General features: G+C 53.0%; 52 protein-coding genes, 2 tRNA genes and 2 rRNA genes (1 of these 56 running past the window's edge). 46 read left to right on the top strand and 10 right to left on the bottom strand.

Annotated elements, in window-relative coordinates:
* From BN6471_RS00270 to BN6471_RS13105, 5 genes are all read left to right on the top strand, one after another.
* On the top strand, positions 1-304 hold the 3' portion of the coding sequence (locus BN6471_RS00270) for a hypothetical protein (protein ID WP_066644419.1). It extends 155 nt beyond the left edge of the window; 304 of the gene's 459 nt are visible here — the last part of the coding sequence; the start codon falls outside the window, past its left edge; it ends in the stop codon at positions 302-304.
* 14 nt (positions 305-318) lie between these two features.
* Positions 319-1,377 (top strand): type IV pilus twitching motility protein PilT, encoded by a 1,059-nt coding sequence (locus BN6471_RS00265; RefSeq protein WP_066644416.1) that lies wholly within the window; start codon positions 319-321, stop codon positions 1,375-1,377.
* Positions 1,378-1,471: 94 nt separating this feature from the next.
* The gene (locus tag BN6471_RS00260; protein ID WP_066644414.1) at positions 1,472-2,707 is read left to right on the top strand and encodes an AfsR/SARP family transcriptional regulator; all 1,236 of its coding nucleotides are present in this window, start codon (positions 1,472-1,474) and stop codon (positions 2,705-2,707) included.
* Between the two features lie 88 nt (positions 2,708-2,795).
* Positions 2,796-2,972, top strand: coding sequence for a hypothetical protein (locus BN6471_RS13055; RefSeq protein WP_187118766.1), 177 nt, complete (start codon positions 2,796-2,798; stop codon positions 2,970-2,972).
* A gap of 17 nt (positions 2,973-2,989) precedes the next feature.
* The gene (locus BN6471_RS13105; RefSeq protein WP_242861809.1) at positions 2,990-3,400 is read left to right on the top strand and encodes a hypothetical protein; all 411 of its coding nucleotides are present in this window, start codon (positions 2,990-2,992) and stop codon (positions 3,398-3,400) included.
* Positions 3,401-3,463: 63 nt separating this feature from the next.
* Here BN6471_RS13105 and BN6471_RS00250 read toward each other — a convergent pair whose 3' ends face one another.
* Entirely contained in the window at positions 3,464-4,429 is a 966-nt protein-coding gene (locus tag BN6471_RS00250; RefSeq protein ID WP_066644412.1) for a sugar-binding transcriptional regulator, read from the bottom strand.
* A gap of 502 nt (positions 4,430-4,931) precedes the next feature.
* Here BN6471_RS00250 and BN6471_RS00245 point away from each other — a divergent pair.
* The 10 genes from BN6471_RS00245 to BN6471_RS00200 all read left to right on the top strand — a co-directional run bounded on the left by BN6471_RS00245 (position 4,932) and on the right by BN6471_RS00200 (position 16,959).
* The gene (locus BN6471_RS00245; RefSeq protein WP_066644410.1) at positions 4,932-5,915 is read left to right on the top strand and encodes an ABC transporter permease; all 984 of its coding nucleotides are present in this window, start codon (positions 4,932-4,934) and stop codon (positions 5,913-5,915) included.
* Between the two features lie 2 nt (positions 5,916-5,917).
* Entirely contained in the window at positions 5,918-6,913 is a 996-nt protein-coding gene (locus BN6471_RS00240) for an ABC transporter permease (protein WP_066644408.1), read from the top strand.
* An 18-nt stretch (positions 6,914-6,931) separates the two neighbouring features.
* A complete protein-coding gene (locus BN6471_RS00235) occupies positions 6,932-8,443 on the top strand; it encodes a sugar ABC transporter ATP-binding protein (RefSeq protein ID WP_066644401.1) in 1,512 nt (503 codons plus the stop codon).
* 59 nt (positions 8,444-8,502) lie between these two features.
* The gene (locus BN6471_RS00230) at positions 8,503-9,666 is read left to right on the top strand and encodes a sugar ABC transporter substrate-binding protein (RefSeq protein ID WP_066644398.1); all 1,164 of its coding nucleotides are present in this window, start codon (positions 8,503-8,505) and stop codon (positions 9,664-9,666) included.
* Positions 9,667-9,795: 129 nt separating this feature from the next.
* Entirely contained in the window at positions 9,796-10,467 is a 672-nt protein-coding gene (locus tag BN6471_RS00225; protein ID WP_066644395.1) for a ribulose-phosphate 3-epimerase, read from the top strand.
* A 19-nt stretch (positions 10,468-10,486) separates the two neighbouring features.
* Positions 10,487-11,389, top strand: a complete 903-nt coding sequence (locus BN6471_RS00220; protein WP_162270154.1) for a glycyl-radical enzyme activating protein — start codon at positions 10,487-10,489, stop codon at positions 11,387-11,389.
* Between the two features lie 30 nt (positions 11,390-11,419).
* Positions 11,420-13,843 carry a glycyl radical protein gene (locus BN6471_RS00215; protein ID WP_066644390.1) on the top strand — a complete coding sequence of 808 codons (2,424 nt, stop codon included), beginning with the start codon at positions 11,420-11,422 and terminating at the stop codon, positions 13,841-13,843.
* A 62-nt stretch (positions 13,844-13,905) separates the two neighbouring features.
* A complete protein-coding gene (locus tag BN6471_RS00210) occupies positions 13,906-14,442 on the top strand; it encodes a cupin domain-containing protein (protein WP_066644388.1) in 537 nt (178 codons plus the stop codon).
* Between the two features lie 19 nt (positions 14,443-14,461).
* Complete coding sequence (locus tag BN6471_RS00205) at positions 14,462-15,409, top strand: tetratricopeptide repeat protein (protein ID WP_066644386.1); 948 nt, start codon at positions 14,462-14,464, stop codon at positions 15,407-15,409.
* 5 nt (positions 15,410-15,414) lie between these two features.
* The gene (locus BN6471_RS00200) at positions 15,415-16,959 is read left to right on the top strand and encodes an FGGY-family carbohydrate kinase (protein WP_066644383.1); all 1,545 of its coding nucleotides are present in this window, start codon (positions 15,415-15,417) and stop codon (positions 16,957-16,959) included.
* A gap of 57 nt (positions 16,960-17,016) precedes the next feature.
* Here the strand turns inward: BN6471_RS00200 and BN6471_RS00195 are convergent, their stop codons facing one another.
* From BN6471_RS00195 to BN6471_RS00180, 4 genes are all read right to left on the bottom strand, one after another.
* A complete protein-coding gene (locus BN6471_RS00195) occupies positions 17,017-17,967 on the bottom strand; it encodes a polysaccharide deacetylase family protein (RefSeq protein WP_082903222.1) in 951 nt (316 codons plus the stop codon).
* Positions 17,968-18,091: 124 nt separating this feature from the next.
* Positions 18,092-18,856, bottom strand: a complete 765-nt coding sequence (locus tag BN6471_RS00190) for a hypothetical protein (protein WP_066644380.1) — start codon at positions 18,854-18,856, stop codon at positions 18,092-18,094.
* Positions 18,857-19,004: 148 nt separating this feature from the next.
* The gene (locus BN6471_RS00185; protein WP_066644377.1) at positions 19,005-20,444 is read right to left on the bottom strand and encodes a 4Fe-4S dicluster domain-containing protein; all 1,440 of its coding nucleotides are present in this window, start codon (positions 20,442-20,444) and stop codon (positions 19,005-19,007) included.
* A 187-nt stretch (positions 20,445-20,631) separates the two neighbouring features.
* A complete protein-coding gene (locus BN6471_RS00180) occupies positions 20,632-21,111 on the bottom strand; it encodes a DUF6530 family protein (RefSeq protein WP_066644854.1) in 480 nt (159 codons plus the stop codon).
* A 231-nt stretch (positions 21,112-21,342) separates the two neighbouring features.
* On the opposite strand from BN6471_RS00180, the gene BN6471_RS13050 reads away from it, so the two are divergent.
* The 7 genes from BN6471_RS13050 to BN6471_RS00145 all read left to right on the top strand — a co-directional run bounded on the left by BN6471_RS13050 (position 21,343) and on the right by BN6471_RS00145 (position 25,816).
* Positions 21,343-21,993 carry an ABC transporter permease gene (locus tag BN6471_RS13050; RefSeq protein WP_066644374.1) on the top strand — a complete coding sequence of 217 codons (651 nt, stop codon included), beginning with the start codon at positions 21,343-21,345 and terminating at the stop codon, positions 21,991-21,993.
* Positions 21,990-22,883, top strand: a complete 894-nt coding sequence (locus tag BN6471_RS13045; protein ID WP_066644372.1) for a glycine betaine ABC transporter substrate-binding protein — start codon at positions 21,990-21,992, stop codon at positions 22,881-22,883. The genes BN6471_RS13050 and BN6471_RS13045 overlap by 4 nt, the downstream gene beginning before the upstream one ends.
* Positions 22,880-23,614 (top strand): ATP-binding cassette domain-containing protein, encoded by a 735-nt coding sequence (locus BN6471_RS00165; protein ID WP_066644370.1) that lies wholly within the window; start codon positions 22,880-22,882, stop codon positions 23,612-23,614. Before BN6471_RS13045 ends, BN6471_RS00165 begins: the two co-directional genes overlap by 4 nt.
* 168 nt (positions 23,615-23,782) lie before the next feature.
* Positions 23,783-24,079, top strand: coding sequence for a winged helix-turn-helix domain-containing protein (locus BN6471_RS00160; RefSeq protein ID WP_066644361.1), 297 nt, complete (start codon positions 23,783-23,785; stop codon positions 24,077-24,079).
* Between the two features lie 139 nt (positions 24,080-24,218).
* Positions 24,219-24,791, top strand: coding sequence for a TlpA family protein disulfide reductase (locus tag BN6471_RS00155; RefSeq protein WP_066644358.1), 573 nt, complete (start codon positions 24,219-24,221; stop codon positions 24,789-24,791).
* 1 nt (position 24,792) lies between these two features.
* Positions 24,793-24,927 carry a CD1871A family CXXC motif-containing protein gene (locus tag BN6471_RS13210; protein WP_278287534.1) on the top strand — a complete coding sequence of 45 codons (135 nt, stop codon included), beginning with the start codon at positions 24,793-24,795 and terminating at the stop codon, positions 24,925-24,927.
* A 73-nt stretch (positions 24,928-25,000) separates the two neighbouring features.
* Positions 25,001-25,816, top strand: a complete 816-nt coding sequence (locus tag BN6471_RS00145; RefSeq protein WP_082903263.1) for a 4Fe-4S binding protein — start codon at positions 25,001-25,003, stop codon at positions 25,814-25,816.
* A 42-nt stretch (positions 25,817-25,858) separates the two neighbouring features.
* Here BN6471_RS00145 and BN6471_RS00140 read toward each other — a convergent pair whose 3' ends face one another.
* The gene (locus BN6471_RS00140) at positions 25,859-26,938 is read right to left on the bottom strand and encodes a DUF4349 domain-containing protein (protein WP_066644350.1); all 1,080 of its coding nucleotides are present in this window, start codon (positions 26,936-26,938) and stop codon (positions 25,859-25,861) included.
* A gap of 195 nt (positions 26,939-27,133) precedes the next feature.
* Between BN6471_RS00140 and BN6471_RS00135 the strand changes: the two genes are divergently transcribed.
* Complete coding sequence (locus BN6471_RS00135; RefSeq protein ID WP_066644348.1) at positions 27,134-27,826, top strand: response regulator transcription factor; 693 nt, start codon at positions 27,134-27,136, stop codon at positions 27,824-27,826.
* Positions 27,795-30,182 (top strand): sensor histidine kinase, encoded by a 2,388-nt coding sequence (locus BN6471_RS00130; RefSeq protein ID WP_147553954.1) that lies wholly within the window; start codon positions 27,795-27,797, stop codon positions 30,180-30,182. The genes BN6471_RS00135 and BN6471_RS00130 overlap by 32 nt, the downstream gene beginning before the upstream one ends.
* A 61-nt stretch (positions 30,183-30,243) precedes the next feature.
* On the opposite strand, the gene BN6471_RS00125 is transcribed toward BN6471_RS00130, so the two are convergent.
* Positions 30,244-31,623: an aldehyde dehydrogenase gene (locus BN6471_RS00125; protein WP_066644344.1), complete on the bottom strand. Its 1,380-nt coding sequence runs from the start codon at positions 31,621-31,623 to the stop codon at positions 30,244-30,246.
* Positions 31,624-31,791: 168 nt separating this feature from the next.
* Between BN6471_RS00125 and BN6471_RS00120 the strand changes: the two genes are divergently transcribed.
* Together BN6471_RS00120 and BN6471_RS00115 are read left to right on the top strand one after the other, a co-directional pair.
* Positions 31,792-32,331, top strand: a complete 540-nt coding sequence (locus tag BN6471_RS00120) for a ferritin family protein (protein WP_066644341.1) — start codon at positions 31,792-31,794, stop codon at positions 32,329-32,331.
* A gap of 103 nt (positions 32,332-32,434) precedes the next feature.
* A complete protein-coding gene (locus tag BN6471_RS00115) occupies positions 32,435-33,022 on the top strand; it encodes an HD domain-containing protein (protein ID WP_066644338.1) in 588 nt (195 codons plus the stop codon).
* Between the two features lie 43 nt (positions 33,023-33,065).
* Here the strand turns inward: BN6471_RS00115 and nox are convergent, their stop codons facing one another.
* Entirely contained in the window at positions 33,066-34,397 is a 1,332-nt protein-coding gene (gene nox / locus BN6471_RS00110; RefSeq protein WP_066644851.1) for a H2O-forming NADH oxidase, read from the bottom strand.
* Positions 34,398-34,564: 167 nt separating this feature from the next.
* Here nox and BN6471_RS00105 point away from each other — a divergent pair, with 167 nt between their 5' ends.
* From BN6471_RS00105 to BN6471_RS00090, 4 genes are all read left to right on the top strand, one after another.
* Complete coding sequence (locus BN6471_RS00105; RefSeq protein ID WP_066644335.1) at positions 34,565-36,760, top strand: YARHG domain-containing protein; 2,196 nt, start codon at positions 34,565-34,567, stop codon at positions 36,758-36,760.
* A gap of 128 nt (positions 36,761-36,888) precedes the next feature.
* Positions 36,889-37,281 (top strand): Fur family transcriptional regulator, encoded by a 393-nt coding sequence (locus BN6471_RS00100; RefSeq protein WP_066644332.1) that lies wholly within the window; start codon positions 36,889-36,891, stop codon positions 37,279-37,281.
* Between the two features lie 2 nt (positions 37,282-37,283).
* A complete protein-coding gene (gene rbr / locus BN6471_RS00095; RefSeq protein ID WP_066644324.1) occupies positions 37,284-37,826 on the top strand; it encodes a rubrerythrin in 543 nt (180 codons plus the stop codon).
* A 31-nt stretch (positions 37,827-37,857) separates the two neighbouring features.
* A complete protein-coding gene (locus BN6471_RS00090) occupies positions 37,858-39,267 on the top strand; it encodes a glutamate synthase-related protein (RefSeq protein WP_066644322.1) in 1,410 nt (469 codons plus the stop codon).
* A gap of 53 nt (positions 39,268-39,320) precedes the next feature.
* Here BN6471_RS00090 and BN6471_RS00085 read toward each other — a convergent pair whose 3' ends face one another.
* Positions 39,321-39,659, bottom strand: a complete 339-nt coding sequence (locus tag BN6471_RS00085) for a helix-turn-helix domain-containing protein (RefSeq protein ID WP_066644313.1) — start codon at positions 39,657-39,659, stop codon at positions 39,321-39,323.
* A gap of 200 nt (positions 39,660-39,859) precedes the next feature.
* Between BN6471_RS00085 and BN6471_RS12780 the strand changes: the two genes are divergently transcribed.
* The 7 genes from BN6471_RS12780 (at position 39,860) to BN6471_RS00055 (ending at position 46,907) form a co-directional block, all read left to right on the top strand.
* The gene (locus BN6471_RS12780; protein ID WP_156511787.1) at positions 39,860-40,021 is read left to right on the top strand and encodes a hypothetical protein; all 162 of its coding nucleotides are present in this window, start codon (positions 39,860-39,862) and stop codon (positions 40,019-40,021) included.
* Between the two features lie 35 nt (positions 40,022-40,056).
* A complete protein-coding gene (locus BN6471_RS00080) occupies positions 40,057-42,411 on the top strand; it encodes a hypothetical protein (protein ID WP_066644308.1) in 2,355 nt (784 codons plus the stop codon).
* Positions 42,412-42,448: 37 nt separating this feature from the next.
* Positions 42,449-43,207, top strand: a complete 759-nt coding sequence (locus BN6471_RS00075) for a PT domain-containing protein (RefSeq protein ID WP_066644305.1) — start codon at positions 42,449-42,451, stop codon at positions 43,205-43,207.
* A gap of 69 nt (positions 43,208-43,276) precedes the next feature.
* On the top strand, positions 43,277-44,149 hold the full coding sequence (locus BN6471_RS00070; RefSeq protein ID WP_066644303.1) for a sortase domain-containing protein: 873 nt from the start codon (positions 43,277-43,279) through the stop codon (positions 44,147-44,149).
* A gap of 139 nt (positions 44,150-44,288) precedes the next feature.
* The gene (locus BN6471_RS00065; RefSeq protein ID WP_147553953.1) at positions 44,289-45,089 is read left to right on the top strand and encodes an ATP synthase subunit B family protein; all 801 of its coding nucleotides are present in this window, start codon (positions 44,289-44,291) and stop codon (positions 45,087-45,089) included.
* Positions 45,086-45,838 (top strand): exodeoxyribonuclease III, encoded by a 753-nt coding sequence (locus tag BN6471_RS00060; RefSeq protein ID WP_066644298.1) that lies wholly within the window; start codon positions 45,086-45,088, stop codon positions 45,836-45,838. The genes BN6471_RS00065 and BN6471_RS00060 overlap by 4 nt, the downstream gene beginning before the upstream one ends.
* A gap of 130 nt (positions 45,839-45,968) precedes the next feature.
* Complete coding sequence (locus BN6471_RS00055; RefSeq protein ID WP_066644296.1) at positions 45,969-46,907, top strand: hypothetical protein; 939 nt, start codon at positions 45,969-45,971, stop codon at positions 46,905-46,907.
* Positions 46,908-46,931: 24 nt separating this feature from the next.
* Here the strand turns inward: BN6471_RS00055 and BN6471_RS00050 are convergent, their stop codons facing one another.
* Positions 46,932-47,891, bottom strand: a complete 960-nt coding sequence (locus BN6471_RS00050; RefSeq protein WP_066644293.1) for a ComEC/Rec2 family competence protein — start codon at positions 47,889-47,891, stop codon at positions 46,932-46,934.
* Positions 47,892-47,966: 75 nt separating this feature from the next.
* Here BN6471_RS00050 and mnmA point away from each other — a divergent pair, with 75 nt between their 5' ends.
* The 9 genes from mnmA (at position 47,967) to BN6471_RS00005 (ending at position 57,589) form a co-directional block, all read left to right on the top strand.
* Positions 47,967-49,061 (top strand): tRNA 2-thiouridine(34) synthase MnmA, encoded by a 1,095-nt coding sequence (mnmA, locus tag BN6471_RS00045; protein WP_066644291.1) that lies wholly within the window; start codon positions 47,967-47,969, stop codon positions 49,059-49,061.
* 79 nt (positions 49,062-49,140) lie between these two features.
* On the top strand, positions 49,141-49,968 hold the full coding sequence (locus tag BN6471_RS00040; protein ID WP_066644290.1) for a DNA-formamidopyrimidine glycosylase family protein: 828 nt from the start codon (positions 49,141-49,143) through the stop codon (positions 49,966-49,968).
* Positions 49,969-49,974: 6 nt separating this feature from the next.
* Entirely contained in the window at positions 49,975-50,877 is a 903-nt protein-coding gene (locus BN6471_RS00035; protein WP_066644288.1) for a helix-turn-helix transcriptional regulator, read from the top strand.
* 58 nt (positions 50,878-50,935) lie between these two features.
* The gene (locus tag BN6471_RS00030) at positions 50,936-51,418 is read left to right on the top strand and encodes a GyrI-like domain-containing protein (protein WP_066644286.1); all 483 of its coding nucleotides are present in this window, start codon (positions 50,936-50,938) and stop codon (positions 51,416-51,418) included.
* A gap of 41 nt (positions 51,419-51,459) precedes the next feature.
* Entirely contained in the window at positions 51,460-52,344 is an 885-nt protein-coding gene (locus BN6471_RS00025) for an SPL family radical SAM protein (protein ID WP_066644849.1), read from the top strand.
* A 286-nt stretch (positions 52,345-52,630) separates the two neighbouring features.
* Positions 52,631-54,166, top strand: a 16S ribosomal RNA gene (locus BN6471_RS00020).
* 137 nt (positions 54,167-54,303) lie between these two features.
* Positions 54,304-54,379: transfer RNA gene (locus tag BN6471_RS00015), tRNA-Ala, on the top strand.
* A 48-nt stretch (positions 54,380-54,427) separates the two neighbouring features.
* Positions 54,428-54,504 (top strand) — tRNA-Ile (locus BN6471_RS00010).
* A 165-nt stretch (positions 54,505-54,669) separates the two neighbouring features.
* Positions 54,670-57,589: ribosomal RNA gene (locus BN6471_RS00005) — 23S ribosomal RNA — on the top strand.
* Together the 16S and 23S rRNA genes with 2 tRNA genes alongside form the textbook arrangement of a ribosomal RNA operon.
* Positions 57,590-57,671: the final 82 nt, after the last annotated feature.

Raw genomic sequence — 57,671 nt, 5'->3', positions numbered from 1 at the left:
GCAGTATTATGCAGCCGATGCGCAGGCGGAGCAGATTCTTGCGGATATTCTTGCGGATATAAAAGGAAACAGCGGTTATGAAGCCGAATTAGTGAAGAAGGGTTTTTCCGTTGTGCAGCGTGGCAGTACTGCGCTCGTTGCCTATACGGCGGATATGGGCGAAAGCCGGGAGCTGTCTGTGCAGATCGGCATCGCGCTCGATGGGAGCGGCACGCCGACAGGAGAATGGACGAAGGAAATCTGGCAGACGCAGATGAAGGAAGGCGCGGACAGCGGCGACGATACGCTGCACGTGCTGAAATAGGGAAGGGGACAGCAATGGAAGCGGAGCAAATCTTAAAGGAGGCAACGGGGCTTCATGCATCGGATATTTTTATCGTGGTGGGCAGGCCTGTTTCGTATAAGATCAACAACCAGATAGAATGCAGGGGGGAAGCGCGGCTGGCGCCGGAGGATACGGATCGCATCGTACGGGAGATATACGCCCTCGGGCAGCGCAGCCCGGATTGTGTGCTGGAAACGGGGGACGATGATTTTTCGTTTTCGCTCGCCGGGATATCGCGTTACCGCGTAAGCGTTTACCGCCAGCGCGGGTCGCTGGCCGCGGTGGTACGGGTGATCGCTTTTGAACTTCCCAACCCGCAGGAATTGGGCATCCCGGAGACAGTTTTGGAGCTCGGATCCCGGCCCAAGGGGCTTGTGCTCGTGACAGGGCCTGCGGGGAGCGGGAAATCCACTACGCTGGCATGCATGATCGACCGTATCAACCAAACGCGCAACAGCCACGTGGTGACGCTGGAAGACCCGATCGAATACCTGCACCGGCACAACAAAAGCATCATCAGCCAGCGCGAAATTTCGACGGATACGCAAAGCTATGCGGTGGCGCTGCGCAGCGCGCTGCGCCAGGCGCCGGACGTGATCCTGTTGGGGGAGATGCGCGACCATGAAACGATCAGCGTAGCGATGACGGCGGCGGAAACGGGCCATTTGGTGATCTCGACGCTGCATACCCTGGGCGCAGTGAATACGATAGACAGGATCATCGACGTGTTCCCGCCCAGCCAGCAGGCGCAGATCCGCGTGCAGCTTTCCATGGTGCTGCAGGCTGTGGTATCGCAGCAATTGCTGAAAAGGACGGACGGAGGCATCGTGCCGGCCTTTGAGATCATGACGTGCAATACGGCGATCCGCAATATGATACGTGAAGCAAAAACGCACCAAATCGAAACGGCAATCTTTTCTTCCGCCGCGGAAGGGATGGTCACCATGGACGCGAGCCTGCTTAAACTTTGCGAGCAGGGGACGATCCCGCCGGAAGAAGCGGTCATGCACAGCATGCAGCCGGACGTGATGAAGAAAAAATTGGGTCTATAGTGTGAACAAATGGGATGTTCGGCGTTTGGGCATGATATACTATACTATAATTGGCATGTATAGTATTGAAGCGTTTTGAAGAGAAGAGAGAGGTATGATGGAAAAAACCTTAAAAATTGAGATGTTCGGCGGGTTCCAGGTCACTTATGGCGACGAACCCGTGATTACCAAGGAAAGCAGGAACAGCAAGGTGTTGATGCTGTTCCAATACCTGCTGTGCAACCGTAACCGGATGGTGCCGCAGGACGAGCTGATCCATGTGCTTTTGAGCGATGAGGAGTGCGAAAGCCCGGTGGGTACGCTGAAAAACCTCGTGTACCGCCTGCGCAAGTTATTGCAATCGTGCGGCGTGGAACGGGAATGTATCGGCTACCAGCGGGGCGCATACGGTTTTACGGGAGATATGCCCCTGGTGATCGACCAGGAAGTATTTGCAGGTATTGTAGGCGAGATCGCGGAAGGCGGGATGGACGCAGGGGATACGTTTGAAAAATGTTTGCAGGCGGTTGAAATCTATCAAACGGGCTTTCTTCCCAAGGCGATGGGAGAGCCGTGGGTGATGGGGTTTGCGGTGCACTTGCAGGAACAATACTGTGACTGCTTCCGCAAAGCGTACCGCATCGCGGCGCAGACAGGAAAGTACGACAGGCTGGCGCCCAAGCTGGGCGAGGCGGTGGCGATTTACCCATATGAAGAAGACTTGACGCTGATGTACATCAAGTGTTTATATGAAATGAACCGCGTCAAGGAGGCGCTGGAGGCCTATGAAGCGGCGACGGCGCGGCTGTTTGACGACCTGGGGATCGGGCCTTCCGAGAACATGAAGGAAATGTTCGGGCATATTTCGGGCAGCAGGAAAGAGGCCAATTTGTCGATCGACGAGGTGCGCAGCGAGATCAGGGAAACGGAATACGAAAACGGCGCGTTTTATTGCAACCTGGAGGTGTTTGAAAGCCTGTACCGCTTCGTGGTCAGGCATATGGAGCGCAGCGGGCAGTCGGTGTTCCTTATGCTTTGCACGATCACGGACTTGAGCGGGACAAAGCCGGCCAGCGGCGAAAAGACGAAAAAGATCATGGAGGATGTGCAAAAGTCGATCAAAGCGTCGCTGCGCAGGGGAGACGCCTATACGCGTTACAGCCCGTCGCAGTTCCTCGTGATGCTGATGGAGATCAAACAGGAGAACTGCAATATCGTCGCAGACCGCTTGCGGTATAATTTTTACAAGGCCTCCAAACGCAATAATGAGATGCGTTTTGTATGCAAAAGCATTTCCGCCGCGGACATGGACAACATCATGGACGGGGATGAAAGTGACAGAAGATGGTGAGAAAATGGCTAATCAAAGCGAAAATGTGACCGGGATTGTGACTTTTGCATAGTACAATGAAAGAAAAGCATATGTAGGACGGTGTGCGATGGAAAAAAGCAAGGCAACGTTTGTCATCCAGATACAGTGCAAGCAAAACGCCACATGGCAGGGGCAGATCATTTGGTCGGATAAAAAGGAAACGCAGAGGTTCCGCAGCGAGTTGGAGCTCATCAAGTTGATGGAAAGCGCGCTCGAGTGGGGAGAAAAACAGGCGGATGGCTAAGGCGGAGGCGCAAGGGGATGCAGAATGAGATTACAGTGTGCGTCGACAAAAAAGAGGGAATGGATGTTGCGGGGCGGATCTACCACCGCAGCTTAAACCAACCGCAAGTCTTTCTTGATACGAGCCAGTTGCTTTTGAAGACGGAAGAGATATTCGATGCGGTCAAATATCCGGCCGCGGCAGTGGAGCATAGGGTATTTGGAAAACCCCAAAAGATACGGGCAGGGAAAAAGGATAAGGCGATGGAAGAGGCAATAAAAAAGCAGGCTCCGGGCAAGAAGGCGACTTTTGTCGTGCAGGTTCAATACCGCCAGAACGCAACCTGGCAGGGGCAGGTCGTATGGTCTGAGAGAAACGAAACGAGGAATTTCAGGAGCGCGCTGGAGTTGATCAGGCTGATCGACCATGCTACGGAAGCAAATGAATGATGTATGAATACAAAGGGCAGCCTTTTTGGGGGCCGCCCTTTTTTGTTGCCTGCAACACGAGGGTCAGGCCTTTTCGCAGGATTCGTCGTAAACCTTTTTGGCTGTGGTCTCGTCCGTCACCAATACGTTGACATAATTCCCGCGCAGCGCGCCGAGCGTCGCCTCCGCGCGTTCGACGCCCGAAGCGACGCCGATGCGGGTGGGGATCTTTAAAAGCGTAGGCATATCGATCCCGATCACGCGGCCTGTAAGGACGGTATTGCAAAGGTTTCCGTTGATATCGAACTGCATCCCGCATGTATCGCCGATCGCTCCCTGCTTGATCATATTGTCCGCATCCCGCTTTTTGATATGGCCCGAACGGTAGAGTGCGGAGATTTGGGAGCGGTTGCTGCCGAGGCCCATCAGGGCGACGTCGGTCTGTTTGAATTTGTCGAAATGCTTTTTGATCTCCAGTTCCTCCAGCAAGAGTTGTTTTAAGATGGGGTTCCTGACGATCATCGGGGCCTGCAAGACGTAGCTTGTCCCGTGAAAATGCTTTTGCAGGCTTTTGATGATATCCTGCCCGTCAAGCTCGATGCTGCGCGAGCCCATCCCGCCGACCAGCTGGATGACGTCCACATCGTAGACGTGGGAGGTATGGAATTGTTTGACGACCTGATAGAGCGTAGAGCCCCATGCAAGCCCGACGAGCATGCCGTTTGCCAAGATACCCTCCAGGTATTCCGCGGCCGCGGCGCCGATACGGCTTTTGACCTCCTCGGGAGATCCTGTACCGGGAACGATAATGACCTCTTTGAGCTTGAATTTCTTTTTCAATTTGGATTGCAGGCCGATTCCGGAAGAAGATAAATTATTGATCTTGAATTCCACGATCCCGAGCTGTATACACTTTTTCAGCATTTTGGAAATATTGGAACGCGAGACCATAATACTGTCGGCGATCTCCTGCTGTGTTTTTTGTTCCATATAATACATTTCGGCGACCCTGACCAAAAGGTCGTACCTGTTGATTTCCTGATATTCCATATGCGTATCTCCGCTCTTTACAAAAGGGGAAAATATTCCCATTGTTTCTTATTTTTACTATTTAAAGAACATATGTGAATATCATAGCAAGGACACAATTCGATGTCAATTCATTTCCCTGCATCCAAAAGTTTGGAACATATGTGATATAAAATTTGAATTTGGAAAACAATGTTACAATTTCCGCTTGAATAGATCAGAATAAGCGAAGAATGGAACATATGTGAAATAAATTAGAAAAATGTTGACGCATGATAAGCCCCGAGTATAATGAAATTATACTTTACAGGGTTTCAATATTACGACGAATTTTCAGCAATCATAAAACAGCAGCCCTACTCACAACACCTATTACTGAAAAACGAATAACGGTAAGGAGCGGATAACAAAAAACATGTTATCGATGTGTGTTTCGCTTACCCAAATTTTGGAAAAGAGAGAGGAGGAATGAAGGGAGTAGGGCAGATTGAGCGGACTTTGAAAGAAAAGAGGGGAGAATATCTTGAGCAAAATAAAAAAACTTTTGAGCAACGATTTATCAAGCGTCGTCCTGTGCGTAGCAGCATTGTTTATCGTTCTGGCAGTCACCAGCAAAGGCTTTTTATCGTCTTACAACGTATTATCCAACCTGCAGACGGTTTCGATTTACGGACTGATCGGCTTGGCGCAGATGGCGGCATTGTCGTTGGGGCAGATGAATCTGGCGGTCGGCTCCATGGGGTGTTTGTCGGGCATCTTCATGGGAATGTGCATGGAGCTTTTAGGGCTTCCGGTGTGGATATGCATCGCGGTCTGCCTGCTGGCAGGCATGGCTCTCGGCGCGCTGCAGGGCGTGTTGATCGCCAAAACGGGCATCAATCCATTCATTGTGACGCTTACCCTGCTCAGTATTTACAAGGGGATCGCCACGATCATCACGCAGGGGCAGTCCTACCAACACCTGCCGGAAAGCTTCAAATCCTTTGGCAGCATTCATTTGGGGCCGGTTCCTATGTCTTTTATCATTACCATTGCGGTATGTGTCGCCATTTTTATCGTATTCAAATATTCCAAGCTCGGCCAGCGGATGCTCGCATGCGGGGCAAGCCAGAAGGCGGCGGTCTATTCAGGCATCAACGTGAAGGGCACGATCATCTGGGGGCATACGTTAAGCGGGGCCCTGTGCGCTGTGGCGGCAATATTGCAGATCCTGCGCTTCGGCAGCGCACAGATATCGGTGGGCGACGACTGGATGCTGACATCTTTTGCAGTCGCGGTACTGGGCGGTACGCTGCTCTCCGGCGGTAAAGTCTCAATCGTCGGCGTGATCCTGGGTTCGTGCATCATGGTATTCATCCATAACGCGCTTACCTTGTGGGGCGTCAGTTCTTATATGGTACAGATCTTTGTGGGCGCGATCCTCGTCCTTTCGTATGAACTGGATAAAGCCAGGGTCAATATGGTCAATAAACGTGCGAAGCAAATGGCGATCAAAGGAGGGAAGTAACCATGGAGACAACGCAGGGAACTATGCTAAAGAAAAGCAAATGGAAAACGCTTACCTCGTCCAATCTATTTTCGCTGGCGATCATCGTGGCCGTCATGTTCATCGTGATGGTGCTGGTGAAGCCGGATTATCTTTCATCCGCCAACATCGTTACGCTGGGCAGGACGCTGGCGATCACCACGCTTGTCGGTTATGCACAGCTTATCAGCCTTTCGGCGGGCGGCATGAATTTGGCGATCGGTTCGGTGGGCGCGATGTCGGCGATCTTTTCCGGGATCATGATGGAACGGCTGGGCATGGGCGCGGGCGTAGCCTTTTTGGTGGGCATCGCGGTGGCGCTTGTGTGTGGTGTGATCAACGGGCTGCTCATTTACCGCAATGGCGGCGTGGGCGTCGCTTCCTTCCTCGTAACGCTGGCAACGTCGTCCATCTTTACGGGTATCGTTCTGACCGTTACGGAAAGCAAACCGCTCTATAAGCTGTCGGACGATTTCATCAACATCGGCAACACAAAAGTCCTGGGCGTGACGACCTCCGTGTTTATCATGCTGGCGATCGCCGTGGCGCTGTTCATCTTATACCGGCAGACGCGGCTGGGCAAGCAAATGCTGGCCTTCGGTGCGAACCCCAAGGCGGCGGAACTTTACGGCGTATCCAAGTTTAAGACGGTGCTGGCCGTCAACGTGCTTTCGGCGCTGGTCGCAGGGCTGGCCGGTATGCTCGTCGTGATGCGCATTGGGTCGGCGCAGCCGGATATCGGGACGGACTGGATGCTGATGTCTTTCTCCGCAGCGCTCATCGGCGGAACGTATATGAACGGCGGGAAAGTCAGCATCTGGGGAACGATCCTCGGCGCGCTGATCATCACGATCGTGGAAAATGCGCTGGTGCATATGAAGATCGACATCTACTGGAACCAGCTTTTCAACGGGGCGATCATCCTGATCGTCGTGGCTGCGGAACGGATCAAGAATTTCAGGCAGTCAAAAATAAATTAGGGAAAGGGCTTGCTACCAATGAAAAATGAAGAATATGTTTTGGAATTAAACGGGATCACAAAGATTTTTCCTGGAGTCAAAGCTCTTGAAGATATCAGTTTTGGCGTAAAAAAGGGGGAAGTACACGCGCTCGTCGGAGAAAACGGGGCGGGAAAATCCACCCTGATCAATATCATATCCGGCGTTTTTCCGCCGACGGAAGGGCGTATGGCGTTCGAGGGGAAAGAGGTCAGGTTCCATACGCCGCAGGATGCGTTTATGCACGGCATCGGCGTGGTGCACCAGGAGCGCAACCTGATGGATACGTTCAACATCATGGAAAATATCAGCTTCAACTACATCACGAAATCGATGGGCGGCATCGCGCATAAAAAAGAGATGCAGAGGATCGCGAGCGAAGCGCTTGCGCGGGTGAAGCTGGAGCTGCCGCTGAACGGGAGCCTCGACAATTTGAGCTCAGGACAAAAGCAGATGCTGGAGATCGCGCGCGCGTTGACGCAGCAGTCAAAGGTACTCCTGCTCGACGAACCGACGGCATCCATTTCCTTAGGAGAGGTGGAGATACTGCTGCAAACAGTGGAACGGCTGCGCGACGAAGGGGTTTCCATCATATATATCAGCCACAAGCTGGAAGAGGTTTTCCGCATTGCGGACAACATCACGATCATCCGTGACGGAAAAAAGATCGGGGAAACGGTTCCCAAAGATTCTATTACCAAAGAAGATCTGATTGAAAAAATGGTGGGCAGGAAAACCGAAGAAATCACCTTAGGGTGCAGGGATTTTATCCAGTCGCCTGTCGTTTTGGAAGCAAGACAGGTGCGCAGCAAGCTTGACCCGAAGAAAAAAGGTTTTGTGCTCCGCAAAGGCGAGATACTCGGCTGGTACGGACTGGTCGGGGCGGGACGTACGGAATTCGCCCGCCAGCTGATCGGCATCGACCCCATTACGGAAGGTGAGATATGGGTGGACGGCGCGCCCGCAGACATCAAGAATTATATCCAGGCGATCCGGCAGCACCATATCTACTATATCAGCGAAAACCGCAAGGAAGAAGGGCTTTTCTTAAGCCATACAATATCCACGAACATCGGGATCTCTTCGCTCGACCAGATCAGCAACCGCGCAGGCATGCTCTCGTATCCGCAAAAGGATAAGCTGGCGGAAGAATATATGGAAAAATTGCGGATCAAGGCCACGGGCATATATGACCTGGTCATGAACCTTTCGGGCGGGAACCAGCAGAAGGTCTGTATCGCCAAAGGACTGGCGACGCAGCCGGGGATCATTATCATCGACGAGCCGACGGTGGGGATCGACGTCAATACAAAATCAGAGATACACAGGCTGATCCACCAACTTTCCGAGGAGGGCATGTCTGTGATCGTGATCTCCTCGGATCTAACGGAGGTACTGAATATCAGCGACCGGCTATTGGTGTTCAAGGAAGGAGAGATCACGGGGGAACTCGTAAATTCCAAGGATTATGACGGCATGAGCAAAGAGGTAATGTCGTGCATCCTTATGTAAGGGATCAATCAGGCTTTCTGGGGCATGACCCCATAAAAAATCATAAAAGGAGAAGAGGAATGTTAAAGAAAGTATTGTGTATTTTGTTGTGTATGGTGATGGGCGTGGCCGTATTCTCGGCCTGCACATCGGAAACGCCGGAGCAGGGCAGCGCGCCTGCTTCAGAAGCGGCGACCGCTTCTGAAAGCACGGCACAGGAGAGCAGCGGCGGGAGTGAAGCCGCGGCAGCGGGGGAAACGACCGATTACGGCGTACTCGTAGGGCCTGCAGAGGGATTGACAGAGGACGACTATAAGTTCGACGGTATCTTTGGAGGGATGACGGTGTTCAGCGACCCGATGCCGCTGGGCGCGGAGCAGGCCGCACAGGAGCTGGGCATCCCGACGCCGGGATTTTTCAGCCCGCAGAACTGGGACCAGAACGAACAGAACAGTATTCTTGACGGGCTGATCGCCAAAGGATCGACAGGGCTTTACCTGATGCCCTCCAATGCGACGGCAGGAAACGAACAGATCACGAAGATGGCGGACGCAGGCATTGTGATCGTCACGGTCGGCGGGGAGCCGGACACCCCCACAAAATCCACGCTGACATTGGCAACGGACGTATACCAGCAGGCGTACGAAGGAACCAAGCACATCATTGAAAAACTGAAGGCGGACGGCGTGACGGAAGGGAAGATCGTCAATTTGACAGGCGACATCTCTGATCCGAACACGGCCAAACGCATCCAGGGCTGTGAGGACGCGTGTGCGGAAAACGAAGGCTTTTCGATCGTGCAGTCCATCTCTGACATCGACAACTCAGAGGATTCGATGACAGCGGTAGAAAACCTGCTGGCTTCCTCCGGCAAAGAGATCAACGGGATCATGTGCACGGCGTATTATCCGGCGATCGCGGTCGCTAAACAGCTGACGGACGAATATTCGCATATCGTAGCTGTCGGCTGTGACGCTGACGAATCCGTCGTCACGGCGATCCAGGAAGGCCGTATGTATGGCACGATGCGCCAGAATCCGTGGGGACAGGGATATTTGGCGACGATCACCCTGAAAATGCTCAAAGATGGCTGGACGTTCAACAACGGGGAATACCAGTACATCAACGCCGGCTGTTATTTCTTAGACAGCAGCAATATTGACCAGGAAGAACAGGTCTGCAAGGACGGCACGATGGAACTGCTTGCAACATGGACAGACCGCTTTACGCCTCCGGCTGCATAAGCGGGAAAAGTAACAAAAGAAAAAAGTTGGGCTGCCCGCCCTTTATGAAGGGCGGGCGACCTGGCAAAACGAAAAGCGAAGGATTATGGCGGCCTTGCAAAAAGGCCGGGTAAAAGGAGTTAAGCATACATGAAGATTTCTGCTTCGATTTTATCCTGCGATTTACTGCGCCTGGTAGATGACATAAAACGCCTGGAGGATGCGGGAGCAAACAGCCTACACGTCGATATCATGGACGGCGCTTATGTGGACAACTTTGCGTTCGGCGTCAATATGGTGGAACGGGTCAAAGGTGTGACGCGCCTGCCGCTGGAAGTGCATCTGGAGATCAACAACGGGGACCGGCACATCGAAACTTTTGCCAGGGCCGGTGCAGATACGATCATCCTGCAGGCCGATACGGTCAGGCATCCCATCCGCGCACTGGAAACGATCCGTGGACTCGGCCTCGTGGCGGGCTATGCCGTGAACCCGGCAGAGGAGGTTCCCAGGGCTATCCTGAGCGGAAAATATATCGATTACCTGCTCGTCATGACGGCGGAACCGGGTTTTGGCGGGCAAAAGATGAACGAGGACTGTTTGTATAAGGTAAAAGAGGCAAAACAGGGCGACCCGGAGATCACGGTAGGTGTGGACGGGGGCGTGAACCAACAAAACTTTATGCGGCTGTACCGGCTGGGTGTGGACGTCGCGGTGATGGGGACGGCTGTATTCCGGGGCGGGATGATAGAAGAAAACCTGCGCAGCTTCCACGAACTGGAAGAACAGGAAAACAGGCCGGGCAAATACGCGACGATCTAAAGGACGGATGGAGGAAGCTGTGGACAAGGGATATGTTGCCAGTATCAAACGTTTTATGCGGGGGGACGGGCCGGGCATACGGACGGTCGTTTTCCTGAAGGGATGCAACCTGCGGTGCATGTGGTGCAGCAGCCCGCAGACATGGAAAATGAAACCGCAGGTGGTGTTTTTGCAAAACAAGTGTATCGGCTGCGGGAGGTGCGCGCGGGTATGCGCGGACGCGGCCATCCGTTTTGGGCCGGAGGTGCACAGGATCGACTATGGAGCGTGCAGCGGGTGCGGGAAATGTACGGAGGTATGCGCGCCGTGTGCCCTGCGTTTCGACGGACAGGAAATGAGCGTGGAAGAAGTGCTGCACGAGGTGGAAAAGGACAGGCCGTATTATGCGAAAACGGGCGGGGGAGTCACGCTTTCGGGCGGGGAAGCGACGCTGCAGGCGGAATTTGCCGCCAGGATCCTCAAGGCCTGTAAGGAAAGGGGCATCCATACCGCGCTTGAAACCTGCGGACAGGTGGAGTGGAAAAAGATGGAATACGTCCTCCGCTTTACGGATATCCTGTTTTTTGATTTGAAGCATATGGATGCACCGGAACACAAAAAGCTGACCGGGCATACCAACAAAATGATTTTGGAAAATATAAAGCGCGCAGCCCGAAAAAGCGGCTGTGAGATTGTCGTGAACCTGCCGCTGATCCCGGGGAAAAACAACACGCAGGAAAATCTTGCCATGCTGGCGGACTTCATGTTGGGGCTGGGGATCGAAAAGATACGCGTCCTGCCCTTTCACCGCTTGGGGGAACACGAATATGAAGAGCTGGGGATGGCGTATCCGGCACGAAAGCTAAAGATGCTGACTAAAGAAGAGACCAGCGAGGCGAGGGACTGCCTGAAACGAAAAGGCCTCGTTATTATAAATGAATAAAAACGGAAGGAAGAGAAAGGAGCAGACACTATGTTAAGAGCTGTGAAGCCGTTTAAGGTAAAGCCAAGGGAAAGCAGGCGCATCGAAGCGCTGAAAAAGAGATTTTATGAGGACAAGATGTATGTGGATCCGCAGCGTGCGCTGTTGGTGACGCAAGCCTACCGGGAAACGGAAGGGGAGCCGGTCATCATCCGCAGGGCCAAAACACTCTCCAAAATTCTGAACAATATCGACGTTGTGATTATGCCGTACGAGCTTGTGGTAGGCTGCCAGAACGGGAGTTCGCCGCGCAGCGCAAACGTATTTCCTGAAATGGCGACGTATTGGATCGAAGAGGAGCTCGATGAATTTGAAACGCGGCCGCAGGACAAGTTTATCGTGACGGACGAGACAAAAGAGGCGCTGCGTTCCATTTTTCCATACTGGAAAGGGAAAACGCTGCACGACCATATCAAAACGCATATGCCGGCGGATACCTATGCGCAGCTCAACATGGAGAACCCGGCGATCTTTGGTTGGTGCGCCTATCAAAATGGCGTGGGGCACATCTGCCAGGATCACGAGCGGATGATCAAAACAGGGTTTGCGGAGTTGAAAAAGCAGGTAGAGCGGCAGCTTTTGTCGCTCGACCTGACACAGCCGGAAAATATTGAAAAGGAAAACTTCCTGCGCGCAGAGCTCATCGTGTGCGACGCGGCGATCGCGTTTGCAAAGCGTTATGCAGCCAGGGCGCGGGAAATGGCGAAGCAGGAAAAGGACGAGAAGCGGAAGAAGGAGCTGGAGGGGATCGCGGAGATCTGCGAATGGGTTCCGGAGCACCCGGCGAGAACCTTCCACGAAGCGGTGCAGTTTGTCTGGTTCGTGGAGTTGATCACGCAGCTGGAAACGAACGGCGTTTCCATTTCCCCCGGAAGTTTCGACCGCTATATGTATCCATACTATAAAAAAGATATGGACGAGGGCAGGGAAACTGTGGATCACGTTGTCGATATCCTCGGCTGTTTCTGGATCAAGCTGAGCGAGATGGTTATTTTATACGACAAGCAAACGGCCAGTTTCATTGCCAATTTCTCAATGGGGGAGCACATCAACCTGGGCGGGCAGCTCAAAAACGGGATGGATGCAACGAACGAGATGTCTTACCTGTGCCTGCAGGCGCAAATGGACGTGGGACTGATGCAGCCGAATATGTCCGTGCGCTGGCATAAGAATTGCAAGGACGAATTCCTGATCGAGGCGCTGCGCGTTGTGCGCGAAAAGAACGCGATCCCGCAGATCATCAACGACGAGATATTCATCCCTTCCATCCTCAACCGGGGCGTACCTTTAGAAGAGGCGCGCTGCTATTCCGGCGTGGGCTGTGACGAGATCAGCATCCCGGGCAAGACGGCGGGGCTGTTTACCGTACCGCTAAGCATGGCAAAGCTGCTGGAATTGGCGCTGAACGACGGGAAATGCCTGATCACCGGGGTTCAGATGGGGCCGCACAGCGGCGACGTATCTACGTTCAAATCCTATGAGGACATTTTGGAAGCGTTCCGCAAACAGCTGGAATTTTATACCGCGCATGCGGCGGTCTGCCTGAATTCGGAGCTGCTCGTCCACCGTAAATTCATGCCTGTGCCTTTCCTGTCGGCGACTGTACAGGGCTGTATCGAAAGGGGCAAGGATTTGCATGAGGGCGGGACGGATTACAACTGGTCTTCGCTGATGGCGATGGCCGGTATGGCCAATGTCGGCAATTCGCTTGCGGCGATAAAGCAGCTGGTTTTCGAGGAGAAAAAACTGTCGCTTAAGGAAGTGATGGACGCGTGCAGGGTGAATTTTGAGGGGAAGGAAGAGGTGCGCCAGATGCTTCTGAACGCCCCCAAATATGGAAACGACATCGATTATGTGGATATGATTACAGCGGACGCACTGGCCATGGCTTATTACGAGGGGCAGAAGTACAAAGACCCGCGCGGCGGTAAATTGCTGCGTTCGATCTGGCCCACCTACCTGACGGTAACGTCGCATGTACAGTATGGGATGCACGTAGGGGCGCTCCCGGACGGCAGGCTGATGAAAACATCCTTAAACGACAGTATCTCGCCTACACAGGGCAGTGATTACAAAGGCCCGACGGCAGCGATGAATTCCGTCGCCAAGATCGACCAGACGGTAGCCACGGGAGGGATCATTTACAACATGAAGTTCAGCCCGGACATTTTGAAGGACGAGGAAAACCTGCGCCAGTGCGCAGAGTTAATCAAGGCGTATTTCTCAAAGGGCGGCGGACAGGTACAGATCAACGTGACTTCTACCCAGACGCTGCTCGACGCGCAGAAGGCGCCGGAAAAACACAAGGATTTGATGGTACGCGTGACGGGCTATGCGGCGCTTTTCGTGGAATTAAGCGACGATGTGCAGGAAGACCTGATCACAAGGACGCAGTTTGACGAAGGACTCGGCTGATGGCATAGGAAGAAGGGGGCGCGGGCAGTTCGTCCGCGCCCGTATAGGAAAAGAGGTGCAGGATGGATAGGGAAACGGCAAGAAAAAAAGCGATCGAATATTTTGAAAAGGCGCACATCTATTTAAAAGAGGAGGAAAAACAGAAGCTGGAGATAGCGGATTTCGGATTGGGGATGCAGGAGACCGTGGGCGTACAGATATATACATATTTTGACCGCGAGAACTGCAACGCAAAGGAACTGGTCTTGTTCCCGGGACAGATCGTCCCCCAACAGCTCCACCCGCCAAAAGGGTCGCGGCCGAGCAAGGCGGAATCCTTCCGGGTACGATACGGCGAGCTTTGCATTTACACCGAGGGCAAACCGACTCCGCCGGAGGAGCGCAAAGCGGTCATCCCGGCCGGTAAGGAAGATACGTTTACAGCGCTTCATCAGACGGTGCTTCGTAAAGGGGACCAGTTTACGATCCCGGAAAATACGCTCCATTGGCTGTGCGGCGGCAAGGAAGGCTGCGTGGTCAGTGAATTTTCGCCGTTTAACAGCGACGAATACGATATCTATACGGATCCGGCCGTAAACAGGATGCATGGTGTGAAATAAAAAACCGGAGGTGAAAACGATGATAAGCTCTGTCGATGAATTTTATCAGCAGCTTAAGCTGGTTTACAAAAAGGGAAATACGGATGAGGTGGAAACTTACCTGAAGGACTGCCTGAAAAACGTGACGCCCTGCTGCGGGACGAGCAACGACCTGTATCTGGCGGCAGTCAACGAGGCGGGTACCTTTTACCAGAATACAGGCCGGTATGAAACGGCATTGGGACTGTGGGAAAAAGCGGCATACCTCATCATGGACGCACACGGCGGGGATTCCCTCGAATATGCGGCGAACCGCAACCATATTGCCGATACATGCCGTGTGATGGGCGAAAGCGGAAAAGCTTTCGAGGCATTCCAGGAAGCACTCAAGCTGTATGAGCGGAACGTGGGTACGGAAAACTATTTTTACGCAAGTACCTTGAACAATATCGCGCTCACCTACCAGGGGATACAAGACATGGATCATGCGGTTGAATATGCGGAAGCCGCGATGAAGATATTGCAAAAACTCGAGGGGTTTGAGCACGAGCTGGGGACAGCGTGTGTCAACCTTTCGACGCTTTACAGGCAAAAAGGCCGTAACGAACGTTCCAAGGAACTTTTGGAGCAGGCGTTGGAGATTTTTGAAAAATCGGAGGAGAGCGGCCGCAGCTATGCCGCGGCATTGAGCGGGGAAGCGGCGATCTTTTACGAGCAGGGCGATTACCGGCAGGCGGAAAGGCTTTACCGGCTGGCGCTTGAGCATACGGCGGCCTTTGCCGGAAGTACGGCGGACAGCGGCGTGCTTTACGTGAACCTTGCGTGCGCGTCCGAAAAGCTGGGGGAGCGGGAAGACGCGATCCGCTACTTGAAACGGGCGCAAAAGATTTACCAGAAGATTTATGGGGAAGGGCATGGGGCGACCGTACGCGTGGGAAAATTACTGCGCCACTTCAAAACGGGCGCACAGCATGCGGCAAAAGGATGAGGAAAATGGGAAGAGAAGAATATGTGCTGGGGATCGACATGGGGACGAGCAGCGTGAAGGCCGGGCTTTTTACCCTTACGGGAACCCCGATTGCCTTTGCGGATGCGACATACCCGCTGTATACGCCGAGATCCGGCTGGGCGGAACAAAAGACGGACGAATGGTGGAACGCGATCTGCAAGGCGACGCGCAAGCTTGTCGACAAAAGCGGGGTATCGCCGTCGGCGATCATGGGCATGAGCGTGGATACGACGTGTTGTACGATGTTGTTTCTCGACCGGGACAGGCAGCCGCTGAGGCCGGCAGTCATGTGGATGGACGTGCGCGCCTCAAAACAGGCGAAAGAGATCACGGCGACGGGCGACCCGATGCTCAAATACAACGGATACGGCAACGTATCGGCGGAATGTATGCCGGCAAAGGTACTGTGGATCAAGCAGAACGAACCGGAGGTATGGGAAAAAACAGGGTACATCTGCGAATGTTTGGACTGGCTGACGCATAAGCTGGCGGGAGAGCTGACGGCAAGCATCGATACAATGGCGCCGCGCTGGTATTACGACCGCCCAAACGGCGGCTGGCCGCTGGATTTTTTTGCCTCCTTCGGACTGGACGATGTGGTTGAAAAGCTGCCGCAGGATATTTTGGATATGGGCGCGTATGTTGGAAAACTGACGGAAAAAGCGGCGGCGGATTTGGGCCTTGCGGCGGGAATCCCCGTCGGCGAAGGCGGTGCGGACGCCTTTGTAGGGATGGTGGGGTTAAACGTTGTGCAGCCGGGGCGCATCGCCATGATCACCGGGACGTCGCACCTGCACCTGGGACTGACGGAAAAGGAAATGCATTCCAAGGGCATGTGGGGCTCTTACCCCGACGCAGTGATCCGTGGCCTGCATCTCATAGAAGGGGGGCAGACCTCCACGGGAGCGATCGTCAACTGGTTCAAGACGAATTTCTGCGGGGATATCCGCCAGTTGGCGGAAAAAGAGGGCAGGAGCGTATACGACCTGCTCAACGAAGGGGCGCAGGAGCTGCCCATCGGCGCGGACGGACTGCTGGCGCTCGATTATTTCCAGGGGAACCGTACGCCGTATGCCGACCCTGACGTGCGCGGCATGTTTTACGGGCTGTCGCTTTCGCATACGCCGTACCACGTGTACCGGGCGATCATCGAATCGATCTGCTATGGGACGGAAGCGATCATGCAGACGTTCCGCGACGGGGGGATGGAGCCGGACGGCATCTATATTTCGGGCGGCGCGGTGAAGAGCGCCTTCTGGACGCAGGCGCACGCCGACGTCTGCAACCTGCCCATCTTTATCCCCAAGGTCACGGAGGCGCCGTGCCTGGGGTCGGCGATATTGGGCGCCGTCGCCTGCGGGGCGTACGCGGACATCCAGACGGCGGCCAAGAACATGGTAACGATCGAGGACAGGGTGGAGCCGGACAGGGAGAAGCAGCAGGAATACCGTTTTTATTACGAAAAATACAAAGAGGCCTATCTGGATTCGCGTGGATGGATGCACGGGATCACGGCACGGCCCCAATGATTGTTTTTCCTCCGGAAAAAGAGCGTTCCTATGAACGCCCTTTTTTGTTGCCTTGTTTTATTGCAGGGGCAGGATCTCGTAGCCCTGCGCACGCACTTCGTCGATAAAATCCCCCAGGATCTGCGCATTGGTGCCAGAGACGGCGTGCAGCAGGTAAAGCGCGCCGGGGTGGATATTTTTGGTGATTTTGGCAAGCGCCTCATCCGGCGGCATCTGGTCGTCCGGCTCGTAATCGTAATAAGCAAAACTCCAGAAGGCGCTTTTATACCCGAGCATTTGGGTGAGGGCAAGGGTCTGCTCGGAATATTCACCCATGGGCGGGCGGAACACTGTCATCTCGATGCCATAGGTATCGCGCATGTATTGGTGGAGCTTCACGATCTCGTCGCGCGCCTCCTCTAAGGAAAGGCCGGGCATGGAGCGGTGCGTCATACTGTGGTTGCCCACCACATGTCCCTCGTCGATCATGCGCTGCACAAGCTCCGGATTTTCAAGCACGTAGGAATAGGTCACAAAGAAAGTCGCCTTTTGGCCTTTTTCCTTCAGTACGTTGAGGATGTCGGCCGTACGGCCGTTTTCATAGCCTTCGTCCAGCGTCAAATAAAATTTCTTTTCCTCAGGCATGATGAACAGTGCATCGTATTTGCCGAATTTCTCCTGCGCGTCCAGTGCGCCGGTCGGCCGGTTGAGCGCATCTTTTTCCAGTCCCTGCCCCCAGCCGTCCTTGGTAGCGTCGAGCGCTGCCAACGCCTCGTAATCTATGGGAAGATCCTCGATGGGCGTCTTCGTCGGCGCAGGCGGCGGGGTCGGACTCGGCGTGGGCGTAGGAACGGGTGCAGGCGAAGGGGTGGGACTTGGCGTAGGCGGCGGAGTAGGGGCGGGGGCCGCCGTCGCGGTGGGGGCAGCAGAGGGAGCCGGCGATGGCGCTGGCTCGCGGGGCGTACATCCCGCAACCAAAACCAGGGCAAGCAATATACTGATCGATAGTATTGGTAAAATACGTTTCATCGTTCGCTCCTATACAATTTCTATGGTACCAGTATACCATATATCGGCGCGCCGGCGATGCCCCTGTCCGCGCGCAGGCAAAAAAAGGGCACGCAAGATGCGTACCCTACGATTCTTAAAAATTTTATTGTGCGTTCCCGTTGCCGCCCGGATTCTGTTGCTGCGGGGGCTGGGTGGGAGGCTGTGGCTGCGTCGCTGGAGCTTGCTGTACCGGAGGCGCCTGCGGCGGTGCGTAATACTGCTGCGGAGGCTGCGGGTATCCCGGCCCGGGCTGCTGCGGATAGGGCTGCTGTGCATAAGGCTGGCCGCCGCCCGGCTGCTGCGGGGGATAGAGATAGCGATTGTCGCCGTTGCGCAGTGCGAACAGCACGAAGGGTACGATCACGCTGAAGAGGATGGACAGTACCAAAAGTACGGTCGCGCTCTCCGAATGCCAGTTATAGATGCGGTACAGCGAGATATAATAAAAGACCGCGTAAACGATGGCGATTGCGATCAAAAGGACTACAAATATGATATATGCGGGCAGGAAAGCATAGATGTGCGAACTGGAATAAGAATGCAGCATCCCTGCGAACAGCGTGGCCATCATAATAATCGCCAGCACAACCACCCCGACAATGAGGCCCAAAAGCAGCACGGCGTAGTTTGTCCTTTTGTTCAGGTGTTTTGCGGCATAGGTATCCGCGAGCTTACCGATCACATAAATATATACGACCGGGATCCACGCGAGCCACGGGTTGTTAAGGCCGCGCCGTTTGGCCATGGTATACAGCCCCAGGGCCGAGAAAACATAAAAAACGGCGACCAGGATGATATAAAAAGCGATCAGTCCGCCTGCGAAGTAAAATGGTGCGCCATAAGGATAACCATAAGATGACATTGCCATAAATTTTTCCTCCTAATGATTGATGCGTGCGTCAATATCCTATTAATAAAGTAAATGCGGCTGGGAATAACCGCTTTTTGTCCATTATACCATGCAAAAATAAAAAAACCAGCGGCTTCTTTGCGCCGCTGGCTTTGGAAATGCCTGTTCAGTCGTTGAACTTTTGCAGGATACCGACCGACTGCGCGATCGTTTTTTCCTTGGCTTCGCTGCCGTAACGGTCGACCTGGCTCTTATCCTTTGGCCCGTGCGTCAAGCAGGCCGCGCCGCCGATACACCCGTCGATGCAAGCCATCCCTTCGATAAAATTGTTGGGAAGGACTCCTTTGGAGGCTTTCAGAAGCGCGATCCGGCATTCCTCGATCCCGTTGCAGGAAATGGGGTTATAGACAAAATCGTCCTTGCCATGTTCCCTCAGGGCCTGCCCCACGGCAGTCGCTACGCCGCCGCTGCGGGCAAAAATGCGGCCGTAATAAGAAGCGTTGTCAAGCGGCGCTTCCGGCATGGAGGAAAGGTCGATCTCGCGGCTGTCGAGCAGCGCGAGCAGTTCCTCAAAGGTGATCACGCAATCTACGATCCCCGCGACCTCCGGCAGCCTAAATTCCATCTTTTTGGCGATACACGGCCCAATGAACACGACCTTTGCCGTAGGATCGACCTTCTTCAAATAGATGGAGATCTGTTCCATGGGCGAAACATTGTGCGAAATATGCACTGCGAGGCCGGGATAGTTTTTCTTCACATAATTTACGAAAGCAGGACAACACGACGTCGTCAGGAAACCTTTTTCGTATAACTCGTCCGCTTCCTTGTCCGCCGCCATATCTGCGCCGAGGGCTGCTTCCACTACGCTGAAAAAGCCGAGCTCCTTGATGCCAGACACGACCTGTTCCACTTTTACATGGTTGAACTGGCTGGAAATGGAAGGCGCCACCACCGCATACACCTTATATTTTTGATTGCCCTGCGAATTTTTCAGCAGGCGGATCGCTTCCAGCATATAGGATTTCGCGGAAATCGCGCCGAACGGGCACTGGTATACGCAGGCGCCGCAGGCAATACATTTTTCATTGTCGATCACGGCTTTTTTGTCGTCGTCCATGCTGATGGCGCCTACCTTACAGGCGTTTTCACACGGGCGCACGGATTTGGCGATCGCGTTATAGGGGCAGGCGTCCATGCACTTACCGCACTCCACGCATTTTTTGGTGTCGATATAGGCTTTTAGGTTCTCGATGCGGATCGCCCCTGTCGGACACACGTTCTGGCAGCGGTGCGCGATGCAGCCGCGGCAGGCCTGCGTCACGCGGATCCCGTCTACCGGACATTCGTCGCAGGCGATATCAAGCACCTCTACCACGTTCTCGTTTTCCGGGTCGCCGCCGAGGGCAAGCTTCAACCGCTCGCCGACGATCGCACGTTCCTTGTAAATGCAGCAGCGCATCGTGGGCTGGGGACCGGGAATGATCTTCTCGGCGACATGGAGCAGGCCCTCCTCCAGTTTATCGTCATACGCCAGATTGGCGACTTCTTTCAAAATGGTATATTTCAGCTCCTGAACGCTTGTATCAAACATTCCGTTGTTCATAAAAGTATTGTTTTCTCCTTCTTCAGTCTACCTTTCTATCATACTGTTTTATAAAAAGGCTGTCAATGAGGGCGCGGATACCGGATTGGAACCTGCAAAACAAAAACAGCGGAATTTCCACTAATACCGCTGCTTTTTGTGCTGTATTATAGATACTAATACAGATATTTTCCGAAAAATTTAACCATCAATAACCCATGTCACGGAGTACGCGGGCAAGGATCGCCAGGCGTTCCCCCAAAAGTTCGCTGTCCTGCGAGAGCACCTGTGAGAAAAGTTCGATATCGCCGTCGATCTTTTCGTTGTCCGTACATACCCGCACCGTCATGGCGTCGCCCTGGATGCCCACGCGTTCGATCTGCGGGTTCTCCGGGTCATAAAGCTTGGGATAGCGGTAGGCCTCGCGGAAATATTTCATGGCGCTTGCGAGGAAGATGGCCAGGTCAAGTACACGGTGCAGTGGCATCTCCTCCGACTGGCGCGACCATTTTTCGCCGGTGTACCGCCATATTTTGGCAGAGATATCGAGGCTGCCACGCTCCGACCACTGGGCGAGGCCGAGCGACAACCCCTTTGCATCCGTATGGTAGGCGAGCCGCCCGTCTATGTTGGAATAATCTTCTGCGACGATCACAGGTTTGTGCTTGAGCGTCGTGGGGATCTTCATGTTTTCTTCCATTTTTATTTTCCTCTTTTCAAATTAGTAATTTAGTAAATTAGTAATCTACTAGTTGATTATAGAATGGATCCGCGTTCCTGTCAAGGAGAAGAAAAAAACGAAGGGAACCGGCGATATGGGGGCTTCGGCTTTACACTTTGAAAATTTTACGGTATAGTACCATTAAAATGGTTTATTAAAATTACGAAGTAAATTTTTGCACGCAAGGAAAGGCAAATAATGTTTGCGGAAGTATTCCAGTTATACGCGACCAGATGGGATTTCTTTGCCGAACTGATCTGGCAGCATCTACAAATTTCTTTGGTTTCCATTCTTTTGGCGGCAGTGATCGGTATCTTTTTTGGTATCCTGATTTCCGAACACGCGCGGCTCTCCTTCCCGGTATTGGGTATTACCAACCTGATTTACACGATCCCTTCGATCGCGCTGTTCGGGTTCCTGATCCCGGCGACAGGCATCGGAGACCTCACTGCGGTGATCGCCCTTACGATCTACGGCCTTCTGCCAATGGTGCGCAATACGCATACGGGGATCATGAATATACCGCCCGCTATTATCGAGGCGGGGCGCGGGATGGGGAGCACGAATATGCAGCTGCTGTTCCGGGTGAAGATGCCCCTGGCGCTGCCCGTTATTCTGGCGGGTGCGCGCAATATGATCGTCATGACCATCGCCCTGTGCGGTATTGCTTCCTTTGTGGGCGCGGGGGGCCTGGGCGTGGCCATCTACCGTGGGATCACGACGAACAACCTCGCGATGACGGTGGCGGGAAGCCTTTTGATCGCGGCGCTGGCGCTGCTGGCTGACCTTGTTGCGGGAATTTTTGAAAAGCGCGTTTACAAAAAAATCAATGGGGGAAAAACAAAATGAAAAAATGGATCGCTCTGGTACTTGCAATATGTATGTTGGGGGTATTGGGGCTTACGGGATGTTCGGGCGGCAGCGCCGACACCATCAAAATAGCGACTAAGCCGATGACCGAACAATTTATTTTGAGCGAGATGCTTTCTGCGCTCATCGAAAAGGATACGGGCCTTAAGGTGGAGATCACAAAAGGCATCGCGGGCGGAACGGGCAATATCCATCCGGCGATCGTGAAGGGGGATTTCGACCTGTACCCGGAGTATACGGGAACAGCCTGGTCGGACATACTGAAAAACGATCCCGAAAAGGACGCGGATGCGATGTATGCCCAGCTCAAGGAGCAGTACGAGCAGCAGTTCGGCCTTACGTGGGTGGGCCTTTACGGCTTTAACAATACCTTTACGCTCGCAGTGACAAAAGAATTTGCGGGACAGAATAACATTGAAAGCTTTTCCGACCTGGCGGCGATCGCGCCGGAGCTGACGTTTGGCGCGGAGTATGATTTTTATGAGCGGGCGGACGGTTATACGCCGCTTACGGAAACGTACGGACTCAACTTCAAGGATACGAAGGACATCGATATTGGCATGAAATACCAGGCGATCGGCAATGGCGATGTGCAGGTGATCAACGCGTTCACGACGGATGGCATGCTGAATGTGTACGATTTGCAGACGCTAAAGGACGACAAGGGCTTCTTCCCGTCGTATTATTGCGGTACGATCGTGCGGCAGGACACGCTCAAAGCGCACCCGGAGCTTAGTGAGGTGCTTATGAAGATGGACGGGATCCTGACGGACGAAGAGATGGCGGAGCTCAATTACCGTGTGGAAAACAACAAGGAAGACGAAAAGGACGTAGCCCGCGAGTTCCTGGAGCAGAAAGGGCTTTTATGACCGGCAGCGAAATGATCGCCTTTCAGGGCGCCAAGAAGCGTTACGACGAAAAATATGCCCTCGATGGGCTGGATTTAGGGATCCGCGAAGGTGAATTCGTGACCGTGGTGGGCGGCAGCGGCGGCGGTAAGACGACCATGCTCAAGCTGATCAACGGGCTTATTTTGCCGGACGAAGGCAGTGTCAGCGTGTATGGGGAAGACACCGCGCACACCGACCTGATCGCCCTGCGGCGCGCGATCGGCTATGTGATACAGGGCGGCGCGCTGTTCCCGCATTTGAATGTACGCGAAAATATCGAATATGTGCCGCGGCTGCAAAAAGACCGTTTGAGCAGGGAACGGGTGTTGGAGCTTTTGGATATGGTGGCGCTTGACGAAGAGCTTTGCGAGCGAAACGTAAACGAGCTTTCTGGCGGACAGCAACAGCGCGTGGGCATTGCGCGCGCACTGGCCGCAAACCCCAGCCTGATTTTGATGGACGAGCCGTTCGGCGCGGTAGACGGCATCACGCGCAGGCAACTGCAGGATGCGATCAGCGGGGTGTTTGAGAAAACGGGTACGACGATCGTTTTCGTTACCCACGACCTGCGTGAGGCGGTACGGCTGGGCACAAGGCTTATCATCCTGAACGAGGGCAAGCTGGTGCAGGACGGCAGCCCGCAGGAGGTCGTGGACAATCCGGCCACGGACTATGTGGAACGTTTGTCCGAACAGCTTGAGTGCGGCTAATGGGGAAGAAAAATCCCGAAAAACAGAGATATCAAGAGAAAAGGGTATTCATGTAAAGTTTACAAATTGAAAGCCCTTTTTTTGATTAGTATTCATGAAAACGGATTATTAATATCATGGACGTACATACGATATGGGCCAATATTAAAAAGAAAGGATGAGACACATATGCGTATTATGGTTGATAACCTGGCAGTGGATATCGACAACCGTTCCGTATCTCGCGGGGATGAGGAGATTACGCTTACCGCGAAAGAATACGAGGTATTAAAGTATCTGGCGCTGCACAAGGACAAAATCGTTTCGCGTGCAGAGCTGTTAGAGCACGTATGGGATTGCGATTACGATTGCTTTTCCAACGTTGTGGATGTATATATCAGGTTCCTTCGGGCCAAGATTGATGACGGCCATACGAAGAAACTGATCAAAACCTTCCGGAGACAGGGATATTCATTGACTGCCTAAAAAAATCAAAAAACGGCGTGCCGGTTTTCAGGCGCGCCGTTTTTATTTGGAAAAACTTGACCCATGCACTGCAAACTTATAGACTATATGGTGTAGACGAAAGAACAGCGCGCTTGGTGGGCGCGGAAAGGAGTAGAAAATGAAACGGAAAATGACGATCGTACTGTCGGTCATATTGGCTGCTGTTTTGCTGTTGGCTGCATGCGGGCCGCATGAGGTCGTGGTAGATACCAAAGAGAAAACGGATGGCCCGGTATTTGGGGATTTCAAGGCGCAGGATCTCGCGGGCAACGAAGTGACGCAGGATGTTTTTTCCGGCCATAAACTGACGATGGTCAATCTGTGGGCGACATATTGCAAGCCGTGCCTGCAGGAAATGCCTGATCTCGGCGAAATAAACAGGGAATATGCAGGCAAGGGCTTCCAGGTCGTTGGCATAGTGACGGATGCGGCGGACCAAAGCGGACAGGTAGTACAGGAGCAGGCCGATCTTGCAAAGGAGATCGTTTCGGCAACGGGCGCGGATTATACGCAGCTGATCCCGTCGAACGCCATGATATTAAAAAAGCTGAAGGACGTGACGATGGTTCCCGAAACTGTTTTTGTGGATGAATACGGAAAACAGGTGGGCGAAAGCGTCGTCGGGTCGCGCAGCAAAGAGGAGTGGACAAGGATCATAGACGGTTTGCTGGATGAAAACGGGGAAGCGTAAGATGAAAAACAAATGGTGGATCGTACTCGCTGCGGCCGGGATCGCTTTCATCGTGGCCGGGGTCATGCGGGGGGAAGCGCAGGTCGTCTTTACCAAGGCGGTCAATATATGTCTGGAGTGTATTGGAATTGGTTAGGTTTTTTACGTGGATCGCCACGCACGTCAGGCTGGCGGTGCAAATCGCCTTCACACTGCTGACAAACGGTTATATGGCGGGTTTTACAAAGGGGACGATCTTTACGGGCGCGACAAAATACGCGTGTGTGCCCGGCCTTAACTGCTATTCGTGCCCGGGCGCGCTTGCATCCTGCCCCATCGGGGCGCTGCAGGCGGTACTGGGCAGCAGGGATTACAAATTTACCTTTTATATCGCCGGATTTTTGCTCGCCACGGGCGCGCTGCTGGGAAGGCTGGTCTGCGGTTGGCTGTGTCCCTTTGGACTGGTGCAGGATTTGGTTTTCAAAATACCGTTTGTGAAAAAATTGCGGGCATTGCCAGGCGATAAATGGTTAAAATTCTTAAAATACGGTATCCTGGTGGGCTTCGTTATCCTGCTGCCTTCGCTGGCGGTGGATATTATCGGACAGGGGCAGCCATGGTTTTGCGAATATATCTGTCCGTCGGGAACGCTGATGGCGGGGCTGCCGCTGGTGGCGGCGAACCCGGGGTTGCAGCAGGCGGCAGGCGGCCTTTTTGTGTGGAAGGTGAGCCTGCTCGCGGGGCTTATCATCCTCTCCATCGCGGTATACCGCCCGTTCTGCCGCTATGTATGTCCGCTGGGAGCAGTGTATGGGCTGTTCAACAAGGTCTCTTTATACAGGCTGCAGGTGGATGAGAGCAAATGCACGGGGTGCGGCGCGTGCGAGAGCGCATGCAAGCTGGATATCAAGGTGTTTGAAAACCCAAACAGCGCGGAATGCATCCGCTGCGGCGCCTGTAAAAAAGCATGCCCGCAGGGGGCGATTGAATCTACTTTTGAAACATGGATCCGCGCCAAAAAGCACAGCGAAGGGAATGAAACCTGAAGAAGGAAAAGGAGCCGCATAGCGGCTCCTTTTTTGATTGCATCAATTTTGGCCTGTCTTGTTTTCCGTGTTGCCAGCCTGCGCATTGTCCGCTTCGTCCGGTGCTGCCGGCTGCTGGTGCTGCGGCGCGTACGGCTGCTGTGGCTGGTATGGCTGTCCGTAATACGGCGGCGCGGCTGCCTTTTTGGGATGCTTGGTGCGGTATTTGCCCATCAGGAAGCGTACCAGCTTTAATACGAGCAGTACGACGGCGATGATGACCGCGATCAGGATGATGGCCGGCAGCGCTGCCATAAAGCCAACGGCGAAGTTTTCCAGGAATTCGCCTACGCCCGTCATGGAAAGGGAGAAAGCTTCGCTTGCGCGGTCGCCGAGGGGCTGCCCGTCGCTGCCGATCGTTTCAGGGGTGATGAGCTCCGTGAGCGTGATGGAGACAGTCGCATAGTCGACGAGGTTATCCATCCTGCGCATGTTGCCCTGGAGCTGGTCCAGTTCGTAGATCACGTCGGTGATCTCCTGTTCGAGCGCGATGATGTCCTCCGTGCTCGTCGCATTTGCCAGGTGGGCCATCAGGCGGGCTTTCTGCCCCTCCAACAGCTCGATACGCGACTGTGTGTCATAATACTGGTCGGAAAAATCCTCGGTATTCTTCTGCTTGCCGGTCACCTCGCCGATCCCCGAAAGCTTGTCCAGGAATTCGTTGTATTTGTCTACGGGAACGCGCATGGTCATCGTGGTATAACGTCCGCTGGCGCTGCTGCCGTAAGAAACGTCGGCCGTGGAGGATTCATTTTCGATATACCCTCCGGCCGCGCCGAGCTCGGCGTTGATTTTGTTATAGTCGCTGTCGTATTGTTTGGTGGAAATGTCAAAGGAAGCGGAATAGGTCAGTTTGCGGTTGGTGTCGGGCAGGGCTGCGTTGGTGAGGTTGCCGAGATCCCCCGTGCCCGCTTCTTCGGCGGCGGCCTCCTCGCCGTCCATCATTTCCGCCTTATTGCCGGCAGGGGCGCTGGTGGCCTGGGGAGCCGAATCGGCAGCGCTTTGCGGCGCGGCGGAGCATGCGCCCAAAAGCACGCAGGCACATATCAAAATACATAAAAATACAGTTAAAATTTTTTTCATGGCAGATACCTCCGAGTACTGTTGTTACCTGTTAGACTGCCGTTTCATGAAAAAGGTTCCATATTCATGGCTGCTTCATAAAGTCTTAATTTTTTGGGGCCTTTTATCTTAATAATTCCTGTATATCATAAGAGTAAGGCAAAAGCAAGGTGGGTATGGTATACTATACCTGATAAAGAGCGGAGGTAATACACCATGAAAATATTGGTCTGCGACGATGACAAGGAAATCGTAGAGGCAATAGAAATCTACCTTGTAAACGAAGGATATGAAATCCTAAAAGCGTATGACGGCGCGCAGGCGATCCGCCTGGTGGAGGAAAACGAAGTCCACCTGATCATCATGGACATCATGATGCCGGGCATGGACGGGATCCGCGCGACGATGAAGCTGCGCGAATATGCAAACGTTCCCGTGATTATGTTAAGCGCGAAATCGGAAGACAACGACAAGATACTGGGACTCAATGCAGGTGCGGACGATTATCTGACAAAGCCTTTTAATCCGCTTGAACTCGTGGCAAGGGTAAAATCGCAATTAAGACGCTATACGACCCTTGGCAGCATGACGGAGACGCAGGGGATCTACCAGACGGGCGGCCTGGTTTTGGACGACATGAAAAAGACCGTGACGGTAGACGGCGAGGGCGTGAAGCTGACGCCCATGGAATACAAGATACTGCGTTACCTGATGCAGAATATGGAAATGGTTTTGTCCACCACGCAGATCTACGAGAGCGTGTGGGACGAAAAAGCGGTGGGCGCCGAGAATACGATCGCGGTGCACATCAGGAGGATACGCGAAAAGATCGAGATCAATCCGAAGGAACCGAAATATTTGAAGGTGGTATGGGGCATTGGCTACAAAATTGACAAGCTCAAGGTTTAACATATGGTTTAAATTCATAGCTTGGGTACTTTGTATCGCCTCGGCCTGCGGCGCGACGATCATTTTGTCGAGCATGTGGAGGCAGGATGTTTCCACGGCTGTGACAAGCGGGCAGTACATTGACTCGCGCGATTACTTAAACCAGGTGGAAGGATACCTGGGGAAAGTGGAGAGCGCATATTTCGGGTACGGGGACGAAACGCTCAAGAATGAGCTGCGGGATTACCTGGGGCAGCTCAAGCAGGGACACGAACAGGAGATCAGTGAAATCCTCGATTCGGCAGGACTGGGAGGTTATTATCATGACTATATTAAAGAATTTGAAGCACAGGTGGGAAACAATGAAAATGCGTCGGGCACAGAAGCGCAGGGCGCGGTGGGAAAAGAGGATCAAAGCCTGTCTGATATCATAATAAGCGAACTGCAAGAAAGCGCCGCTGCGCAAAGCAGCGACGAACAGGCGGCGTCGGCCCCGGAAGGCGAGGATGCGGGCAGCCGCATTTTACCGGAGGTCGATCCTTATGTACAAAAGCAGCTGGATACCGTAAACAGCAAGTATGCGGAGCTTTTCAACAACGCGGAAGCGTATATCACGCAAAACCTGGAGCAAAGGGGCGCGCAGGCGAGAAGCGATATAGAAGGACAGAAGGATTTTTATTTTGCGGTCGTGAAAAACGGCGAGCTGCTCGATACGAATACGCAAGCAGGCGATGCGGCGGAGGCCGCGGACTTGATACGGAAGCTGGAGGCCAACCAGAAATACAACTGGGACGGCGCTACGCCGGGCGTTTATGCAGCGTCATGGGAGGGAGCTTCGGAATATGCGCTGCGCGGGCAGGATATGGACGGCGTACAGATATACCTGGGGATGTCGAACGAAGCGTTTGGGCAGAACCAGGCGGAATACAATGCGCTTTATATCAGCTATTTGAGGCTGTTCGTCCTCGTGCTGGTATGCGTCGCAGTCTTCTCGGCGGCATTTTTGTGGCTGATGTATACGGCGGGGCGTTCGCCGGAAGGCGGCCAGATCAAGGTCACGTTCATGGATTCCATCTATCTGGATATCGGCGGGATCATACTGATCGTTATCGTAAGCCTGATCGCGGCGGGCGTAGACCAGATCGCCAATTGGGTGGGCAACGCTTACGGCGCGCTGCAGGTGGTACAAATATGCTCGCTTGTGTCCGTGGCCGTGGCATTGTGCTTGATGTGGAGCATGTCCCTTGCGCGCCGGGTCAAGCGGAAGGAAAATTTTACGCTGGTTGCGACGGTGAGCGGCGGCATTAAAAACGTTTACGACAGGAGCGGTATGGGCTCTAAGGGCGTGGGCGCGATCGTATGGTACCTGATCGGCGGGCTGCTGCTGATTTTGCTGCTGGTATTCTTAGGGGTTGTGCTCAACGTGTTTGGCGTGATCATCGGCCTGATCCCGCTGACGATCTATGTGATCGCCTCGGTGAAGTTTATCCTGAGGAAAGCGGCGGCGGTCAAGGATATTTCCATCGGTGTGGAAAAGATCAAGGACGGGGACCTTACATACCCCATCCGCAAAGGCGGCGGCGCCGACCTCGACAAGATCGCGATGGGGATCGAGCATATCGCGGAGGGGCTGGATGCCGCGGTGCAGCACGAGGTAAAAGCGGAACGTATGAAAACGGAGTTGATCACCAACGTGTCGCACGACATCAAAACGCCGCTCACATCAATTTTAACGTATGTCGACCTGCTCAAAAAAGAGGGGCTTTCCAGCCCGAACGGGCCTAAATACCTCGATGTGCTGGATATGAAATCCAAACGCCTGAAATCCCTCACGGACGACCTTTTTGAGGCGGCAAAGGCGACGAGCGGGGATATGAGCGTCGAAATGACGCGCATCGAGCTGATCCAGTTTATGGAGCAGGCCCTGGGCGAGATGTCTGACAAGATCGAAGCTTCCGGCCTGACGTTCGTAAACGAGATGCCGGATGAAAAAATGTATGTGAACGCGGATGGACGGCTTTTGTGGCGCGTGATCGGCAATGTGCTGGAAAATGCGTTGAAATACGCGGCGGACAATTCGCGCGTGTATATCACCATCAAACGCGTACTGCACAATATTTGCATTATCGTCAAGAACGTATCGCGCGACGAGCTCAATATGACGGAAGAGGAGCTGATGGAGCGCTTCAAGCGCGGGGATGAATCTCGGCATACGGAAGGCAGCGGCCTTGGGCTTTCTATTGCCAAGAATTTTATGCAGCTGATGAACGGGCTGTTCTCCATCGAGATCGACGGCGACCTTTTCAAGGTTATTATCTCCTTCCCGGAATACCGTGAGGCAGAGGGGGAGGAGGGGGAAGCCCTTCAAGCGGAATGAGCGCATGGGAAAAGCGCCGCCATGGTAGGCGGCGCTTTTTTGGTTGTTTGGATCGCGCAGCTTATTTTTTGCCGATGAACCTGCGCAGCTGGTTTAGTTTTTTATCTGAAGGCGGCATGTAGCGGATAGGCAGGTCAATGGCGTTTGATTTGTGCAGGATGCTCTTGTAATGCGAAAAAGTCTCGAAACTGTCCGCGCCGTGGTATTTGCCCATGCCGGAATTGCCTACGCCGCCAAAGGGCATGCGCGAAGTGGCGAGCTGCACCACCGTATCGTTGACGCATCCGCCGCCATATGGGAGGTTACCCAGTATGCGGTCGATTGTGGAACGGTCGGTGGAAAACAGGTAAAGTGCAAGCGGACGGGGGTGCGAGCGGATCAGGGAGATCAGGCTGTCCAGATCCCGGTAGGTGAGGACGGGCAGCAGCGGCCCGAATATCTCCTCGCCCATGACGGGCAGGTCGTACGTGGCGTGGTCGATGACCGTCGGTTCGATGCTGTTTTTTTCCGCGTCCATGCGTCCGCCGCAATAGATGTCCGTATCCCTAAGCAGGCCGGACAACCGTTCAAAATGCTTTTGGTTGATGATCTTGGGGAGATAGCCGCACGAGAGGGGATCGTCTGTATAGTACTGCCGGATGCTGTCTTTGATATGGGAAAGAAGCTCGTCCTTTACGGATTCGTGCACGAATAAATGGTTGGGCGCTACGCACGTCTGTCCGGCGTTCAAGAATTTACCCCAGGCGATGCGCCTGGCCGCAACCTTCAAATTGGCGGTGCTGTCGACAATGCACGGGCTTTGGCCGCCGAGCTCCAAGGTCACGGGCGTTACAAACTGTGCTGCGGATTCCATGACAAGCTTGCCGACGTTCACACCGCCCGTGAAAAAGATATAATCAAACTTCTGCTTTAAAAGATCCTGGTTCGCCTCGCGCCCGCCCAGCATGACCGCGATATATTCAGGAGGGAAAATGGAAGACAGGAGATCCGCCATGACCTGTGAGGTGTTGCGCGAATAATCGGACGGCTTCAAAATGACGGTGTTGCCCGCCGCAATCGCACCGGCAAGCGGCTCCATCGTCAGTTGGAACGGGTAGTTCCACGGCGACATAATCAATACCACGCCGTAAGGCTCTTTCATGACGAAGCTTTTGGACGGAAATTGCGCAAGCGGCGTCCTTTTATGGCGCGGCTTCATAAAACGCCGCAGGTGTTTGATCTGGTAGGTGATCTCGTCTATGACAAGGCCGACCTCTGTTTCAAAGGCCTCAAAATAACTCTTGTGAAGGTCGGCGTTGAGCGCTTCGCAGATTTTCGCTTCGTTTTTTATAATAGCGTCGCGCAGGCGGTGCAAGGCCTGCAGGCGAAAATCGTATGAACGCGTGGCGTCCGATTCAAAATAGTTGCGCTGCGCCTCAATAATACCGGCGGCATTTTTCATTTTCTTCACCTCGGATTTTTTCTGATACATTATATATAACGGATTTAAAAACCGGTAAACGGAAAGAAAAAGTCCCGCATTTAAAAAAAACCGGTTTAAAGATTAAAAAGATGGTGTATCATTAAATTATGGACTTATGTCCGGACGATTATTGGGAGGTATGAAGAAATGGTTAAGTATGTATGTCAGGTATGTGGTTACACAGCGGAGGGCGAGCGCCCGGCGAAATGCCCGCAGTGCGGGGCGGACGGTTCCAAATTCGACGAATTCGCGGGCGAACGCGTTTGGGCGGACGAGCACAAGATCGGTGTAGCACAGGGACTTGACGAAGAAGTGGTACAGGGCTTGCGGGAAAATTTTATGGGCGAATGTACGGAAGTCGGCATGTACCTTGCAATGGCACGCCAGGCTGACCGGGAAGGTTATCCGGAAGTAGCGGAAACGTACAAAAGGGCTGCGTTTGAGGAAGCGGAGCATGCTGCGAAGTTTGCGGAGCTTTTGGGCGAGGTCGTTTACGCGGATACAAAGAAAAACCTGCAGCTGCGCGCTGACGCGGAATGCGGCGCTACGGCCGGTAAGCTGGCGCTGGCGAAACGCGCAAAAGAGCTTGGATACGACGCGATCCACGATACGGTACATGAGATGGCAAAGGACGAAGCACGCCATGGCTGTGCGTTCCAGGGCCTTCTTGACAGGGTTGTCAAATAAGATTTTGATATTGGTCTTAAAATACGGGCGGTTTTACCGCCCGTATTTTTTTATGCGCGATTGTATGGTATCATAAAAGAAAAATGAAACGGCAGGAAAAAATATGGGCAGACAGGAGCAGCTTGACGCGTTAAAAGAAGAATTTAAGGAACTGTTGCTTGGCACCGGTCGGGAAAACATGCAGGGCCTGCTCGATTGGCTGGAAACGGAAACGGATTTTTATACCGCGCCCGCGAGCACAAGCAACCATGGGGATTTCGAGGGCGGACTGCTTGTGCATAGTATGAACGTTTTTAAGATCCTGAATAATTTCAATAAGATGATCAAATGCGAGCATGGGGATTCGCTTATAATCGCGGGGCTTTTGCATGACGTCTGTAAAGTGAACATGTACCAGAAGGGCGTGCGCAATGTAAAAACGCCGGGCAAACGCGAATGGATGGAAAAGGAGATATATGTGATCGAGGATACGCTGCCCATCGGGCACGGGGAAAAGTCGGTATACCTTTTGATGCGGCATATCAGGCTGACGGATGAGGAGGCCATCGCCATCCGCTGGCATATGGGCGGTTATGACGACGCGGCGCGCAGCTATATCGGCGGGCGTACACAGTCAAGCGCGTACGGGACGTACAAGCTTGCGCCTGCGCTGGCGATCGCCGATATGTACGCGACGTATTTCATGGATTAGGAAGAGCAAAAAAGGCTGCCAACTGGCAGCCTTTTTACTTGGTTTATTCCGCGCCCAGCGCAGCCATGGTGATGTAGTTATACGGTTGGTTGAAGTGCGGGAGAAAGAAGATATCGAGTAGTTTTAGCTTATCGATGGTCACGCCTTCCTCGATGGCCAGTGAGAACATGTGGATACCCATCGCGATATCTTCATACGAAGCGATCTGTGTACCCACGATGCGCCGCGAGCCCCTTTCGTAGATAATGCGGATTTTGACGCGGTGGTTGTCGTGGATGAAAGCCGGCTTCTGGAGGTCTTCATAATCGGTATACAATACCTCCATGCCCGCTTTTTCAGCAGCTTTTAAGTTGAGGCCTGTGGATACCATATGGTAGCCGTAGATGCTGATGCCGTTGGAACCCTGTACGCCGATGGATTCAAGAGGCGTGCCGCAGGCGTTGTGCGCCGCGACGATACCGCTCCGGACAGCGTTCGTAGCCAGTGCAATGTAAGAAGGCGCGCGCAGGGCGTTGCTGTAAACGGTGGCGCAGTCGCCGACGGCGTAAACGTCCGCAAGGCTCGTGCGCTGGTGCCTGTCGACGAGGACAGCGCCGTTGGAAAACAGGTCAAGGCTTCCCTTTGCAAGGCCGTTGTTCGGCACAAAGCCGATGGCCAGGATGACGAGTTCGGCAGCGTATTCGCCTTTATCCGTAACGATCGCGCCAACTTTACCCTCGCCCTTCAATTCCTTTACGATCTCATTGAAATGGAGCTCTACGCCGTTGTCCGCCAAGACCTTATCCATATCCTTCGTGAACCATGGGTCGTAATAGCCGGACAGGGAAGTACCCTGCGCCTCGAACAGCATGGCGTTCTTGCCGCGCCTGCGTACCGCTTCGGCGATTTCCACGCCGATGTAACCCGCGCCCACGACGGCGACGTTGCGGATGCTTTCGTCGTCCAGCGCTTTATTGATCTTTTCGCCGTCCTGGAACAGCTTGACGACATCCACATTTTCGAGTTCCAGTCCGCTGATTTTGGGGATGATGGGCAGCGATCCCGTCGCGAGGATCAGCTTGTCATATTCCTCAACGACCTGTTCGCCGCACTTAGTCTGCGCGTGTACCTTTTTGCCCGCAAAGTCGATATTCGTGACTTCGGTCTCCATGTAGACCCGGGCATGTTTTTGTTTGAACACGTCTTGGGAACAATAGAAAAGGCCCTCTGTCCCGTCGATCTGCCGCCCGACCCAAAGCGCCGTGCCGCAGCCGAGGTAGCTGATGTTGGAGTTGCGGTCGATGATGACCAGCTCTTCCTCCGGATAGTTGTCAAGGATGGTGTTTGCCGCCGCAGTCCCCGCGTGGTTTGCCCCGACCAATACGATCTTGCTCATGTCATATACCCTCGCTTTCATTGGTTTATGTTTGTAAACCTGCTTATTAGGTAGTATATAAACGGAACAGGCGCAGGGTAACCGTCCGGATTGAAATTTTGCAGGGGAAATGCTATGATAAAGCTAACAAGGTTCCGGTTTTATGGGGATGAAAGCGGGGTGGGATTATGTTTTGCAGGAAATGCGGTTCCAAGCTCAATGAAGGGGATGCTTTTTGCAGCAAATGCGGAGAGCCTGTTGGCGGGGAGATTGGCCCGGCCGGCAAAGCCAAGGGGCAAAGCCAGAATGTCCTCGAACCATTCAAAAGGTATTTTTCTTGTTTTCCATACGACTTTATCGTGATTGTACTGGCAATTTTAGCGATTGTTTTTTCGCTGACCCTGCCACTTTTCGGTTTTTCAGGATTGGCGTCCGGTGCGGCTGGCCTTCTGGGACTGGGCGGCCTTGCGGAGGGCCTAAACCAGATGCTGTCACTGTTTCCGATGGTAGCCATGGTAGGCGGTATGGCCGGAGGCGGATATGGGGCAATTTTACTGGCCACGTTTCTGGCAGCACCCGTGCTCGCTGGAATCGGTATCTATTGGGTCATCAAGCAAAAGAGGATGGCCTGGTTATGGTTTGTGGCCGCTGCGGTGATCACGCTCATCATGGGCATCGTCATTTCTATGGCGTTCCAGGGCACCTACGGGTTATTGGAGGTAGGCGGCGGATTGGTAGCGCCGCTTATTTTCTACATCCTTTGCGCCGCACTCTCGGCCTGGATATCGATGACAATGAAAAACAGCGTACCGTCCGAAGCGGAAGAAGGCGTGCCATTCAAGGAAAAGGCTGCGGGCGTTGCGCGGGCAGTCGGGAATTTTGATAAAAAGAAAAAAATTATTTTGGCAGGTATCGCAGCGGCAATTGTGGTGGTGATCGTCATGCTCGCGGTATTGTCGTCGTATACGACAGTAGATATGGCCAAACTGTTCAATGTGACCTTTGACGGGGTGAACAAAGACGGTACGATCCTCGTGAAAAATAATGATCCTGAATTAGACAGGGTATTTCTGGAGCTGGCAAAGAAGGACAACATAGGCGAATTTCAGGCGGCGGAAATCCTGGGGACGATCCATTTCGATATGCCGACGGAAGGGCTTGCAAACGGGCAGGAAATTATCGTAAAGACGGAATATGACGAAGAGGCATTCAAAAAAGCGAAAATAAACGTGCGTAACGCCCAGCGGAAAATTACGGTATCCGGCCTTGTGGAGGCGGAAGACCAGGATGTGTTTGAGGGCCTCGAAGTTGCGTACGACGGCGTTTCGCCTTTCGTTGAATTCGAGCTTGATACCTCGGGCTGCTCGGATTTCGCACAGGAATATGTTGCGTTTGAAACGGACGGGGAACGATACGTTAAGAATGGCGATAAAATTGTCGTGTGTGCCGTGTGCAGCGTTGAGGACCAAAAGGAACAAAAAATCAGGGTCGCGCAGAAGGAGAAAGAGTTTACAGTCGAAAAGCAGCCGGAGTATATCGATTCCCTGGACGGGATCGACACGGAGCTGCTTCGCCAGGATATGTACGACGCGCTGCGGGGCGAGGAACAGGGCGGCGGCTCTGGCATGACGTTTATCAATACGTTCCTTTCGGGATATTATAGCTCCACGATCGCGGAATACGAAAAAAGCGAAGATTTCATGGCGCTCAAGGACGCGGATGATTATACGAATATGTTTTTTGGGAGCGTACGGTATAATTCTTACCAGCTATATGTGGAATGTGAAGTGGCAACGCGCTCTTGGTTTGGTACTTCTGCGGATACCGTATATGTGGCGCTTATAGCGGACAACATATACAAGGACGAAGAAGGAAAACTGTACTGGGATACGGTAAGTATGTATTCCTCGGACGATTTAAACGAACTCAGGCAATTATATCTCGAGTCAAAAGGGGATCAATATACTATAACGGGGCAAAATAAGCAGGAGGATACCGGCGCCAGTCCCCCCGGCGAAGCATCCCAAGCGCCTGCGGCAAACGCGATGTTTGACGGGAATGGTTTTGTATTCCCCGACAGCGATAAAAGATATCTTTCCGAAGATGAAATATGGGATAAAGCGTATGATATCATGGAAGCGACGCAAAACGCCTATGGTTCCGAAGAAATTTTCGGATTCATGCGCAATGAAATCTACGCACGGCATGGGAACCAGTTTAAAACGCAAAAGTATATCGATCATTATTCACAGTATGGCTGGTATCAGGCGCTTGTAAAACATCAAGTACAGGACAATGAATTAAACCAATATGAATTGCAGAATATACAAGTCCTGTTGCAATGCGAAGAGGTTTCAAAAAACAGCGACGATCCTGTGTATTAAAGAATATTGGTCAGCGTTTCAAAAAGCCCCTGTTTTTTACGGGGGCTTTTTTTTATCAAATTGCTTGACATTAAAAAAATATTGATATATAATCCTTATTAGTAATTAATATTGATAAGGATTTGAATATGGAAACGAGAAACACAGTCCAAAAAAACATCATTATGGAACAGGTGCAAAAGCTGCACCATCCGACGGCGGACGAGGTATACGGCGCAGTCGCCAAAATCCATCCGGCGATCAGTAAAGCAACGGTATACCGTAACCTGTCGAACATGGCGCAGGGCGGTATGATTACGCGCGTAAAAATACCGGATGGGGCGGACCGTTTCGATAAAACGCTTGAGAAGCATTACCATATCCGCTGCAAGGAATGCGGCAGGGTGTACGATGTGGACATGCCGTACTTTGAAGGGCTGGAAAACGAGGTCGCGGATAAGCACGGGTTTGAGATCGACAGTCATGAGATTGTATTTGTCGGGGTTTGCCCCGATTGCAAAATAAAGAAAAGAGGTATGTAAAAATGGCAGATTTAAAAGGAACGAAAACAGAAAAAAACTTACAGGCGGCTTTTGCGGGGGAATCGCAGGCGAGGAACAAGTACACTTATTATGCGTCCAAGGCAAGGAAAGAAGGCTATAACCAGATCGCGGATATTTTTGAAGAAACGGCGTTCAATGAAAAAGAGCACGCGAAGATTTGGTTCAAGCTCCTGCATGAGGACGATATCCCGGATACCATCACAAACTTAAAGGACGCGGCAGACGGTGAAAATTACGAATGGACGGATATGTACGATTCGTTTGCCAAGGAAGCGAAGGAAGAAGGCTTTGACAAGATCGCGTTCCTCTTTGAACTGGTTGGGAAGATCGAGAAAAAGCATGAAGAAAGATACCGCAAGCTTTTGGAGAACGTGGAAAACGGCGTTGTGTTCTCGCGCGACGGGGATATGATCTGGCAGTGCGCGAACTGCGGACATGTTGTGATTGGGAAAAAAGCGCCGCAGATCTGCCCGGTATGTGCACATCCGCAGGCATATTTCCAGATCAAAGCGGAAAATTATTGATCGCATTTTAGGGAAAGCGGGGTGAGGGAAAATGGCGCAGTATGTATGCGCGCTGTGCGGCAATACCTACGACGAGGAAGCGGAAGGCGTATTGTTCGCAGACCTTCCGGACGATTGGGAGTGTCCGGTCTGTATGGGGCCGAAATCCATGTACAAGGGGGAGGAAACGCCGCAGGACAGACAGGCGGTAAAACAAGCGCCGGTTTCCCGGAAGGAAGCAAACCCGCTCGCCTGGCCGGAGGAGCTGGTGCACCACGACGGCGGGCTGCTTGACGAGATCCATACCCTTGCGGAAACGGGAAAGTCGGTAACGGAGCCGATGAATACGCAGATGACGGTACCGGGCTTTGAAGAGATCGTGGTATTGGGCGCACAGCTTTCGCGTCCGCCGCTTTTGGAGGACGAACCGGTCAGTTTAAAAACGGTCATCGGCAAGCACGCGAAAAAACCGATGGAGCTGGAAAGCCCCGTTTATGTTTCGCACATGAGCTTTGGCGCGCTTTCCAAGGAAACGAAGATCGCGCTTTCCAAAGGCAGCGCGATGGCAAAAACGGCGATCTGCAGCGGCGAAGGCGGGATATTGCCGGAGGAGCGGAAGGAAGCATACCGCTATATCTTTGAATATGTGCCCAATCTATACAGCGTCACGGACGAAAACCTGAAAAAAGCCGACGCGATCGAAATCAAGATCGGCCAGGGGACAAAGCCCGGCATGGGCGGACACCTGCCCGGGGAAAAGGTCGGGCCGGAGATCGCAAAGATACGCAATAAGCCGGTGGGCGAGGATATCCTGAGCCCTTCCCGTTTTACATGCATCAATACGCCGGACGACTTAAAGGAGCTGGTGCACGAGCTGCGCGAACGGAGCGAAGGACGGCCGGTCGGCGTTAAGATCGCCGCGGGGCACATCGAAAAAGACCTTGCTTTCCTGCTCCCGTCAAAGCCGGATTTTGTGACGGTGGATGGGCGCGGCGGCGCCACGGGAAGCTCGCCGAAGTTTTTGAAGGATGCGAGCAGCGTCCCGACGGTATACGCGCTTTACCGCGCCAAGAAATTCCTGCGCGAGAGCGGCGTCGATATCGACCTCGTGATTACGGGCGGGCTGCGGACAAGCAGGGATTTCGTGAAGGCGATCGCCATGGGGGCGGACGCCGTGGCAGTTGCGTCGGGCGCGCTCATTGCGCTGGGCTGCCAGAGGTACCGCGTATGCCACAAAGGAAATTGCCCGATGGGCATCGCCACGCACGACCCGGAGCTGCGCAAGCGGCTGGTGGTCGATAAGGGCGCGCAGCGCGTTGCAAACTATTTGAATACCTCGGCGGAAGAATTGCGCAGTTTTGCGCGGTGTATGGGCTATTGCGACATCCATGCACTGGGCACGGACGATATCGAAACGCTGAGCACGGAGATATCGGAGCATACGGATATCAGGCACGTATAGGTCCGTCACTAAGAAAAAGCCTGCGCCACTTATGTGGCGCAGGCTTTTTTGCGTCAGTCGGCATGATGGCTTTTGAGCAGCCTCTCCTGCGTTTCCAGCAATTCTTTAGCAATCGTGACGAGCAGCTCCTGCGTTTCCGGCAGGAGCTGTTCAAAGACGTCTATAAATTCACGGTCATAGCAAGTCGTAACAAACATTTCGCCCGGGCCGCCGCGCAGCCATTCTTCGTTTACGTGGAATTCGGAACAAATCAGTTTGATGTGTTTGTCGCTGAAGCTGCGCCGTCCGACCTCGATCATCGCAAGGGTGGACTGGCTCAAACCAAGCCGCGCCGCAAATTCAATTTGGTTCAGGCCAAGGGCCCGACGGATTTCCTTGATTCTTTTATACACACTGATAACCCTTTCCAGTCTGTGTAATTAAATACTATCACAAATTTTAATTGGAAACAAATCAAAAACACTTTGCCACGATTGTGACGGATAAATATGAAATTTCACGAATAACCACAAACGAATTAAAATGGTTTGACTTTTAATTAATTTGTGATAAAATGAGGGGGTAAAGTCCAGTTTGATAAAGGGGGAAGGGCATGGATGGCAGGGGAGATTTTTTAAAGGAAATGATGAAAATCTACCGCCGGCTCAATATCACAAACAAATTAAAATTGCTTTCGTATGCAAAGTTGGCACAGAACTGCGAAAAACAGGCCAAAAATAAGGAACGTTCCAATAAGAGTTCATTTTGTCATTAAAATCACGATACAAAAGTTTATGAGGAGGAGAGAAAATGAAAAAGAAATTGATTGCTTTGCTGGTTGCGGCGCTTCTGGTCGTTACGATGCTGCCTGCAGTGGCAATGGCACAGGAAGCCGGGATGGAGGGCGAGCCGGCCGCAATCTCTTTTGCGGCGGCGGCAGGAGACATGCTCGGCGTGGATGCTTCCGCATTGATGTCGGGGGTGGATTTTGCCGTTAACGGAGAAAACCCCGCACAGTTTGATGTAACGGGAACACTGCGCTACACCAGCAACTATACGGGCTTCAGTTCCAATCCGGCGGAACAAAACGGCTATTACCTTGCTTTTACCTTAAGCGGCGCAAAACAGGAAGACGACATCACGTTCTGGGGGACGGGCGACCCTGTTGCGCTCGACAAAAGCGACATGACGGGCATCGTATTCATGGGGAAGGACAAGGATGTCCATAAAACGGTTTCCGTGAAAGTAAACGATACGACGTATACGCTCGACACGTCGGCAGTGACTTTGGAGCCGCAGGAAACGGCGGATCCGTTGATCACGGGCCAGAAGGTATATTTTGTCGACGAAAGCAACTACGCACAGCTGGGTGAGGACGGCGGCGTGTTCGACCCCGACCACAACGACCTGCCGTGGCTGGAGACAACGTTCAACATCAACAAGGCTGCGGTCAAGAACCCGGCGGCGTTCAAGATCGAAGTCAAAATCGAAAATGAGAATATCTCGAGGGATACGCTGGACAAGGACAATGCGCTGCCGGAGGGCAATGCTTATGCAGACGGTTCGGCGACGTTTACACGCACGGTTGACCTGACGCAGCGTGCGGGCTGGGCGGAAGCGACAGGCGAGTTTACCTTCAAGCGCAATTTCGCGATCGGCGGGCAGGTGTTTGACGGCCACGACGATTTTTTAGGGATCGCGGATGGAAAGCAGGAGGGCGCATATAAAGTGACCGTCACTGCGACGGACGGCGCGGATGGCGAAACGCTGGCGCTCGAACCGGTGAGCGCAACCTATGAAGCGCCCAAGCCGGAAGAAATGTCCATTGCGGCAGCGACGGGGGACATGCTCGGGATCGATGCAGCTGAACTGATGGCGGATGTTGTTTTTACCAAGGATGAAACCAAGCCGGAACAGTTCAATGTGACGGGCAGGTTAAGCTATGTGAGCGATTACACGGGCTTTAGCTCCAACCAGGACGAACAGAACGGTTATTACCTCGCCTTTACCTTGAGCGGTGTAAAAGCAGAAGACGACATCACGTTCTGGGGGACGGGCGACCCTGTTGCGATCGACAAAAGCGACATGACGGCCATCGTATTCATGGGGAACGACAAGGATGTCCATAAAACGGTTTCCGTGAAAGTAAACGATACGACGTATACGCTCAATACGGACGATCTGCAGCTGGCGGCACCGCCAGTTAAAAATCCGCTGGTCGGCGGACAGAAACTGTACTTTGTGGATGAGAGCAATTATACGGAAGAATTCGACCCGGACAACCATGACCTGCCGTGGGTAGAGACCTCGTTTGTGATCTACAAGAGCGAGATCAAGGATCCGGAGAATTTCAAATATACGGTGAAGGTAGAAAACGATAAAATTGCAGCGGGCACCGTAGATAAAGGCGGACAGCTTCCTGCCGGCAACACCTATTCGGCAGGTACGGCTACGTTTGAGCGTACGTTCGACCTGACGCAGAGCAAAGCGTGGACGGATGCTTCGAGGGAAACGATCAACTTTACGTTCAATGCGGCAATGGGCGCACAGGTGTTTGACGGCCACGACGATTTCCTGGGGATCGCGAAAGCGGGCCAGCAGGGGGAATACAAGGTGACGGTCACGGCACAGGACGGCAGCGGCGAAAAACTGGCGCTGGATCCGATGAGCGCGACTTACGGCGGGAGCGAGCTAAAGCCAAAGCCTGCAGACCCGGGCAAGGAAGTGGAGATTTCAGAACCTGACGCAAGCACAGGCGAACAATACCTGACAGGCGGCGGCATCGGGGACGGCACAACAGCCGGTGCAATCAAAGCGGGGGATGTGGCAAAACTGTTCGACAACCCGGGCGGCGCGATCATCGTTGCGAACGCGGACGGCGAAGAACTGGGCGCGGCGGATACGGTCGGGACTGGCTGCGTGATCCAGCTTAAAAACGGCGACGGCGTGTTCCAGGAAGTCGTAGTCGTCGTTAAAGGCGATGTAACAGGCCGCGGCGTGGTGGATTCCACAGATATGATGGATATCATCGGGCACATCAAAGGGACAAGCACGCTCACAGGCGCATTTTTGAAAGCGGCAAACACAACGGGCAGCGCGGACGATACGATCACCTCGGCAGACCTGATGGACGTTGTGATGCTGGTAAAAGCAAACAACCATTGAAAAATGTTGGTAAATGAGATTATTTGGAGGACACAACATGAAAAAAACAAGGAAAGTATGGATGACGGTCGCGTTCGTTTTGGCAGCCGTCATGGTAATGGGCATCTGCCCGGTGGCATTTGCGGCTGACGCGCCGTCCTTTACGGCAAGCGTAGACGGCCCCAAATCGGTCAAGCAAGGAGAAACAGTGACCTATCAGGTCACGTTCACAGTGAATTCCGGGGAGGGGATGGGTGCGTTCGACGCAGCCGTCAACACAAGCGGGCTTTCGGTACAGGGCACCGCGAGAGTGACTTCCGGACAGAGCTTTTATGTCAACGTCTGCGATGCAAGCAACATCGTATTGGCAAACGATTCCAATGTGGTCGCTGCGGGGCAGAGCGTGACGGTCGTATATACGGCGAAGGTCACTGCAAAAGCAGGTGAAACAGTAAGCTTTGGCATCTCCAGCGTGCATGGCGGCGGTCGTGTAGGCGGGACTGCAACACCGGCTGCCTACACGGGCGGTTCCCCGTCCGTAACAGGTACGGTAACGGCAGAACCGGGCCCGTCGGACCAGCCGACAGGAGAACCGACCGCGCAGCCGACAGAAGAGCCGACCACGCAGCCGACGGAGGAGCCGACAAGCGACCCGGCGGTACAGCCGTCCGCTTCCGCATCGGCAAACGCGGACGACCTTGACGACGTGCCCAAGACAGGCGACACATCTATCCCTGTATGGCCGTTTGCCGCGATCGGTATCGCCGCGGCGGGGGTACTCGTTTTTGCGGCGGGCAAGAAGGTGTTTTCAAAGTAAGGCATTCAAAAAAACATAGAAGCGCAGGGCGGGGGTTCCCCGCCTTGCTTGCTTTTGCGGAGAAAGAAAATGGACAAAAAGGAAGAAAAGCAGTATAAACGGAAGATCGGCGAGGAACCCGCGCGGAGGCAAGAAAGCGGGTACGGCGGGATAGCGGCATTTCTCAAGCGCTGGAAATGGCTGGTCGCCGTATGCGCGGCCGCCGCCTGCCTGGCGGTCATCATCCCGCTGGCAACACAGCCAAAACCGCTCCCGCCGTCGCCCATCGCAGGGGAAGCGCCCGTCCCCACGCCTACCGCGAGCGTCCTGCCTGCCCAAACGCCTGCGCCCAGCGAAAAACAAATGCTAAGCGAAATGGCAGGGCTTTATGCGCAGAACCCGGATATCGCGGGGTGGCTGAAGATCGATGGAACGGCGATCGATTATCCGGTGATGTATACGCCGGAGGACGGGGAATATTACCTGTACCGGAATTTTGAAAGGGAAGAGGATCCAAGCAAGGAAGGATGCCTGTTTATCGACAAAAACTGTTCGCTGGAACCGCGGAGCACAAACCTGCTCCTGCACGGGCACAACATGAAGAACGGGTCGATGTTCCACGCGCTGCTCGGTTATAAGGACGAGGCGTTTTATCAGGAGCATAAGGCCATACGCTTCGATACGCTTTACGAGGAGGGGGAATATGAGGTCGTATGCGTATTCCTGTCTCAGGTGTATAAGAAAAGCGATACGGACGTGTTCAAGTTCTACCGGTTTTACGATGCGGCAACAAGGCAGCAGTTTGACGAATATGTGGAAAACATCAAAAAGCTGGAGCTTTATGATACGGGGATCGCGCCCGTATACGGCGACGAGCTGATTACGCTTTCCACCTGCGAATATTCCACGGAAAACGGAAGGATCGCCGTTGTGGCACGCAAAATCAAAGATACAAACAGATAAAAAAGCGATACTGAGGGCCGGGATACGGGAATATCCGTTTCCCGGCTTTTTTCGCGAAAATACGATTGTCAACGGACGCAGGCTATGCTATCTTAAAAGAAGGAACATCGGGGCGGCAGCCCAGTCATGACGGGAGAGGGTGGTTTTTATCAATATCAAAGGAATGTCCAATTACAGGAGAAGGCTCGTCGGGGGAATGATCATCTACGGGATATTGTCGCTGGGGCTGATCCCGGTCTTTACGCTCTACATGGGGACGCAGGATAATATCCTTACGGTATCCATGTCTGCCATGGGCAATACGAGTGTTTCCATGCACCTGTTATTTGTGGTCTGGACGCTCATTTTCTGCGGCTATTTTGCAAGCTTCATGGGGTATCTGTTGATGCTCACCAAGAACACGCATTCCAAGATCCGCGGATTTGTGACCTTTGCGACCGTGGTGCTGATCGTGGGAAACATCTTCCCCTTCCTGCCGGAAACGCTTCCGGGATTTGCGGAGCTGCACAACCTGTTCGCACAGATATCGTCCGTTTCGCTTGCCGTCACGCTGATGCTGTTCACGCTCACATTGCGCAACCATTATTCGATATTATTTAAAAAGGCGCTGATATTTGTGCTCATCATCTGGGCGATGCTCATTGCGCTGATGGCGGTCTTTGGTACGCGCAGCATCACGGAAATGTCCGGCATCATCATTGCATCCATCTTTTTGTTCTGTGTGCTTACGTGGCTGTATAAGGAGGACGCCTTCGACCCGGTGCAGTCTTTGAAGGAAAAGGATGTGTACGAAGCACAGGAGGCTGCGGACAAGCTTGAAAAGCGTATGGTACAGGCAAAGAAGGAATACCTGAAACTGGAAGCGGAGGCGCGGCGCGCGCGCATTACAGCGGAAGAAGCGGCGAAGGTCGCCAGGCACCACAAGGCGGAGGAAGCATGAAACTGGTCTCATGGAACGTAAACGGCCTGCGGGCAGCCGCGGGAAAAGGCTTTTTTGAATACCTGCATACAAGCGGCGCGGACGTATTTTGTGTACAGGAAACAAAAATGCACAGGGAGCAGGCGGAATTCGACCTGAAAGGATATGACGAATATTGGAACAGCGCGGATAAAAAGGGCTATTCCGGTACGGCTGTATTCAGTAAAATAAAGCCGCTTTCCGTAAGCTGCGATTTTGACGTGGAGGAACACAGCCACGAGGGGCGCGTGATCACGCTGGAGTTTGAAGATTTTTATTTGGTGGATGTTTATACGCCGAACTCGGGGGAGGGCTTAAAACGGCTGGAATACCGCCTCAAATGGGAGGACGATTTCCGCGCCTACCTCCTGTCCCTGAAAGAAAAAAAGGGCGTGGTGGTGTGCGGGGACTTAAACGTCGCCCATACGGAGATCGACCTGAAAAACCCGAAAACGAACGTGAAAAACGCGGGCTTCACGCCGCAGGAGCGCGGGAAGATGACGGAATTGCTCAACGCAGGCTTTGTCGATTCGTTCCGCTACCTGCATCCCGGCGAAACAGGCCGCTACAGCTGGTGGTCTTACCGCTTTTCCGCGCGGGCGAACAACGCAGGGTGGCGCATCGATTACTTCCTCGTGTCGGAAGATATGAAGGACAGGATCGCGGATGCGGATATCTGCGCGGACATACTGGGAAGCGACCATTGCCCGGTGGTGCTGGAACTGAAGTAAAACAGGAAAAGAAGCGTGAAAGCTTCTTTTTTTCTTCATAGACTCTTAAGAAAGTGTTTATCAGGCTGTAAAACACTTTTTTTCTTCCCGTACTATAATGAAGGCAACGAAGTGCGGGAGGATGATAGATATGAAAAAGGTACCTGGCAAAATCGTAGCGTGTGTCGCGGCGATCTCGATCATGATCGGGGTGCTGTGCAGTTGCGCGCCCTTTTACAGCAGGGCAGGGGAAATGATCAGGAGTATCACGCAGGTCGGTGAGCGGGCGCACACCAAGTCGGTGACAGTGGGGGAAGCCGTGGGCGACGCGGCGGAAGAGGCTGTGGACAGGGGGATGTCGGCGGCGGAATATGCGCTGGAAGAAATCGGCAATATCATGGAACCGGACGACGGCATGAAGCAATACGAATCGGTGGGCATCACCTATGACGAAGTGAACGGCGAGTACTGGTATAATGGGAAACCGCTTGCCGGGATGTACGACAGGGAGCACAATACCATAACGAATTCCGCGTACGCGGATATCGGCGCCTTTGTGATCGTCGCGCGTGACCGGACGGGGAACCTGATCGGCGCGTATGAAACGGACAAGGAGGATTTTAAAACGCTTGCGCACATCGACGTGATCGAAAACGCAGAACAAGGCGCGCGAGAAATGGGCTACGGCTATGTGCGCGAAGATAAGAGTGTCAAAGGGCTTGACCGGAAAGCGTTTACCAGGCTGGAAAATGAATTGCGCGTGAAGTACCGCAACCAGGATGTGTTTGTGGAATGTGCGGATTATGTGTTTTGTTTTAGCAAAGAGGATACGCTCTCTATCAGCTCGCGCTGTTATATGGACACCTCTCCCTATGCGGTGCGGGTATGTATCGACTATCAGCAAAATGAAGCGACCGACCTGGATTTGTTCGATGTTGATAAGACGGATCAGATCATCATGGATGGGTTGAGGGCGGATGGCAGCAGCGGACAAAGCATAGACGCGGTAAGGGACGCAATCCGCGACGCGGTCGCAAAGGCTTACGGGATCGACTGGAAATATGTGATCGTTGATGTGATGGCAGCATGAAGGATATCAAAAAAACGGCGGCAATCATGCCGCCGTTTTGTATGTAATATCCGTTCCGTCGGAGAAGATGGCGATATCGCCCTTTTCATCGGTGCGCAGCGTCGTGATGTTATCTTCGCCTAAGAGGTCGAGGGTCTCTTTGTGGGGATGGCCGTAGTCGTTATCCTCGCCGCAGGTGATGATGGCGAGATTAGGCGTGGTCGCGTCGAGCAGTTCCTCCGTCGTAGCGTTGTGCGAGCCGTGGTGCCCGATTTTCAAAACGTCGATATCCATATCCGGGGCAAACTCACCGAGCATGTCGGCGATGGCTTCTTCCTCCGCGTCGCCGGAAAGCAGGAAGGAGGTTTCCCCATATTCCACAAGTAAGACAATACTGGAATTGTTGGTATCGTCATATTTTTTATCCTGCGGGTTCAAGACCTTAAGCGAAAGGCCGCCAATGGAAAAGGTATCGCCCGCTGTCACATAGGTAACGGGGATCTGTTTTTGCTCCGCGGCATCAACCATATTATCATAGGTCTTGGTTTTTGCGGTCTTGGAAGTACGGTAAAAAGTAGCGACCGGGATATTCAGGAGCACGTCGTCCATAGAGCCGATGTGATCCGCGTCCGGGTGCGTCGCCACCGCCGCGTCGAGCTTTTCGATGCCGAGCGCTTTTAGCGTATCGAGAATGCGCTGCCTATCGTCGTTGTCGGCGGCATCCACCAAAATGGCGTGGCCGTCCGGCGTACGCAGCACCATGCTGTCGGAATTGCCCGTATCGATCACGTAAAGGAGCAAGTCGGTCTGCTCCTTTTCGAGCGTGACGAGCGCGGCAACGTTTTGTTCCGCCGTGCCATAGTTGACCGTATTGTTCCAGACGTCGCCTAAATTGCTTAAAAAAGTGCCGTGCGATCCGAATACCAGGAACAAAACAAGGATCAGCAGGCATATGAGCGCAATGACCAGATTGGCTGCCGTTGATTTTCTTTTTCTTCTCGCCATAGGGACTCCTTATATCATTCTAGGAAAGATTATACTATAATAAAAAGAAGAAGACCATATGGGAGAAGTGGATTTATGGCACAGGAAAAAAAGCGCGTGATCGTCGGGATGTCCGGCGGGGTGGATTCAGCCGTATCGGCATTGCTTTTAAAAGAGCAGGGCTACGATGTGGTCGGCGTATTCATGAAAAACTGGGACGACAGCGAGCAGGACACGGCGTGCCCGGCGGAAGAAGATTACGACGATGTGCGCAGCGTATGCGAGAAGATCGGGATACCGTATTATACGGTGAATTTTGAAAATGAATACTGGGAGCGCGTATTCCAATATTTTCTGGAAGAATACAGGCGTGGGCGTACGCCCAACCCGGATGTGCTGTGCAACAAGGAGATCAAGTTCGCGGCATTTATGGATTTCGCGAAAAAAGCGGGGGCGGATTACCTTGCGACAGGGCATTATGCACGGCTTGCGCGGGAAGGCGGGGTGACCTACCTGAAAAAGGGCCTGGATGCGGGCAAAGACCAGAGCTATTTTTTGTGTATGTTAAGCCAGGGCCAGTTAGAGCGGGCGCTGTTTCCCATCGGGGATATGCAGAAAGCGGACGTGCGGAAAATAGCGGAAGAGGCAGGGCTTACGGTTGCGAAAAAGAAAGACTCCACGGGGATATGTTTTATCGGCGAGCGCAAATTCAAGGAATTTTTGCAAACGTACCTCCCGGCGAACCCGGGCGATATGAAAACGCTTGACGGCAAGGTGGTGGGCAGGCACGACGGGCTCATGTACTATACGCTTGGGCAGCGCCGGGGGCTTGACATCGGCGGGAGCAAGGACGGTACGGGCGAGCGTTGGTTCGTAGTCGATAAGGACATGGAAAACAATGTGCTCGTTGTCTGCCAGGGGGCGGAGTCGGAGCTGCTTTATTCACGCGCCCTTGTGATGAGCGGCATGAGCTTTATCTCAGGGGGGGAAGATAAAAAAGGCTTTGAATGCGCTGCAAAGGTGCGCTACCGCCAAAGCGACCAGCAGGCGCACGCCGAAAAGCTCGGCGACGGCGTATACCGCGTAACCTTTGAGGAAAAACAGAGGGCGGTGACGCCCGGACAATACTGCGTGCTTTACGACGGAGACGTCTGCCTGGGCGGCGGCGTGATTGACGAGATCATATTTTAATGAATGAAAGCGAATATGACAGTGCGTGTCAGGTTATCTTTATACAATAGAAAGAAAAACCGGCAGGAGGAATACGGATATGATCGAATTACCCGAAAGCGCCACACTGGCAAAACAAATGACAAAGGAACTCAAGGGGAAGCGTATCGAAAAGGTGGCCGCGCTAAAAAGCCCGCACCGCTTTGCGTTTTTCTGCGGCGACCCGCTCGCGTATGACGCGATGCTGCACGGCAAAGCCGTTGGGGAAACGAAAGCCTACGGCGGGCATGTGGAGATCGGGCTGGAAGATTACCGCCTGGATTTCAACGATGGGATCACGTTTAAGCTTTTGGCGCCCGGCGAGCCGGAGCCCAAAAAGCACCAGTTGTATATCCGCTTTGAGGATGGAAGCGCGCTTTGCATGAGCGTGCAAATGTACGGCGCGATGTCTGCGTTTCCCGCCGGCACGAGCGACAACCCGTATTATCTGGCGGCGCGGGAGAAGGTTTCGCCGCTTGCGGACGAATTCGATGTGGATTACTTCCGTTCGCTCCTTGACAGTGTGGATAGGAAAAAGACCTCTTTAAAGGCGTTTTTGGCGACGGAGCAGCGTATCCCCGGGCTGGGGAACGGCGTGCTGCAGGATATCCTGTGGACGGCGAGGCTCCATCCAAAGCGCAAGCTTGCAGACCTTGGCGGACAGGAAACGGCGGAGCTGTATATGGCGGTCAAAAATGTCCTTGCGGACATGGCGGGGAAAGGCGGCCGCGATACGGAAAAGGACCTATACGGAAATGCGGGCGGGTACAAGACCGTGATGAGCAAGAACAATACGCAAATGGTATGCCCGGGTTGCGGCGGCGTCGTCAAAAAAGAAGCTTATCTCGGTGGGAGCGTCTATTATTGCCCGGCATGCCAGAAGCTGTGAGGCAATATGCAAAACAACCGTTTGTTTGGGATCCTGTATATTTTATTGAACAAGCAAAAGACGACGGCAGGGGAGCTCGCTGAAAAATTTGAGGTCTCCGTGCGTACGATCTATCGCGATATCGACGCTTTGAGCCTGGCGGGTATCCCCGTTTATATGGCCAAGGGCAAGGGCGGCGGCATATCGCTGATGGATGGCTTTGTGCTGCAAAAATCCCTGCTGACACAGGAAGAACGCGACCAGATATTGATCGGGTTGCAAAGCCTGCGGGCGGCGCAGTACCCGGAAACGGAAGAGATCCTTTCCAAAATGAACGGATTGTTCCGCCAAAAAGCGTTTGACTGGATCGAGGTGGACTTTTCCGGCTGGGGACGCGAAGGGAAGGATCAGTTCCTCCTGCTGAAAACGGCGATCCTGAACAAGCGGGCGGTCGCGTTCTCTTACTTTGGGGCAAACGGTAAAAAGACACAGCGTAAAGTAGAACCGCTGCGCATGCTTTACAAAGGAAAGGCGTGGTATCTACAGGGGTTTTGCCGGGATAGGGAGGATTACCGTATCTTCAAGCTGTCGCGCATGAAGGAAGTACGCGTGACGTGCGAGGGCTTTGCGCGCGACGCGTCCATGCTGCCGGAGCTCCAAAAGCCGTATGACGAAACGCAGTATACCACTGTGACGATGCACATCGACAAGGCGCTTACCTACCGCGTTTACGACGAGTTCGACGAAGAAAATATCAGCAGGACAAAGACCGGGTTTGAAGTCACGCTCACCGTACCGGAGGACGAATGGATGTACGGCTATATCCTTTCGTTCGGCGAGTATGCACAGGTGTTAGGGCCGGAACACGTGAAGCGAAAGATAGGCAAGCGTATCAAAAAGATGGCCGGGAATTATTATAATATGACATGAGAAGTCATATTATAGATGGTATGCTGTCCCTACATTATATAACAAAGGAGTAAACGTTATGGAATATGAGGTTGTCGATGTAGGGGAGAAGATGGTGGACGGGATATTGATCCGCACAGAAAATGCAGGCGGAAAAGCGATGAGGGATATGTCCGCACTGTGGGAAGATTTTTTCGCGTCGGGCAAGGCGGGACTGATCCGCGCGCGTGCCAATGCGAACTTTATCGGACTGTATACGGATTATGAAGGGGACTTTACAAAGCCGTATGCTTACATCGCAGGATGTGAAACGGATGGCGGCGAGCCGGCAGCGTTCACTGTAAAGAAGATTCATGCGGGCAGGTACGCCAGGTTTGTGGCAAAGGGAAACCTGCAAGAAGAAATCGGCGAGATCTGGAACGCGGTGTGGAGCCTGCCGCTGAAGCGGAGCTACAAAAGCGACTTTGAGGAGTATATCGGCAGCGACGGGGTCACGGGCGAGATACATATCTATATTGGGATCGAGGACGGTGCGTTTTGTGGCCAACGAGATGATGAGTGAAAAAAAGTTCGTCAAATTCCTGGAAGAAAAAGGACTGTAGCATGGAGCTTGTACCCGCGAAAACGATTTTGTCCAAACCCAAGGACGATTCGTGGTTTGGCAACGATTATAATATGAACCTGTACCGCGGGTGCTGCCACGGCTGTATTTATTGCGACAGCAGGAGCGAATGTTACCATGTGGACGATTTTGACCGAGTGCGCCTCAAGCGCGGCGCACTCGCGATTTTGGAACGGGAGCTTGCGTCCAAACGCAAAAAAGGCGTGGTGGGCGTGGGTGCGATGTCCGATACGTACAACCCCTTTGAAAGAGAGGTACAGGCGACGCGTGGGGCGCTTGCGTTGCTTGGGCGGTTCGGGTTCGGCGTGGCGCTGGATACCAAAAGCCCATTGGTGCTGCGGGATATTGACCTGATCCAACGGATAGCGCACAAGGCTTCGGTCAATATCAAGATCACGATTACAACGGCGGACGATGCGCTTTCAAAAATCATCGAGCCGCATGTGTGCCCGCCTTCGGAGCGCTTCCGCGCGATCCGGGAGCTTTCAGCGGCGGGGATATTCACAGGCGTACTTATGGCCCCCATGCTTCCTTATATCACGGACACGGAGGAGAACGTCAAAAAGATGGTGCGGCTGGCGCATGAGAATGGGGCGCGGTTCATTTTTCCGATGTTCGGCGTGACGCTGCGGCAAAACCAGCGGGACTATTATTACCGGAAGCTCGACGAGCACTTTCCGGGGCTTGCGCTCAAATACCGCAATGTATACCGAAGCAATTATTACTGCGCGTCGCCCCGGTCAAGGCAATTGAGGGCGCTGTTCCAAAAGGAGTGCGGGAAATACCATTTGCTTTACAGGATGCAGGATATCGTGGCGGCTTACAAGAAAAAGGAACCGTCCATGGAGCAAATGACGTTCTTTTGACGGGGACGGGGAAACGGCCCCAAATGTAGTGGCCGAAAAAAGCAAAAGCACCATATGGGGCGCATTGTAAAAAGCGCCTTTTTTGTGGATAAAATGTGTATAAAAAATACACAAAAAATTAAAAGAAATGTGTTGACAGGGGAAGGGTAGTTTGGTATTATAAATAAGCCGCAAAAAAAGCGGCGAACCTTGAAAAAAGCATACAGTACCAAGAACGAAAAGGAAATGCTTGAAAAGCGGAGCCTAGATCAATCTGGTTAAAAAATGCAGGAATGCATTTAAAATTTTAATTAAGAGTTTGATCCTGGCTCAGGACGAACGCTGGCGGCGTGCTTAACACATGCAAGTCGAACGAGGTTGCTCTTTGTGAATCCTTCGGGAGGAACTGTGAGTATACCGAGTGGCGGACGGGTGAGTAACGCGTGAGCAACCTGCCCTGCAACGGGGGACAACAGTTGGAAACGACTGCTAATACCGCATGAGACCACGGTTTCGCATGGAACTGGGGTAAAAGGATTTATTCGATGCAGGATGGGCTCGCGTCCCATTAGATAGTTGGTGAGGTAACGGCCCACCAAGTCAACGATGGGTAGCCGACCTGAGAGGGTGATCGGCCACACTGGAACTGAGACACGGTCCAGACTCCTACGGGAGGCAGCAGTGGGGAATATTGGGCAATGGGCGAAAGCCTGACCCAGCAACGCCGCGTGAGGGAAGAAGGTCTTCGGATTGTAAACCTTTGTCCTATGGGACGAAACAAATGACGGTACCATAGGAGGAAGCTCCGGCTAACTACGTGCCAGCAGCCGCGGTAATACGTAGGGAGCAAGCGTTGTCCGGAATTACTGGGCGTAAAGGGTGCGTAGGTGGCCATGTAAGTCAGGTGTGAAAGACCGGGGCTCAACCCCGGGGCGGCACTTGAAACTGTGTGGCTTGAGTACAGGAGAGGGAAGTGGAATTCCTAGTGTAGCGGTGAAATGCGTAGATATTAGGAGGAACACCAGTGGCGAAGGCGACTTTCTGGACTGTAACTGACACTGAGGCACGAAAGCGTGGGGAGCAAACAGGATTAGATACCCTGGTAGTCCACGCCGTAAACGATGGATACTAGGTGTGGGGGGCGATAGTCCTCCGTGCCGAAGCTAACGCATTAAGTATCCCGCCTGGGGAGTACGATCGCAAGGTTGAAACTCAAAGGAATTGACGGGGGCCCGCACAAGCAGCGGAGCATGTGGTTTAATTCGAAGCAACGCGAAGAACCTTACCAAGGCTTGACATCCTCTGACGCATGTAGAGATACATGTTCCCTTCGGGGCAGAGAGACAGGTGGTGCATGGTTGTCGTCAGCTCGTGTCGTGAGATGTTGGGTTAAGTCCCGCAACGAGCGCAACCCTTATTGCTAGTTGCCAGCGAGTAAAGTCGGGAACTCTAGTGAGACCGCCGGGGACAACTCGGAGGAAGGTGGGGACGACGTCAAATCATCATGCCCCTTATGTCTTGGGCTACACACGTGCTACAATGGCCGGTACAAAGGGCAGCGACCCCGTAAGGGTGAGCGAATCTCAAAAAGCCGGTCCCAGTTCGGATTGTGGGCTGCAACCCGCCCACATGAAGTCGGAGTTGCTAGTAATCGCGAATCAGCATGTCGCGGTGAATGCGTTCCCGGGCCTTGTACACACCGCCCGTCACACCACGGAAGTTGGGAGCACCCGAAGCCAGTGGCTTAACCGTAAGGAGAGAGCTGTCGAAGGTGAGATCAATGACTGGGGTGAAGTCGTAACAAGGTAGCCGTATCGGAAGGTGCGGCTGGATCACCTCCTTTCTAGGGTGTAAGAAACAAAGAGGCAAAGCGAAGTAGGACATTTTCTTTTCGGGTACTGATGTTTTTAAAGGGAAAGAACAGCAAACTGCATAGAAGCCGTTTGAAGAGCATATACGGGAGTATATGCGATTTAAAATGGGGGTGTAGCTCAGCTGGGAGAGCACCTGCCTTGCAAGCAGGGGGTCAGCGGTTCGATTCCGCTCATCTCCACCAAGAGTGGGAAGAAAGCGGAGGACACCGAAGGCAGCTAACTGTAGGTATGGGCTCATAGCTCAGCAGGTTAGAGCACACGCCTGATAAGCGTGAGGTCGGTGGTTCGAGTCCACTTGAGCCCACCACAGGACAACGCAGAGCGTTGTTCCAAAATGAGAGAAGCACATTGAAAACTGGATAGTAGAAGAAGACAAAGAGAAGCGATAAAAAATCACGAAAACTAATTCAAATTAGGGTAAGAGAAATAATTTCGTTTTGAGAATGTCTTAGGAGAAAGAAAGTAGACGAAAGATCAAGCTAACAAGAGCACAGGGTGAATGCCTTGGCATCAAGAACCGAAGAAGGACGTGTCAAGCTGCGAAAAGCTGCGGGGAGTTGCAAGCAAACATTGATCCGCAGATATCCGAATGAGGGAACTCAGCGCAAGTAACGTTGCGTTACCATATACTGAATCCATAGGTATATGGGGGGAACCCGGTGAACTGAAACATCTAAGTAGCCGGAGGAAAGGAAAACAAAAGTGATTCTCAAAGTAGCGGCGAGCGAAATGGGAAGAGGCCAAACCGGAAGTCTTCGGACATCCGGGGTTGAGGACTGTCACACGCGATCTGACGAATATAGGTAAAGAGCATTGGAAAGTGCCGCCAAAGAGGGTAACAGCCCCGTCACCGAAATACGAGTCAGCGCAGACAGCACCAGAGTACCACGGGACACGAGAAACCCCGTGGGAAGCCGGGAGGACCACCTTCCAAGCCTAAATATTCCTTGATGACCGATAGCGAAATAGTACCGTGAGGGAAAGGTGAAAAGCACCCCGGGAGGGGAGTGAAAGAGAACCTGAAACCTTGTGCTTACAAGCAGTGGGAGCACTATTAGAAAGTGTGACCACGTACTTTTTGTAGAACGGGCCAGCGAGTTACGGTATGTAGCAAGGTTAAGCAACTGGAGTTGCGGAGCCGAAGGGAGACCGAGTCTTAATAGGGCGTTAAGTTGCATGCTGTAGACCCGAAACCGGGCGACCTACCCATGAGCAGGTTGAAGCGGTGGTAAAACACCGTGGAGGACCGAACCACACGTATGTTGAAAAATGCGGGGATGACTTGTGGGTAGCGGAGAAATTCCAATCGAGCTCGGAGATAGCTGGTTCTCCTCGAAATAGCTTTAGGGCTAGCCTCGAGCGAAGATATATGGGGGTAGAGCACTGAATGGACTAGGGGGCTTCACGGCTTACCGAATCTTATCAAACTCCGAATACCATATATTACATACTCGGGAGTCAGACAGTGTGAGATAAGTTTCATTGTCAAAAGGGAAAGAGCCCAGATCATCAACTAAGGTCCCAAAGTGTAAGTTAAGTGGAAAAGGATGTGGAATTGCAGAGACAACTAGGATGTTGGCTCAGAAGCAGCCACTCATTTAAAGAGTGCGTAACAGCTCACTAGTCGAGTGATTGTGCGCCGAAAATGTCCGGGGCTAAAACTTACCACCGAAGTTATGGGTGCACAGTAATGTGCGCGGTAGAGGAGCATCGATTAAGGGCAGAAGCTGTACCGAGAGGAGCAGTGGACTTTAATCGAGAGAGAATGCTGGCATGAGTAGCGAGAGTGAGGTGAGAATCCTCACCGTCGAAAGCCTAAGGTTTCCTGGGGAAGGCTCGTCCGCCCAGGGTAAGTCGGGACCTAAGCCGAGGACAGTATCGTCGTAGGCGATGGACAACAGGTTGATATTCCTGTACTGCCGACAAAGCGTTTGACCGACGCAGTGACACAGGAGGATAGCAGAAGCGAGCTGATGGTAGAGCTCGTCCAAGCACTGGGGCTGGAAATTAGTGAAGTACGGTTTCCGTAAAGGCTGAGGTGTGATGGGGACAGAAAACAAGTATGGAAGTCTGTGAATCCACACTGGCGAGAAAAGCTGCTAGGGAGTTTTGTAGGTACCCGTACCGCAAACCGACACAGGTAGGCGAGGAGAGAATCCTAAGACGATCGGGAGAAGCATTGTTAAGGAACTCGGCAAAATGACTCCGTAACTTAGGGATAAGGAGTGCCTAGTAAAATAGGTCGCAGTGAATAGGCCCAAGCGACTGTTTAGCAAAAACACAGGTCTGTGCGAAATCGAGAGATGAAGTATACGGGCTGACGCCTGCCCAGTGCTGGAAGGTTAAGGGGAATTGTTAGCGCAAGCGAAGCAAGGAACTTAAGCCCCAGTGAACGGCGGCCGTAACTATAACGGTCCTAAGGTAGCGAAATTCCTTGTCGGGTAAGTTCCGACCCGCACGAATGGCGTAACGACTTGGGCACTGTCTCAACAATGTACCCGGCGAAATTGTAGTATGAGTGAAGATGCTCATTACCCGCGATAGGACGGAAAGACCCCGTAGAGCTTTACTGCAACTTGGCATTGGATTTTGGTATTGGATGTACAGGATAGGTGGGAGACAAAGAAGCGCAGACGCCAGTTTGCGCGGAGTCACTGTTGGGATACCACCCTTCCAATACTAGGGTTCTAACAAAAGGCCGTGAACCGGCTTTTGGACAGTACCAGGTGGGCAGTTTGACTGGGGCGGTCGCCTCCGAAAGAGTAACGGAGGCGCCCAAAGGTTTCCTCAGAATGGTCGGAAATCATTCATTAGAGTGCAAATGCATAAGGGAGCTTGACTGCGAGAGGGACACCTCGAGCAGGGACGAAAGTCGGGATTAGTGATCCGGCGGTATGAGAGTGGAATTGCCGTCGCTCAACGGATAAAAGCTACCTCGGGGATAACAGGCTTATCTCCCCCAAGAGTCCACATCGACGGGGAGGTTTGGCACCTCGATGTCGGCTCGTCGCATCCTGGGGCTGAAGCAGGTCCCAAGGGTTTGGCTGTTCGCCAATTAAAGCGGCACGCGAGCTGGGTTCAGAACGTCGTGAGACAGTTCGGTCCCTATCCATCGTGGGCGCAGGAAGTTTGAGTGGAGCTGTCCTTAGTACGAGAGGACCGGGATGGACGTACCAATGGTGTACCAGTTGTTCTGCCAAGAGCATGGCTGGGTAGCTACGTACGGACGGGATAAACGCTGAAGGCATCTAAGCGTGAAGCCCCCCACAAGATAAGACTTCCCATTCTTTATGAAGTAAGGCCCCTTGTAGACTACAAGGTTGATAGGCCGGAGGTGTAAGTGCAGTAATGTATTAAGCTGACCGGTACTAATAGGCCGAGGGCTTGATCAACATTATGTTGATTACAACAGTCTAAATTTCTTAAGACATTCCTTTGTCTTTCTACTATACAGTTTTGAGTGTGCTTTTGTGC

It is taken from the genome of Christensenella timonensis, from assembly GCF_900087015.1.
GTDB lineage: Bacteria > Bacillota > Clostridia > Christensenellales > Christensenellaceae > Christensenella > Christensenella timonensis.
This window is presented reverse-complemented; position numbering and strand designations above follow the sequence as displayed.

What these genes read in the sequence shown, in the direction of transcription:
- BN6471_RS00265 (WP_066644416.1), top strand. Translation starts at nt 319, where the DNA reads ATGGAAGCGGAGCAAATCTTAAAGGAGGCAACGGGGCTTCATGCATCG.
- BN6471_RS00260 (WP_066644414.1), top strand. Translation starts at nt 1,472, where the DNA reads ATGATGGAAAAAACCTTAAAAATTGAGATGTTCGGCGGGTTCCAGGTC.
- BN6471_RS13055 (WP_187118766.1), top strand. Translation starts at nt 2,796, where the DNA reads ATGGAAAAAAGCAAGGCAACGTTTGTCATCCAGATACAGTGCAAGCAA.
- BN6471_RS13105 (WP_242861809.1), top strand. Translation starts at nt 2,990, where the DNA reads ATGCAGAATGAGATTACAGTGTGCGTCGACAAAAAAGAGGGAATGGAT.
- BN6471_RS00250 (WP_066644412.1), bottom strand. Translation starts at nt 4,429, where the DNA reads ATGGAATATCAGGAAATCAACAGGTACGACCTTTTGGTCAGGGTCGCC.
- BN6471_RS00240 (WP_066644408.1), top strand. Translation starts at nt 5,918, where the DNA reads ATGGAGACAACGCAGGGAACTATGCTAAAGAAAAGCAAATGGAAAACG.
- BN6471_RS00235 (WP_066644401.1), top strand. Translation starts at nt 6,932, where the DNA reads ATGAAAAATGAAGAATATGTTTTGGAATTAAACGGGATCACAAAGATT.
- BN6471_RS00230 (WP_066644398.1), top strand. Translation starts at nt 8,503, where the DNA reads ATGTTAAAGAAAGTATTGTGTATTTTGTTGTGTATGGTGATGGGCGTG.
- BN6471_RS00225 (WP_066644395.1), top strand. Translation starts at nt 9,796, where the DNA reads ATGAAGATTTCTGCTTCGATTTTATCCTGCGATTTACTGCGCCTGGTA.
- BN6471_RS00215 (WP_066644390.1), top strand. Translation starts at nt 11,420, where the DNA reads ATGTTAAGAGCTGTGAAGCCGTTTAAGGTAAAGCCAAGGGAAAGCAGG.
- BN6471_RS00210 (WP_066644388.1), top strand. Translation starts at nt 13,906, where the DNA reads ATGGATAGGGAAACGGCAAGAAAAAAAGCGATCGAATATTTTGAAAAG.
- BN6471_RS00205 (WP_066644386.1), top strand. Translation starts at nt 14,462, where the DNA reads ATGATAAGCTCTGTCGATGAATTTTATCAGCAGCTTAAGCTGGTTTAC.
- BN6471_RS00200 (WP_066644383.1), top strand. Translation starts at nt 15,415, where the DNA reads ATGGGAAGAGAAGAATATGTGCTGGGGATCGACATGGGGACGAGCAGC.
- BN6471_RS00195 (WP_082903222.1), bottom strand. Translation starts at nt 17,967, where the DNA reads ATGAAACGTATTTTACCAATACTATCGATCAGTATATTGCTTGCCCTG.
- BN6471_RS00190 (WP_066644380.1), bottom strand. Translation starts at nt 18,856, where the DNA reads ATGGCAATGTCATCTTATGGTTATCCTTATGGCGCACCATTTTACTTC.
- BN6471_RS00185 (WP_066644377.1), bottom strand. Translation starts at nt 20,444, where the DNA reads ATGAACAACGGAATGTTTGATACAAGCGTTCAGGAGCTGAAATATACC.
- BN6471_RS00180 (WP_066644854.1), bottom strand. Translation starts at nt 21,111, where the DNA reads ATGAAGATCCCCACGACGCTCAAGCACAAACCTGTGATCGTCGCAGAA.
- BN6471_RS13050 (WP_066644374.1), top strand. Translation starts at nt 21,343, where the DNA reads ATGTTTGCGGAAGTATTCCAGTTATACGCGACCAGATGGGATTTCTTT.
- BN6471_RS13045 (WP_066644372.1), top strand. Translation starts at nt 21,990, where the DNA reads ATGAAAAAATGGATCGCTCTGGTACTTGCAATATGTATGTTGGGGGTA.
- BN6471_RS00165 (WP_066644370.1), top strand. Translation starts at nt 22,880, where the DNA reads ATGACCGGCAGCGAAATGATCGCCTTTCAGGGCGCCAAGAAGCGTTAC.
- BN6471_RS00160 (WP_066644361.1), top strand. Translation starts at nt 23,783, where the DNA reads ATGCGTATTATGGTTGATAACCTGGCAGTGGATATCGACAACCGTTCC.
- BN6471_RS00155 (WP_066644358.1), top strand. Translation starts at nt 24,219, where the DNA reads ATGAAACGGAAAATGACGATCGTACTGTCGGTCATATTGGCTGCTGTT.
- BN6471_RS13210 (WP_278287534.1), top strand. Translation starts at nt 24,793, where the DNA reads ATGAAAAACAAATGGTGGATCGTACTCGCTGCGGCCGGGATCGCTTTC.
- BN6471_RS00145 (WP_082903263.1), top strand. Translation starts at nt 25,001, where the DNA reads ATGGCGGGTTTTACAAAGGGGACGATCTTTACGGGCGCGACAAAATAC.
- BN6471_RS00140 (WP_066644350.1), bottom strand. Translation starts at nt 26,938, where the DNA reads ATGAAAAAAATTTTAACTGTATTTTTATGTATTTTGATATGTGCCTGC.
- BN6471_RS00135 (WP_066644348.1), top strand. Translation starts at nt 27,134, where the DNA reads ATGAAAATATTGGTCTGCGACGATGACAAGGAAATCGTAGAGGCAATA.
- BN6471_RS00125 (WP_066644344.1), bottom strand. Translation starts at nt 31,623, where the DNA reads ATGAAAAATGCCGCCGGTATTATTGAGGCGCAGCGCAACTATTTTGAA.
- BN6471_RS00120 (WP_066644341.1), top strand. Translation starts at nt 31,792, where the DNA reads ATGGTTAAGTATGTATGTCAGGTATGTGGTTACACAGCGGAGGGCGAG.
- BN6471_RS00115 (WP_066644338.1), top strand. Translation starts at nt 32,435, where the DNA reads ATGGGCAGACAGGAGCAGCTTGACGCGTTAAAAGAAGAATTTAAGGAA.
- nox (WP_066644851.1), bottom strand. Translation starts at nt 34,397, where the DNA reads ATGAGCAAGATCGTATTGGTCGGGGCAAACCACGCGGGGACTGCGGCG.
- BN6471_RS00105 (WP_066644335.1), top strand. Translation starts at nt 34,565, where the DNA reads ATGTTTTGCAGGAAATGCGGTTCCAAGCTCAATGAAGGGGATGCTTTT.
- BN6471_RS00100 (WP_066644332.1), top strand. Translation starts at nt 36,889, where the DNA reads ATGGAAACGAGAAACACAGTCCAAAAAAACATCATTATGGAACAGGTG.
- rbr (WP_066644324.1), top strand. Translation starts at nt 37,284, where the DNA reads ATGGCAGATTTAAAAGGAACGAAAACAGAAAAAAACTTACAGGCGGCT.
- BN6471_RS00090 (WP_066644322.1), top strand. Translation starts at nt 37,858, where the DNA reads ATGGCGCAGTATGTATGCGCGCTGTGCGGCAATACCTACGACGAGGAA.
- BN6471_RS12780 (WP_156511787.1), top strand. Translation starts at nt 39,860, where the DNA reads ATGGATGGCAGGGGAGATTTTTTAAAGGAAATGATGAAAATCTACCGC.
- BN6471_RS00080 (WP_066644308.1), top strand. Translation starts at nt 40,057, where the DNA reads ATGAAAAAGAAATTGATTGCTTTGCTGGTTGCGGCGCTTCTGGTCGTT.
- BN6471_RS00075 (WP_066644305.1), top strand. Translation starts at nt 42,449, where the DNA reads ATGAAAAAAACAAGGAAAGTATGGATGACGGTCGCGTTCGTTTTGGCA.
- BN6471_RS00070 (WP_066644303.1), top strand. Translation starts at nt 43,277, where the DNA reads ATGGACAAAAAGGAAGAAAAGCAGTATAAACGGAAGATCGGCGAGGAA.
- BN6471_RS00060 (WP_066644298.1), top strand. Translation starts at nt 45,086, where the DNA reads ATGAAACTGGTCTCATGGAACGTAAACGGCCTGCGGGCAGCCGCGGGA.
- BN6471_RS00055 (WP_066644296.1), top strand. Translation starts at nt 45,969, where the DNA reads ATGAAAAAGGTACCTGGCAAAATCGTAGCGTGTGTCGCGGCGATCTCG.
- BN6471_RS00050 (WP_066644293.1), bottom strand. Translation starts at nt 47,891, where the DNA reads ATGGCGAGAAGAAAAAGAAAATCAACGGCAGCCAATCTGGTCATTGCG.
- mnmA (WP_066644291.1), top strand. Translation starts at nt 47,967, where the DNA reads ATGGCACAGGAAAAAAAGCGCGTGATCGTCGGGATGTCCGGCGGGGTG.
- BN6471_RS00040 (WP_066644290.1), top strand. Translation starts at nt 49,141, where the DNA reads ATGATCGAATTACCCGAAAGCGCCACACTGGCAAAACAAATGACAAAG.
- BN6471_RS00035 (WP_066644288.1), top strand. Translation starts at nt 49,975, where the DNA reads ATGCAAAACAACCGTTTGTTTGGGATCCTGTATATTTTATTGAACAAG.
- BN6471_RS00030 (WP_066644286.1), top strand. Translation starts at nt 50,936, where the DNA reads ATGGAATATGAGGTTGTCGATGTAGGGGAGAAGATGGTGGACGGGATA.
- BN6471_RS00025 (WP_066644849.1), top strand. Translation starts at nt 51,460, where the DNA reads ATGGAGCTTGTACCCGCGAAAACGATTTTGTCCAAACCCAAGGACGAT.